At 64.4% G+C, this 56,601-nt stretch carries 52 protein-coding genes (2 of these 52 running past the window's edge); 17 read left to right on the top strand and 35 right to left on the bottom strand.

What is annotated here, in order from left to right:
• The 5 genes in view from BVH06_RS09100 to BVH06_RS09080 are tightly spaced (at most 13 nt apart) and all read right to left on the bottom strand, a layout consistent with a single transcriptional unit that may run on beyond the window.
• Positions 1–883 carry the 5' portion of an ABC transporter ATP-binding protein gene (locus BVH06_RS09100; RefSeq protein WP_075933841.1) on the bottom strand. The gene continues 149 nt to the left of window position 1, outside the view, so 883 of the gene's 1,032 nt are visible here — the first part of the coding sequence; its start codon is at positions 881–883; the stop codon falls past the left edge of the window.
• Complete coding sequence (locus BVH06_RS09095; protein WP_075933840.1) at positions 880–1,674, bottom strand: ABC transporter permease; 795 nt, start codon at positions 1,672–1,674, stop codon at positions 880–882. Before BVH06_RS09095 ends, BVH06_RS09100 begins: the two co-directional genes overlap by 4 nt.
• Positions 1,671–2,525 carry an iron ABC transporter permease gene (locus tag BVH06_RS09090; protein ID WP_256562829.1) on the bottom strand — a complete coding sequence of 285 codons (855 nt, stop codon included), beginning with the start codon at positions 2,523–2,525 and terminating at the stop codon, positions 1,671–1,673. The genes BVH06_RS09095 and BVH06_RS09090 overlap by 4 nt, the downstream gene beginning before the upstream one ends.
• Before the next feature lie 13 nt (positions 2,526–2,538).
• Positions 2,539–3,543 carry an ABC transporter substrate-binding protein gene (locus BVH06_RS09085; RefSeq protein WP_075932266.1) on the bottom strand — a complete coding sequence of 335 codons (1,005 nt, stop codon included), beginning with the start codon at positions 3,541–3,543 and terminating at the stop codon, positions 2,539–2,541.
• The gene (locus tag BVH06_RS09080) at positions 3,527–4,546 is read right to left on the bottom strand and encodes a substrate-binding domain-containing protein (protein WP_075933839.1); all 1,020 of its coding nucleotides are present in this window, start codon (positions 4,544–4,546) and stop codon (positions 3,527–3,529) included. Before BVH06_RS09080 ends, BVH06_RS09085 begins: the two co-directional genes overlap by 17 nt.
• A gap of 161 nt (positions 4,547–4,707) precedes the next feature.
• Here BVH06_RS09080 and BVH06_RS09075 point away from each other — a divergent pair, with 161 nt between their 5' ends.
• Together BVH06_RS09075 and BVH06_RS09070 are read left to right on the top strand one after the other, a co-directional pair.
• Positions 4,708–4,965, top strand: a complete 258-nt coding sequence (locus BVH06_RS09075; RefSeq protein WP_075932268.1) for a type II toxin-antitoxin system Phd/YefM family antitoxin — start codon at positions 4,708–4,710, stop codon at positions 4,963–4,965.
• On the top strand, positions 4,953–5,249 hold the full coding sequence (locus tag BVH06_RS09070; protein ID WP_075932269.1) for a type II toxin-antitoxin system RelE/ParE family toxin: 297 nt from the start codon (positions 4,953–4,955) through the stop codon (positions 5,247–5,249). The genes BVH06_RS09075 and BVH06_RS09070 overlap by 13 nt, the downstream gene beginning before the upstream one ends.
• Before the next feature lie 65 nt (positions 5,250–5,314).
• On the opposite strand, the gene BVH06_RS09065 is transcribed toward BVH06_RS09070, so the two are convergent.
• Positions 5,315–6,634 carry a TldD/PmbA family protein gene (locus tag BVH06_RS09065; RefSeq protein WP_075933838.1) on the bottom strand — a complete coding sequence of 440 codons (1,320 nt, stop codon included), beginning with the start codon at positions 6,632–6,634 and terminating at the stop codon, positions 5,315–5,317.
• Entirely contained in the window at positions 6,634–8,076 is a 1,443-nt protein-coding gene (locus BVH06_RS09060; RefSeq protein ID WP_075933837.1) for a TldD/PmbA family protein, read from the bottom strand. The genes BVH06_RS09065 and BVH06_RS09060 overlap by 1 nt, the downstream gene beginning before the upstream one ends.
• Before the next feature lie 321 nt (positions 8,077–8,397).
• Here BVH06_RS09060 and BVH06_RS09055 point away from each other — a divergent pair, with 321 nt between their 5' ends.
• The 3 genes from BVH06_RS09055 to BVH06_RS09050 all read left to right on the top strand — a co-directional run bounded on the left by BVH06_RS09055 (position 8,398) and on the right by BVH06_RS09050 (position 10,533).
• Entirely contained in the window at positions 8,398–8,706 is a 309-nt protein-coding gene (locus tag BVH06_RS09055) for a hypothetical protein (RefSeq protein WP_083651953.1), read from the top strand.
• Between the two features lie 137 nt (positions 8,707–8,843).
• Entirely contained in the window at positions 8,844–9,551 is a 708-nt protein-coding gene (locus BVH06_RS25350; RefSeq protein ID WP_139315601.1) for a hypothetical protein, read from the top strand.
• 193 nt (positions 9,552–9,744) lie between these two features.
• Positions 9,745–10,533 carry a transporter substrate-binding domain-containing protein gene (locus tag BVH06_RS09050; RefSeq protein ID WP_075933836.1) on the top strand — a complete coding sequence of 263 codons (789 nt, stop codon included), beginning with the start codon at positions 9,745–9,747 and terminating at the stop codon, positions 10,531–10,533.
• A gap of 44 nt (positions 10,534–10,577) precedes the next feature.
• Here BVH06_RS09050 and BVH06_RS09045 read toward each other — a convergent pair whose 3' ends face one another.
• The 10 genes from BVH06_RS09045 to BVH06_RS09000 all read right to left on the bottom strand — a co-directional run bounded on the left by BVH06_RS09045 (position 10,578) and on the right by BVH06_RS09000 (position 21,578).
• Entirely contained in the window at positions 10,578–12,692 is a 2,115-nt protein-coding gene (locus BVH06_RS09045; RefSeq protein WP_075933835.1) for a TonB-dependent copper receptor, read from the bottom strand.
• A 221-nt stretch (positions 12,693–12,913) separates the two neighbouring features.
• Positions 12,914–13,294 (bottom strand): DUF2946 family protein, encoded by a 381-nt coding sequence (locus BVH06_RS09040; RefSeq protein ID WP_075932275.1) that lies wholly within the window; start codon positions 13,292–13,294, stop codon positions 12,914–12,916.
• A 104-nt stretch (positions 13,295–13,398) separates the two neighbouring features.
• Positions 13,399–13,545: a DUF2474 domain-containing protein gene (locus BVH06_RS09035; protein WP_075932276.1), complete on the bottom strand. Its 147-nt coding sequence runs from the start codon at positions 13,543–13,545 to the stop codon at positions 13,399–13,401.
• Entirely contained in the window at positions 13,545–14,552 is a 1,008-nt protein-coding gene (gene cydB / locus BVH06_RS09030) for a cytochrome d ubiquinol oxidase subunit II (RefSeq protein ID WP_075933834.1), read from the bottom strand. The genes BVH06_RS09035 and cydB overlap by 1 nt, the downstream gene beginning before the upstream one ends.
• 2 nt (positions 14,553–14,554) lie before the next feature.
• Positions 14,555–16,000: a cytochrome ubiquinol oxidase subunit I gene (locus BVH06_RS09025; RefSeq protein ID WP_075932278.1), complete on the bottom strand. Its 1,446-nt coding sequence runs from the start codon at positions 15,998–16,000 to the stop codon at positions 14,555–14,557.
• Between the two features lie 469 nt (positions 16,001–16,469).
• A complete protein-coding gene (locus tag BVH06_RS09020) occupies positions 16,470–17,789 on the bottom strand; it encodes an LLM class flavin-dependent oxidoreductase (RefSeq protein WP_218189493.1) in 1,320 nt (439 codons plus the stop codon).
• Complete coding sequence (locus BVH06_RS09015; protein WP_075933833.1) at positions 17,786–18,706, bottom strand: aliphatic sulfonate ABC transporter substrate-binding protein; 921 nt, start codon at positions 18,704–18,706, stop codon at positions 17,786–17,788. The genes BVH06_RS09020 and BVH06_RS09015 overlap by 4 nt, the downstream gene beginning before the upstream one ends.
• A gap of 31 nt (positions 18,707–18,737) precedes the next feature.
• Positions 18,738–19,529 carry an ABC transporter ATP-binding protein gene (locus tag BVH06_RS09010; RefSeq protein WP_075932280.1) on the bottom strand — a complete coding sequence of 264 codons (792 nt, stop codon included), beginning with the start codon at positions 19,527–19,529 and terminating at the stop codon, positions 18,738–18,740.
• Positions 19,523–20,518 (bottom strand): ABC transporter permease, encoded by a 996-nt coding sequence (locus BVH06_RS09005; RefSeq protein ID WP_075933832.1) that lies wholly within the window; start codon positions 20,516–20,518, stop codon positions 19,523–19,525. Before BVH06_RS09005 ends, BVH06_RS09010 begins: the two co-directional genes overlap by 7 nt.
• A complete protein-coding gene (locus BVH06_RS09000; protein WP_075932282.1) occupies positions 20,499–21,578 on the bottom strand; it encodes an ABC transporter substrate-binding protein in 1,080 nt (359 codons plus the stop codon). Before BVH06_RS09000 ends, BVH06_RS09005 begins: the two co-directional genes overlap by 20 nt.
• Positions 21,579–21,879: 301 nt before the next feature.
• Here BVH06_RS09000 and BVH06_RS08995 point away from each other — a divergent pair, with 301 nt between their 5' ends.
• The 4 genes from BVH06_RS08995 (at position 21,880) to BVH06_RS08980 (ending at position 28,103) form a co-directional block, all read left to right on the top strand.
• Complete coding sequence (locus BVH06_RS08995) at positions 21,880–24,039, top strand: TonB-dependent receptor domain-containing protein (protein ID WP_075933831.1); 2,160 nt, start codon at positions 21,880–21,882, stop codon at positions 24,037–24,039.
• Between the two features lie 114 nt (positions 24,040–24,153).
• Positions 24,154–24,708, top strand: coding sequence for an RNA polymerase sigma factor (locus tag BVH06_RS08990; RefSeq protein ID WP_218189492.1), 555 nt, complete (start codon positions 24,154–24,156; stop codon positions 24,706–24,708).
• Positions 24,705–25,634: a FecR domain-containing protein gene (locus BVH06_RS08985; protein WP_075933830.1), complete on the top strand. Its 930-nt coding sequence runs from the start codon at positions 24,705–24,707 to the stop codon at positions 25,632–25,634. Before BVH06_RS08990 ends, BVH06_RS08985 begins: the two co-directional genes overlap by 4 nt.
• An 87-nt stretch (positions 25,635–25,721) precedes the next feature.
• Complete coding sequence (locus BVH06_RS08980) at positions 25,722–28,103, top strand: TonB-dependent siderophore receptor (protein WP_083651948.1); 2,382 nt, start codon at positions 25,722–25,724, stop codon at positions 28,101–28,103.
• A gap of 60 nt (positions 28,104–28,163) precedes the next feature.
• Here the strand turns inward: BVH06_RS08980 and BVH06_RS08975 are convergent, their stop codons facing one another.
• From BVH06_RS08975 to BVH06_RS08965, 3 genes are all read right to left on the bottom strand, one after another.
• Positions 28,164–30,566: a TonB-dependent receptor gene (locus BVH06_RS08975; protein WP_075933828.1), complete on the bottom strand. Its 2,403-nt coding sequence runs from the start codon at positions 30,564–30,566 to the stop codon at positions 28,164–28,166.
• A 141-nt stretch (positions 30,567–30,707) separates the two neighbouring features.
• Entirely contained in the window at positions 30,708–31,655 is a 948-nt protein-coding gene (locus BVH06_RS08970) for a FecR domain-containing protein (protein ID WP_083651945.1), read from the bottom strand.
• On the bottom strand, positions 31,652–32,155 hold the full coding sequence (locus BVH06_RS08965; protein ID WP_256562819.1) for an RNA polymerase sigma factor: 504 nt from the start codon (positions 32,153–32,155) through the stop codon (positions 31,652–31,654). Before BVH06_RS08965 ends, BVH06_RS08970 begins: the two co-directional genes overlap by 4 nt.
• A 146-nt stretch (positions 32,156–32,301) precedes the next feature.
• Between BVH06_RS08965 and BVH06_RS08960 the strand changes: the two genes are divergently transcribed.
• Positions 32,302–33,645: an MATE family efflux transporter gene (locus BVH06_RS08960; RefSeq protein WP_075933827.1), complete on the top strand. Its 1,344-nt coding sequence runs from the start codon at positions 32,302–32,304 to the stop codon at positions 33,643–33,645.
• A gap of 61 nt (positions 33,646–33,706) precedes the next feature.
• Here BVH06_RS08960 and BVH06_RS08955 read toward each other — a convergent pair whose 3' ends face one another.
• The 4 genes from BVH06_RS08955 to BVH06_RS08940 are packed head-to-tail and all read right to left on the bottom strand — an operon-like array spanning position 33,707 to position 38,637.
• Entirely contained in the window at positions 33,707–34,879 is a 1,173-nt protein-coding gene (locus BVH06_RS08955) for a M20 aminoacylase family protein (RefSeq protein WP_139315600.1), read from the bottom strand.
• 20 nt (positions 34,880–34,899) lie between these two features.
• Positions 34,900–36,405, bottom strand: coding sequence for an aldehyde dehydrogenase family protein (locus BVH06_RS08950; protein ID WP_075932288.1), 1,506 nt, complete (start codon positions 36,403–36,405; stop codon positions 34,900–34,902).
• Positions 36,402–37,292, bottom strand: a complete 891-nt coding sequence (locus tag BVH06_RS08945) for an NAD(P)-dependent oxidoreductase (protein WP_218189491.1) — start codon at positions 37,290–37,292, stop codon at positions 36,402–36,404. Before BVH06_RS08945 ends, BVH06_RS08950 begins: the two co-directional genes overlap by 4 nt.
• Positions 37,293–37,305: 13 nt before the next feature.
• Entirely contained in the window at positions 37,306–38,637 is a 1,332-nt protein-coding gene (locus BVH06_RS08940) for a DUF3100 domain-containing protein (protein WP_075933826.1), read from the bottom strand.
• Positions 38,638–38,936: 299 nt separating this feature from the next.
• Between BVH06_RS08940 and BVH06_RS08935 the strand changes: the two genes are divergently transcribed.
• Positions 38,937–39,866 (top strand): LysR family transcriptional regulator, encoded by a 930-nt coding sequence (locus BVH06_RS08935; protein ID WP_075932289.1) that lies wholly within the window; start codon positions 38,937–38,939, stop codon positions 39,864–39,866.
• Between the two features lie 21 nt (positions 39,867–39,887).
• Here BVH06_RS08935 and nadE read toward each other — a convergent pair whose 3' ends face one another.
• From nadE to BVH06_RS08920, 3 genes are read right to left on the bottom strand one after another with little or no spacing between them, the layout of a single operon-like run.
• A complete protein-coding gene (gene nadE / locus BVH06_RS08930; RefSeq protein WP_075933825.1) occupies positions 39,888–40,715 on the bottom strand; it encodes an ammonia-dependent NAD(+) synthetase in 828 nt (275 codons plus the stop codon).
• Positions 40,712–41,932, bottom strand: coding sequence for a nicotinate phosphoribosyltransferase (pncB, locus tag BVH06_RS08925; protein ID WP_075932291.1), 1,221 nt, complete (start codon positions 41,930–41,932; stop codon positions 40,712–40,714). Before pncB ends, nadE begins: the two co-directional genes overlap by 4 nt.
• Positions 41,925–42,578 carry an isochorismatase family protein gene (locus BVH06_RS08920; protein WP_075933824.1) on the bottom strand — a complete coding sequence of 218 codons (654 nt, stop codon included), beginning with the start codon at positions 42,576–42,578 and terminating at the stop codon, positions 41,925–41,927. The genes pncB and BVH06_RS08920 overlap by 8 nt, the downstream gene beginning before the upstream one ends.
• Before the next feature lie 99 nt (positions 42,579–42,677).
• On the opposite strand from BVH06_RS08920, the gene BVH06_RS08915 reads away from it, so the two are divergent.
• Complete coding sequence (locus BVH06_RS08915; RefSeq protein ID WP_075933823.1) at positions 42,678–43,259, top strand: adenylyltransferase/cytidyltransferase family protein; 582 nt, start codon at positions 42,678–42,680, stop codon at positions 43,257–43,259.
• Entirely contained in the window at positions 43,256–43,966 is a 711-nt protein-coding gene (locus tag BVH06_RS08910; protein WP_075933822.1) for an NUDIX domain-containing protein, read from the top strand. The genes BVH06_RS08915 and BVH06_RS08910 overlap by 4 nt, the downstream gene beginning before the upstream one ends.
• A gap of 90 nt (positions 43,967–44,056) precedes the next feature.
• On the opposite strand, the gene BVH06_RS08905 is transcribed toward BVH06_RS08910, so the two are convergent.
• From BVH06_RS08905 to BVH06_RS08870, 8 genes are all read right to left on the bottom strand, one after another.
• Complete coding sequence (locus BVH06_RS08905) at positions 44,057–44,488, bottom strand: carboxymuconolactone decarboxylase family protein (RefSeq protein WP_075933821.1); 432 nt, start codon at positions 44,486–44,488, stop codon at positions 44,057–44,059.
• Positions 44,485–45,108: an FMN-dependent NADH-azoreductase gene (locus BVH06_RS08900; RefSeq protein ID WP_075933820.1), complete on the bottom strand. Its 624-nt coding sequence runs from the start codon at positions 45,106–45,108 to the stop codon at positions 44,485–44,487. Before BVH06_RS08900 ends, BVH06_RS08905 begins: the two co-directional genes overlap by 4 nt.
• Positions 45,105–45,554, bottom strand: a complete 450-nt coding sequence (locus BVH06_RS08895) for a GNAT family N-acetyltransferase (RefSeq protein WP_075933819.1) — start codon at positions 45,552–45,554, stop codon at positions 45,105–45,107. Before BVH06_RS08895 ends, BVH06_RS08900 begins: the two co-directional genes overlap by 4 nt.
• 100 nt (positions 45,555–45,654) lie before the next feature.
• Entirely contained in the window at positions 45,655–46,074 is a 420-nt protein-coding gene (locus BVH06_RS08890) for a DUF4174 domain-containing protein (RefSeq protein ID WP_075933818.1), read from the bottom strand.
• 51 nt (positions 46,075–46,125) lie between these two features.
• Positions 46,126–48,039, bottom strand: a complete 1,914-nt coding sequence (speA, locus tag BVH06_RS08885; RefSeq protein WP_075933817.1) for an arginine decarboxylase — start codon at positions 48,037–48,039, stop codon at positions 46,126–46,128.
• A gap of 133 nt (positions 48,040–48,172) precedes the next feature.
• A complete protein-coding gene (locus BVH06_RS08880; RefSeq protein ID WP_075932300.1) occupies positions 48,173–48,544 on the bottom strand; it encodes a translation initiation factor Sui1 in 372 nt (123 codons plus the stop codon).
• A 109-nt stretch (positions 48,545–48,653) separates the two neighbouring features.
• On the bottom strand, positions 48,654–49,187 hold the full coding sequence (locus tag BVH06_RS08875; protein WP_075932301.1) for an NUDIX hydrolase: 534 nt from the start codon (positions 49,185–49,187) through the stop codon (positions 48,654–48,656).
• 3 nt (positions 49,188–49,190) lie between these two features.
• A complete protein-coding gene (locus BVH06_RS08870) occupies positions 49,191–50,258 on the bottom strand; it encodes a DUF2333 family protein (RefSeq protein ID WP_075932302.1) in 1,068 nt (355 codons plus the stop codon).
• Between the two features lie 322 nt (positions 50,259–50,580).
• On the opposite strand from BVH06_RS08870, the gene BVH06_RS08865 reads away from it, so the two are divergent.
• From BVH06_RS08865 to aroQ, 4 genes are all read left to right on the top strand, one after another.
• Entirely contained in the window at positions 50,581–52,194 is a 1,614-nt protein-coding gene (locus tag BVH06_RS08865) for a PleD family two-component system response regulator (RefSeq protein ID WP_075933815.1), read from the top strand.
• A gap of 157 nt (positions 52,195–52,351) precedes the next feature.
• A complete protein-coding gene (locus BVH06_RS08860) occupies positions 52,352–54,313 on the top strand; it encodes a methyl-accepting chemotaxis protein (protein WP_075933814.1) in 1,962 nt (653 codons plus the stop codon).
• Positions 54,314–54,582: 269 nt separating this feature from the next.
• On the top strand, positions 54,583–56,358 hold the full coding sequence (locus BVH06_RS08855) for a protein-disulfide reductase DsbD (RefSeq protein WP_083651943.1): 1,776 nt from the start codon (positions 54,583–54,585) through the stop codon (positions 56,356–56,358).
• A gap of 120 nt (positions 56,359–56,478) precedes the next feature.
• Positions 56,479–56,601, top strand: the 5' portion of a protein-coding gene (gene aroQ / locus BVH06_RS08850; RefSeq protein WP_027904932.1) for a type II 3-dehydroquinate dehydratase. 327 nt of this gene lie beyond the right edge of the window; the window shows 123 of its 450 coding nt (coding positions 1–123); the start codon lies at positions 56,479–56,481; its stop codon lies beyond the right edge, outside the window.

The raw sequence follows: 56,601 nt of genomic DNA, 5'->3' as shown, positions 1-56,601 counted from the left end.
ATTGCCCGAGCAGCCGCCCGCGCACGTGACCCGGAGCGCTGGTCACCCGCAGATGCTCGGGGCGGCAATACAAGGTGCCCGGCAATTCGCTGGCACTCCAGGGCAACTCGCCGCCGTTGACCTGCACGCCGTTGTCGGTACGGCCGAGCACCACGAAGGCATTCAGGGTGCCGATGAAATTCGCCACGAAGGCATTGGCGGGCTGCTGGTAAAGCGCTCGCGGCGTGGCGAGCTGGGCGATGCGGCCACGCTCCATGACCAGGATGCGATCGCCAAGGGCCATGGCCTCGCCCTGGTCGTGGGTGACGAACACCGCAGTGATGGCCAGCTCGCGTAGTAACTGGCCAAGTTCGCTGCGCAGGCGCTCGCGCAACTGGGCATCCAGGGCTGCCAGCGGTTCATCGAGCAGCAGCACCCGCGGGCGTGGCGCCACGGCGCGGGCCAGGGCGACGCGTTGGCGCTGGCCGCCGGAGAGTTCATGGATGGCGCGGTGGCCATAGCCTTGCAGGCCGACCAGCTCGAGCAACTCGGCGCAGCGCCGTTCGCGTTCGGCGCGGGGCATCTTGCGCACCTTCAGGCCATAACAGATGTTGTCGGCCACGCTGAGGTTGGGAAACAGCGCGTAGTTCTGGAACACCATGCCCACGTCGCGGCGCTCGATGGGCAACTGGGTGACATCCTGCCCGGCGAACGACACCTGCCCGGCATCCGGCCGCTCGAGCCCGGCGATCAGGCGCAATGTGGTGGTCTTGCCGCAGCCGGACGGGCCGAGGATGGCCAGGGTTTCGCCGGCCTGGATCTCCAGGCTGAGGTCGTCCACAGCGACGGTGCCATCGGCGAACGCCTTGCGGCAGTTGTGCAGGCGAATGGAGGTAGCGGTCATCGTTGGTCTCCACGGGACAGGCGGGCGCTGATGGCCTGCAGGGCGATCAGCAGCGGCACGATCATCAGCAGGAACAGCAGGGTGTAGGCGCTGGCGACTTCCAGCCGCGCCGAGGCGTAGCTGTCGGCCAGGCCCACTGGCAGGGTCTTGGTCATCGGCGTGTGGAGCATCCAGGTCAGGTTGAACTCGCCCAGCGACAGGGTGACGACCATCAGCACGCCGGCGAGGATGCCGGCCCTGCAGTTGGGCACCACCACGGTGAAGAAGCGGCGCAGCGGGCCGGCGCCGAGGCTGGCGGCGGCATCTTCCAGGGTCGGCAGGTTCTGGCGCTGCATCACCGCCATCACCGGGCGCACCAGAAACGGCAGGGTGAACAGCACATGTCCGACCAGAATGAACAGCCAACTGCCGCGAAAGCCGCCGAGATGACCGTAGGTGAGCAGCAGCGCCAGTGCACTGGCCAGGCCGGGTATCGCCACCGGCAGTACCATCAGTTCCTCGAAGGCGCGGCTGAAGCGGTTGTTCATGCGCACCAGGGCGTAGGCCGCCGGCACGCCGATCAGGCAGACGCACAGGGCACAGGCCACCGCCAGTTGCAGCGACAGCCACACCGTCGGCGAATAGGCCTGCCAGACCTGCACGAGCCAATCGAAGGTCAGGCCGCTGGAAAGGCCCTGGAAATAATTGCGGGTAAGCCCGGCGAGCAGCGACAGCAGCACCGGCACCAGCATGAAGGCGCAGACCAGGCAGGTGAAGATCAGCTGCGCGGCAAACAGCGTCGAGCGTTTCATAAAAGCCCTCCAGACTGGCGCACCCACTTCCTGACCACCAGCAGCACTGCCCAGGTCAGCGCGCCGAGGATCACCGACAGCGCCGCTGCCACACTGAAGTTGGCGTAGTTGGTGAATACGTTGTAGATCGCCACCGGTGTGACGTTGAGCTGGGTACCGAGAGTAAACGCGGTGCCGAACGCGCCCATCGAGGTGGCGAAGCAGATCGCCCCACAGGACACCAGCGCCGGCATCAGCCCCGGCACGATCACGTCCCACGTGACCCGCCAGTGGCTTGCGCCAAGCGAGCGAGCGGCCTCCTCCAGACTGGCATCGAGGCTTTCGCTGGCGGCCATCACGGTGAGGATCACCCGCGGGATGGAGAAATACAGGTAGCCGAGAAACAACCCGGCCAGCGAGTAGGCGAAGATCCAGCGCTCACCCACCAGGCCCATGCCCAGCGCGGCGAAAACGCCCTGGCGGCCAGCCAGCAGAATCACCAGAAAGCCCACCACCACACCGGGGAAGGCCAGGGGAAAGGTCAGCAGGGCGACCAGCGCCGAACGGCCGAAGAAACGCTGGCGGGCGAGAAACACCCCGCTGATGCTGCCCACCAGCAACGCCGCCAGGGTCACCGTGGCGGCCAGCACGCTGGTCTGCGCCAGGCTGCTCAGATATTGGCCGCTGCTCAGCACCTGCCAGTAGCCACTCGCCTCACCGCGACTTTCGCCGCCGAGCAGCACCAAGTGGGCCAGCGGCAACAACCAGAACGCCAGTAGCACCGCGGCTGCCGGCACCAGCGCCACGGCCGCGCCAGGTCGCCAGCGCCGCAGCGACCGGCTATCGGCCCTCACGGTAGCGTGGTTGCTCAGCGCGCCGCTCACTTCAGCGCACCTCTTTCAGGTAGCGCGCGGCGAAGGCTTCCTGCACCGCGGCCATCTTCTGGTAATCCACCACACCGGCCCGGGCATAGTCGCTTTCCGGCAGGAAGCGCGCCGCCACCTCGGCGGGCATCTGCACCGGGCGCACCGGCCGCAGGTAGGCATTGGCCCACAGCGCCTGGCCTTTGTCGGACAGCACGAAATCGAGCACCTTCTCGGCGTTGGCCCGGTGCGGAGCGTTTTCCACCACGCTCATCACGTAGGGCACGCTGATGCTGCCCTCACTCGGAATCACGAAGGCGACGTTGGCCTGGTCCTTGTAGCGCGCACGGTAGGCGTTGAAGTCGTAGTCGACGAGGATCGGCAGCTCGCCGGACAGCACCCGCGCATAGGCGGTCTGCTTGGGCACGATCGGCGAATTGCCGGCCAGTTTCTTGAAGTAGTCGATGGCCGGGGTGAAGTCGTCGAGGTCGCCGCCCATGGCGCGGTTGATCGCTACCGCCGACACGTAGCCGACGAAAGCGCTGGACGGGTCGAGATAACCGACCATGCCCTTGTACTCGGGCTTGAGCAGGTCGGCCCAGCTTCGCGGCACCGGCAGGCCGCCCAGTGCGTCGACGTTGACCATGATGCCCAGGGTGCCGGAATGGATGGCGAACCAGTGCCCTTCAGGGTCTTTCAACCCGGCGGGAATATCGTCCCAGCCCTTAGGCTTGTAGGTACCGACCACCCCGGCGCTCTGCGCCTGCAGGCCGAAGGTCACGCCGTAATACACCACGTCGGCCATCGGTGCGGCGCGCTCGGCCACCAGCTGCGCCAGGGCCTGGCCGGAATTCTTGTTGTCCAGCGGCACCTTCACACCGGTGTCTGCGGCAATGGCTTGAAGCTGGGCGCCCCAGTCCGCCCACTCCGGTGGGCAGTTGTAGCAGATCGCCGTTTCGGCGGCGTGGCTCAGGCTGGCGGTACCGCACAGCAACAGAGCCGCAAGGGTTTTACGCAAGCGGATCATCGGACGTCTCCTCGAGGGGGCGGATACTCTCGCCTGGCCGGATATGGCACGGCAGGCAGTGGGAAGCGGGGCTGGCACCGGCGATCTGCGCCAGCAGCTGGTCGATCACCCTGTGCGCCAGCTCGGTGATGGGCTGCACCACGCTGCACAGCGTTGGGTGCATCTGCATGCCCAGGGCGATGCCGTCGAAACCCATCACCGAGAGCTGACGGGGCACGCTCCAGCCATTTCGACGCAGCACGTTGATCAGGCTGATGGCCAGCAGATCGTTGGAACAGAGCAGCGCGCTGGGCGCCTGCGGGCCGTGCAGCCAGGGTTCGATGGCGGCGAAGTCGGCCTGGGTGTGGGCGGGCATCTCGATCAGCGGCAGCGCCGGTAGCCCGGCCGCGCGCATGGCGTCCTGATAGCCGGCGTAGCGCAGGCGCGCACGATCCGACTGCAGCGCCGAGCCGGCGACCATGCCGATGCGCCTGTGGCCGGCCTCCAGCAGATGCCGGGTGGCCAGGGCCATGCCGGCGCGGTTATCCACCGACACGGCGCTGTACTCGGCATCCTCGGGCTGGTGGTAGGCCAGCACGAAGGGTGTGTCCTCGTGAGTCAGGCTCTGCAGCACGTGGTTGCTGCGCGCATCGGTCACCGTCAGCACCAGGCCGTCGACGCGCTGGCGCAGCAGTTCCTCGACCACGTCGCTCTCGCGCTCGGCCTGGTAGTCGGTGGTAGCCAGCAGCAGGTTGTAGCCGCGCGCACGCGCCGCCTGCTCCATGGCCTGGAATTGCTCGGCGAACACCGGGTTGAGCAGGTTGGGCACCACCACGCCGATCAGTTGGGTGGTCTGCAAACGCAGCTGCCGGCCCAGGCGGTTGGGGCGAAAACCCAGCTGGCGCGCCGCGGCGAACACCTGCTCACGGGTATGCGGGCGCACCATATCCGGCGAGGCGAATGCCCGCGCGGCGGTGGCCCGCGAAACGCCTGCCCTGAGGGCAACCTCTTTCAGATCCGTCATGCTCGCTCGCTTTGAGATCGATCTCATTGGCGAGCAACTTAGCGAGCGCAGATGGCAGTCGCGCGACGAAGGGATGACAGTTCGGTTTCAGAGCGCTTTCCAATTGCCCAGCGAGAGAAGTGTCACTAAAGTGATACTTCATCCACGCACCGAGTCCTCTCATGAAAGTCGAGTTGGTCACCAACCTGAAGCGACAGGCCACCAAGATCCTTGCCGACCTTCACGAATCCAAGGAACCTGTTCTGATCACCGAGCACGGAATACCCTCGGCCTATCTGGTGGATGTCGATGACTACCAGTTCATGCAGAAGCGCCTCGCCCTTCTGGATGCCCTGGCCCGCGGCGAACGGGCCGTGATCGAGGGCGATACCGTCAGCCATGAACAGGCCAGGCAACGGCTGAGCAAATGGCTGAAATAGTCTGGACAAATCCCGCCCTCGAGCAACTCGACGATCTGGCGCAGTACATTGCCTTGGACAAACCCGATGCCGCTCGCGCGCTGGTCAGGAAGGTGGTTGAAGCGGTCGGACGTTTGGCGGAGTTCCCTCTGTCAGGCCGCACCCCTGACGAGCTGCCAAACTCGGTGTATCGCGAAATCGTCGTCCCGCCCTGCCGGGTTTTCTACCGCGTTTCGGATACGACGGTCTTCATCATTCACGTCATGCGAGAGGAACGGGCGCTACGCGCTCATATGCTCGAATGAGCGTCAGTGTGACGTCATGGATGAGTGTTGGTCCGCGCACGCAGCAATACCCAGGAATACCGTCCTTACAACGTCAGGGTAAACCGCGACAGCAGCGCGCCGGGCAGCGCCATCGAGCCGGTTTGTCGCGCGCCATAGGTGCCACTGGGCAGCAGCAGCTCCGGCTCACGGGTCAGGGCTTCCAGGTTCGCGCCGAGGAAGTCGAACAGCGAGTCGTCGAAGCGCATGGTGTCCACCGGCGCCCTGATGCGACCGTCCTCGACCCAGAAGGTGGCGAAGCGGGTCATGCCGGTCAGGCGCCCGGCCGGCAGGTCGGAGAAGTTGCTGTACCACAGGTTGCCGATATACAGCCCGGTGCCGAGGCACTGCAGGATCTCGGCCTCCTCCAGCTCGCCGCCGTGCAGGTGCAGGGAGAACGGGTACTCACCGCTGCCCGCGCCGTTGGCGATCAGTCCGTGTTCGGCGGCGCTACGCGAGCTGACCAGGCGCTCGCCCGCCTTGCCCTGGCTGACCAGACGCAGCGGCTGACGTGGCCCCTCGCGGGTAAAGGCCGGCGCCAGGCCCCCTTCGATGCGCTCGTCCAGCGTCACTTTGTCGCTCAAGCTGGCGCTGCCGGCGAACAGCCGCTGCAGCGGGCTGCCACCGGTGGCCAGTGCCTCGGCGGAAAAGCCCCAGGCGAACAGCCCGAACAATTCCTCCAGCGCCGCAGGCGTCAGGTAGGCGCGATAAGCCCCCGGCTTCAACTCATGGGCGGGTTTGCCCAGATGCTCCAGTTGCTCACGGGCGAACGCCAATTTGCGGGCGAAAGCCTGGGCGTCCCATTGCTCGCCGGCATAGCTGCTTTTCACCGCCTGGCCGTTTTCGTGGAACAGGCTGAACTCGAAGTTGAAGCTGCTCGCCGCGTGCCAACCGAAGGCGCCCCAGGAGCTGGCGAAGCCCTGATACTGCGGCCCGGCGGCGTAGAAACCGACCAGGTCCAGCCCGGCGGCTGCCTCACTGATCTGCGCGATGGCGATCTCGCTGTGCTGGGCCGCGTCCCCCGCCGCGGTCTCGCTGCGCCAGGCTTCGCGGTTCAGGCGCAGGTAGGGGTCATCGGCGAGCGTCGGCAATACCGCACGCAGGCGCTGCAGCGCCTGGTCGAGGCGCGGTAGGTCGTCATCGATCACCCCGCTCAAGGCCAGTTCGAAGTCGCCATGCCGCTCGCCCTGGTACAGCGCCAGGGTGGCGTACGCCTGCTGCACCTGGCCGGCCTGGCGCACGCGGGCGTGGTTGAAGCGGATGAAGTCCGAGGCCTCGGCCTGGTACTCCAGGGTAAAGCCCTCGCCGGCCTGCAGCCCGGCGTTCAGGTGCGCGAGCAACGCCTCGAAATGCTGACGTGCGTTCATCAGGCTGCCCCTCCAAATACGTCGACATCGGCGAACACGCACGCAGGCGTGGCGTGGCCGACGCGGATCACCTGGTTCGGCTCGCCCTTGCCGCAATACGGCGTGCCCAGCACCTCGAAGGTACTGGCGTCGCCGACCACCTTGAGGTTGCGCCAGAACTGCGCGGAGATGCCGCGGTAGTTGGGGTTCTTCACCACGCCCTTGAGCTCGCCGTTGTCGATCAGCCGGCCCCACTCGCAGCCGAACTGGAATTTGTTGCGCGCGTCATCGATCGACCAGGAGCGGTTGTTGCTCATCAGAATGCCGCGTTCGATGCCGCCGATCAGCTGCTCCAGGCGCTGGTTGCCGGGCTCGACATTGAGGTTTGCCATGCGATCCAGGGTCGGGCGGTTCCAACTGCAGGCGCGGCTGTTGGCGACGCCCTCCAGCCCGCTGCGCCACTGCGACAGCGCGCCACCGAGCGGCCGCTGGAGGATGCCCTCGCGGATCAGGTATTCGCGCTGCGCCGGGGTGCCGTCGTCGTCATGGCGATAGCTGGCCAGCTCGCCCGATACCGTTGGGTCGAAGGTCACGTTGAGCAGCGACGAGCCGTATTGGTAACTGCCGAAATCCTCCTGGCGGATAAAGCTGGTGCCGGCAAAATTGCGCTCGTCACCGAGGATGCGATCCAGCTCCAGCGGATGGCCGATGGACTCGTGGATCTGCAGGATCATCTGGTCCGGCATCAACAGCAGGTCGCGGTGACCGCTCGGCGTATTGGGCGCCAGCAGCAATTGCAGCGCCTCGTCGGCGATACGGCTGGCGGTGCCGACCACGCCCAGCTCGTCGATCACCTCGGCACCGCCCTGGCGCGCCAGGTGGGTGCCGCCAAAGCTGCGGCTCTGGCTGTCGGCGCCATCGCTGGCGGTAACGCCCAGCTGCGGGAACACGTAGTGCTGAGCGCGGCGCAAACGGGCACCGGCGCTGTTGAGGTAAATCTGCTCGGTGGCAGTAAAGGTCAGCCCGGCGTACCAGTCCACCAGACGCTCATCCCGCGGTACCCGCGCCGACTCGGCCGCCAGCAATTCGTACCAGTGCGCCGGGCTGGCCAGAGCGCGCTGATAGCCGGGCATCACGTCATCGGCCTGCTCATGGGGCACCGGCAGCTCATGCAGATCGAGCAGATTGCGCCCCACCAATTGCCGCGCCAGCCGCTCGGCCTTGTCGAGCGCCGCCTGCAACCCGGCCTGGCTGAGATCGCTGGTCGCCGCATAGGCCTCCACCCCGGCCACCCGCACACTGAGCATGGCCCCCGCATCGTCCGAAAACGACGGCGCCCGCGCCACATTGCGACGCACCCAATAGCGCTCGGTGGTCTCCCGCACATGGCGCAGCGACCAGAAATCGGCGGTGGAACGCAGGGCGGCGAAGCGGCGTTCTAGGGTTTCGCTGAAGGCGAACATGGGGGCTCCCTTGGTAGGCGGCATAGGGAGGCAGTATGGGAAGGATTGGCAGGGTGGGGCAACCAGGGAGGTGGCAAGCAGGCCGTAGACGGATGGCTATTTGATGGCGTAGTGTCTGAACCAGTTTTCTATTAGTGCGCGATTAACAGCAAGGCCGCCCTGATTAGCAAAGGTCTACACATTGGGACAGCCCGCCTCTTCAGTATCCGATGGTGAATAAAATAGTGTCGCGCATTCTACTCGCTGCCTAACCAGATGAGCGGAATACAAATAAATAAAAACCACTACACAAGAAACTAGCACTCACGCAAGGAGAACATCATGGCAATACCAAAACATGAGATCAAAGAAATGAATTTACTTTTAGACCGCGGAATGAATATCTCAAGCATATGGGAGAAATTCCCCCACTATGATTATTGGGAAATATATTGGAGTGTCAGTGACTTCAGTCTCCTAGGGAAAAAGAGAATCATCACCAATCGCATAAATTCAGTTCGTTGCGCAACCACAAAGGTCGAACGTGACAAACTGCTGAGTGAAATCAATTCTCTCGTCACTGAAATGTATAAACTAACAAAGAGGAATGGTAAAAAACTAGTAGAAATCGGAAAAATCATCAACCGTTAAATTTCGCCAGATCATCCTCCAACATTGAACTAGCGCTTTACAAACCAAGATACCCCAATGGATAACACCAAATAAACCTGGCCACACCAATCTTAATATAGCCAACTACAAAAACTTACACACACTCAGGAAGAGACATGTACTCACAAGCAACCCTAATTACTGCAATTATTTTCTCCGCACTTGCTTCTGCTGCTCTAATATCCTTCCTTTCCGCCCGAAACAGCAAAAAACTTTCGCTCAATATTCAGGAGCTAAACTCACTAACAAACAATCATCAAAAAACAATCCACCTTCTTGAAGCAGAATATATTAAATCAAAAAACACTCTCGAAGTTGAACACTATGAACTAATAAAAAGTACAAAAGAAAAATCCTATAACGAAGGTTATGATGTTGGCGTAGCTGCGAGTCAAAAAGACCAACTCGTTGAGCTTGCAAATATCAAATCAGCACATCGTGAAGAGCTCGCAAAGGCAGAGAACGAGGCTGAGAAGAAAGGACGAACGATTGCGAGAATGGAGCACGAAGCTCAGGTGAAGGCATTTGGCGTTGAAATCAGACCATATGTCAGAATTGAGAAAAAGACAGGCGTAATATGGGATGAAAACACGAGCCACATCGGGTACCAATACCAGCTTTTAGTTAATGGAATACCCGCATTCCAGCCACATGTCTTGATTGAAACGTCCGAAAATATAAAAACCGTGGATAAAGAGACTATTGCAAACCTTATAAAGCTAGCTCAAACATCTGCAGAAATCGCTGCAAAAGCTTACCTTAGCGGAACATCGTCAAATGCTCTAACTGTCGGACAAGAAATAGTAAAACAAGTTAGTGTATAGAAAAAGCTCACATTCAATACCAACAACTGCTTCAGACGTGAGGTGGACAACGCGAAGCTTGTCCACCGCATTCAAAGCACCTAACCAGAACTAAAACTAACATCATCTCCCCCAACCCAAGCCTTGCCCCACCAAGCCCTTCTCCTTACCTTGTCCCCTCGCCTTCCCGCCTTCAACCGCGAGTCTCCCCACCATGAAAAATCTAAAAATCAGCGCCGTCACCACCCTGCTTATCGGCCTGTCGGGTTTTGCCCAGGCTCAGGAAACGCCGTCGCACCTGGACAAGGTGCTGGAGAAGGGACAACTGGCGGTGTGCACCACCGGTGACTACAAGCCATACACCTTCCTGCGTCAGGACGGCGAGTACGAAGGCATCGATATCGAGATGGCCCAGTCGCTTGCGCAGAGCCTCGGTGTGAAGGTGCAGTGGGTGCCGACCACCTGGAAAACCCTGATGCCGGATATGGTGGCAGGCAAGTGCGATATCGGCATGGGCGGCATTTCGGTGACGCTTGAGCGCCAGAAGAAGGCGTTTTTCAGCAGCACCCTGGATGTGGACGGCAAGATTCCCCTGGTGCGCTGTGAAGACGTGTCGCGCTACCAGACCGTCGAGCAGATCAACAGGCCAGAGGTGCGCCTCATCGAGCCGGCCGGCGGTACCAATGAAGCTTTCGCGCGGGCCTATCTGCCCAAGGCGCAGCTGAACTTCCACGACAACAAGACCATCTTCCAGGAACTGCTGGACAAGCGCGCCGACGTGATGATCACCGACTCGTCCGAAGCCCTGTACCAACAGAAACGCATGCCCGGCCTGTGCGCAGTCAACCCGACCGCCTACATGCAATACGGTGAGAAGGCCTATCTGCTACCGCGCGACGACATGACTTGGAAGAGCTATGTGGATCAGTGGCTGCATTTGAGCAAGGCCACCGGCGCGTATCAGAAAACCCTCGGTCACTGGCTGGCCGTGCCGGGTCAGTGATTGGATCGCGCCTGCGCAGCGCGCAGGTGCGATCAGATGGCAGGTTAGAAGCTCAGGTCTACCTTGGCCCACAGCGTGCGCCCCGGTTCGTTGATCCGTTGCGGATCATCGGCCAGGAAACCGAAACCGGAGTTACCGGCCAGGTTAAGGTGCTCGCTGTAGGTCTTGTCGAACAGGTTATCGAGGCCGGTGCTGACCTTCAGCGTGTCGCTGAACCGGTAGGCCGCGTTGAGGGAAAATACCGCGAAGCCGCTGCTGTCGCCGAAGTCCTTGCCCACCACGTTGCCCTGCCCCTCGCTGACCCGATGCTGAGCGGCGACCACGCGCCACAGGGCGCCGGCGCTCCAGCGCGGCTGTTCGTAGGTCAGCCCCAGACGCGCCTCGAGCGGCGGCATCTGCGCCAACGCAGCACCGCTGCTGCTGTTCTTGCCCCAGGCATAGGCCAGGGTCGCGTCGCTCGTCCAGTGATCGGTCCACTGGTAGCGGGTTCCCAGCTCACCGCCCATGATCCGTGCATCGACGTTGTCGGCCCGCGAGGTGCTGCCCATCATCCCCGTGGTGTAGGTGTAGAGGATGTAGTCGCGAACCTGCCCGACGTAACCGGAAACCCAGGCGTCCAGACGCTCGCTCCGATACTGCAGGCCAACGTCCAGCTGGGTGGTTTTTTCCGGCTGGATACCCTCGAAGGCATTCGCCGCACCTTGGGGCCCCATGGTGGGCGAGAACAGCTCCCAGTAGTCGGGCATGCGCTGCACATGACCGAGCCCTGCGTACAGGGTGGCAGGCCAGCCGCTCAGGTCGTGCTCGTAGCGAGCGAAGCCGCTGGGCAGGGTTTCGGCACGGCTGACGCCAGCCGTTGGATTGGGCCGGCTGCCCATCATGCCGCGGATGCTTTGCCGGTAGTCCTTGGCCCAGGCGCGATCGAGGCGCCCGCCAGCAATCACGCGATCCCCCTCGGCCACGTGCCAGGTGGCTTCGGCGAAAGCCCCGTAGTTGTGGAAGCCGGCGTCCTTGTTCCAGGCGAAGGCACTGGCAGGCGTGAGGGTGGCGCTCATCATGTCGTAGCTGGAGCGTCTGGCACGGCGCTCGCTGCGCTGGGCATCGACGCCGGCGATCAACTCCACGTCCTGCCAGGTGAGCGTCGCAGCAAGGCGCCCGCCCAGGGTACGGCGGTCGACGTTCGACGCCATTGGCATGGGCATGCTGCCGGTGGCATCCGGCGTGCGCAGGCTGTAGTTGTCCATCACGTGGTCGGCATAGTTGTAGTAGAGGTTGCCTTCGACCTTGCTGAGCAGGCCACCCAGGTTTTCACGGTGAAAACGCAGGCCGAGGCTTTCGCGCGCCAGCTTGCTGGCATCCATGCCACGCCCGGCATAGCGCGACTCGCCGTCGCCACGGCCAGCACTGACTTCGATCAGGGTGTCGACATCCGGCGTCCAGCCGAGGGCGACGTCGCCACTCCACTTCTCCCAGCGTGACGGCAGGGTGTCGTCGTTGCCATCGCGGTAGTCGTCGGCGCGCGCCTGGCTGCCGATTACCCGCATATAGCCCTGCTCGCTGCCCACGGCGCCATCGACCAGCTTGTCGAGGCGCCCACGGGAGCCGACCAGCAGGCTGGCATCCAGGCGGCTGCCCGGTTCGGCGAAGCGCTCCGGCTCACGCTCGAAACGCACGGTGCCTGCCGAAGCGCCAGGTCCCCACAGCACGGTCTGCGGGCCTTTGATGACCGTCAGTTGGTCATAGGTGGCAGGCACGATGTACGAGCTCGGCGCGTCCATGCGCGAGGGGCAGGCACCGATCATCTGGCCACCGTTGGCAAGCATGTTCAGGCGCGAGCCGAACATGCCGCGCAGCACCGGATCGCCATTGCTGCCGCCGCTGCGAATGGCGGAGAAGCCGGGAATGGTCTTCAGGTAGTCGGTGGCATCGGTGGCGGGTACTGGCTGGCGCGGCGCCTTGGGATCGGTGACTACCTTTAGCGGTGAGTCCTGCTGCACGGCGGTAATGACGGTGGCTTGCAGCTCGTGATGCTGGTGCGGCTCGCCAGCCAGGGCGGTGCCAGCGAAACCGAGCAAGGTGCCAAGGCTCAGGGCCTGGCGCAAACGTAGGCTCATGGGGTGGAGCTGAAAAGCGTTGCAGCGATTGGAAACGGTGGTCATGTTCAGGCATTCCTGATGCAAACGGTACGAAACGCGGCGCCGGAAGGGCGTTGCGCTGGTATGGGATCAGGAGTTTGTTGACGGGCAGGCGGGCACGCGGCCCTTGTCGGGTGGATTGGAGCGCGTAGCTGACGCTCTTTCATCCACCCGCCAACGTTCAAATGGTGGACGGATAAGGCGTCGTCCACCCTAGGCAAAGCCACAGCCGTTTCGTCACAGACTCAGGCGATCAGGAAGACCGGAGAGGCGCGGGGATTGGCCGACGGCCATACGAAACGCGGCGGTGCCTTGCCCTGCGGCGCACGTGCGAGGCGCAACGCTCGCTTGGCACGCGGCAGCCAGGCCAGCGCGAACAGCAGGGCAAGGCCCATCACCGCTGCCGAGCACAACGGGCACTGGACGGTGCTCATCAGTGCGTCGGCCGGCACCACGGTGGAGGCATCGGTGGCATCGCCATGCAGGGAGCAGAACTCACCACCCAACCCGCTCAACTGCAGGCCGGCCCCCTGGCCATGGTGAATGGCACAGGCGAGCATCGCGAACAGGATGCTGGCGTACAGCACCCAGGCGATCAGCGAGCGATCCTGGCGGGCGATTTTCATGGCGGCGACTTTACGCTAACCCGCCCCCTCCGCGGCGCGATCAATTGCCGCACCGCCGCCTGCGGTCGTTGCACATGATGCGCGAGGCCGCCCCGACACGATCACTACGACGGCGTGCTCAAGCCTGCTGCGTTCATGAACAAACGCAGCAGATAGGACAGCAGCCCCAGGCTCAGCACGCTGACCGTCCAGATGCCGGCCAGCCAGGCGATGCGTTGCCAGAGGGGTTTCTTTTCGCTGGTGTTGTTCATCAGTGGTACCCCTGATCCGGCGTGACCTTACCGCGGAACACGTAGTAGCTCCAGGCGGTGTAGACGAGGATGATCGGGATGATCAGCAACGCGCCGACCAGCGCGAAGCCCTGACTTTGCGGCGGTGCGGCCGCCTGCCAGATGGTCAGCGAGCCGGGCACGATGTTCGGCCACAGGCTGATGCCCAGGCCGCTGTAGCCGAGGAAGATCAGCACCAGGGTCAGCACGAACGGCTTGCTGTTGTCGTGGTTGGCCACCGAGCGCAGCAGGTAGAAGAAGCTCGCCAGCACCAGCAGCGGCACCGGGGCGAACCACAGCAGGTTGGGGAAGGTGAACCAGCGCTCAGCGATACTCGCCTGGGACAGCGGCGTCCACAGGCTGACGATGCCAATCACCGCCAGCAGCGCGAGGGCCAGTGGCCGGGCCAGGTCGTGCATCTGCTTTTGCAGACGACCTTCGGTCTTCATGATCAGCCAGGTGCAACCGAGCAGCGCATACGCCGCGATCAGGCCCAGGCCGCTGAACAGCGGAAACGGCGCCAGCCAGTCCAGCGAGCCACCTGAGAATGCCCGGCCCTCGACCGGGATGCCTTCGATGAACGCGCCCAGCGCCACGCCCTGGAAGAAGGTCGCCGCCACCGAGCCGCCAATGAACGCCTTGTCCCAGATATGCCGCTTGTGGTCCTTGGCCTTGAAGCGAAACTCGAAGGCCACGCCACGAAACACCAGGCCCAGCAGCATGAACATCAGCGGTAGATACAGGGCGCTGAGCACCACCGAGTAGGCCAGCGGAAAGGCCGCGAACAGCCCGGCGCCGCCAAGCACCAGCCAGGTTTCGTTGCCGTCCCACACGGGGGCCACGGTGTTCATCATCACGTCGCGCTCGCCCTTGTCGGGCACGAACGGAAAGAGGATGCCGATGCCCAGATCGAAGCCGTCCATGATTACGTACATCATCACGCCAAACACGATGATCACCGCCCAGATGACCGACAGATCGATACCCATGCTCATGCCCTCCCGTTCGCAGCAGCGCCGCCATGATCACCGTCGTGCAGGCCCTCCTTGGGCGCCGACAGTGGCCGTGCCGGGGTGTGCCGGGTGCCCGGCCCGCCGTCGTCCTGATGATCGCCCTCGCCGGTGACCGGCCCTTTGCGCACCAGGCGCATCACGTAGCCGAAGCCGGCGCCGAACACCGCGAAGTACACCACCACGAATAGCACCAGGGTCACGCCCAGCTGCGCGGCGCTGTGGGCCGACACGCCATCGGCGGTGCGCATGATGCCGTAGACCACCCACGGCTGACGGCCGATCTCGGTGGTGAACCAGCCGGCGAGGATGGCGATCAGCCCGGACGGGCCCATCCACAGGCAGAAGTACAGGAACGGGCGCGACCGGTAGAGGCTGCCGCGCCAGCGCAGCCACAGGCTCCACACGCCGGCGAGGATCATCAGCAGGCCCATGGCGACCATCACCCGGAACGACCAGAACACGATGGTCGAGTTGGGCCGATCCTCCCTGGCGAACTCCTTGAGCGCTGGCACCTGTTTGTCCAGGCTGTGGGTGAGGATCAGGCTGCCCAGGTACGGCACCTCGATCTTGAAGCGAGTCTCCTCGCGCTCCATGTCCGGCCAGCCGAACAGGATCAGCGGCGTCGGCTCGCCGGAGCTGTTGTCCCAGTGGCCTTCGATGGCGGCGATCTTCGCTGGTTGATGCTCCAGGGTATTGAGGCCGTGGAAGTCGCCGATCACCGCCTGGATCGGCGCCACCAGCAGGGCCATCCACAGCGCCATGGAGAACATCTTGCGCATCGCCGGGGTGTCGCGCCCGCGCAGCAGGTGCCAGGCCGCCGAGGCGCCGACGAAGAACGCGGTGGCCAGGAATGCGGCAGTGGCCATATGGGCCAGGCGATACGGGAACGACGGGTTGAACACCACGGCGAACCAGTCCACCGGGATCACCCGACCGTCGACGATCTCGAAGCCCTGGGGCGTCTGCATCCAGCTGTTGGAGGCGAGAATCCAGAAAGTCGAGATCAGCGTGCCGACCGCCACCATCACCGTCGAGAAGAAGTGCAGGCCCGGGCCCACGCGGTTCCAGCCGAACAGCATGACGCCGAGAAAGCCCGCCTCGAGGAAGAACGCGGTGAGCACTTCGTAGGCGAGCAGCGGCCCGGTGACCGAGCCGGCGAAATCCGAGAAGGCGCTCCAGTTGGTGCCGAACTGGTAGGCCATCACCAGGCCGGAGACCACACCCATGCCGAAGTTGACCGCGAAGATCTTCACCCAGAAGTGGTAGAGGTCACGATAGACCGTCTGCCCGGTTTTCAGCCACAGGCCTTCGAGCACCGCCAGGTAACTGGCCAGGCCGATGGTGATGGCGGGAAAGATGATGTGAAAGGAAATGGTGAAGGCGAACTGGATGCGCGCAAGATCCAAAGCCTCTAGGCCGAACATGGACGTGCCCCTCGATCAGAGTTAGTTATCGACTTCTTCTACGCCACCTATAAAAACTACCTGCGTTGTCAGCACTGCGTTAAAAACAAGCTCAAAATGCTCATTTACAACTCGTAAACTCCGCTTTCTCGCTTGTTTTTGCCTTGCGCTGACTACCTCGCCTACGTTTTTAGAGGCGCCTTGTTATGCGTGTACCGAAGACAGCCAAGGCGAAAGGCGCCTTGATCTGGATCAATGGATCGCTTTCAGATTACGCCTCGCCACGCCACTTACCAGCGTGGCTGGATGCCGCGCGACAGGCTGTCGCTGCGGCGTTCTGACTTAGTTCCGCGCGCTCGGCACAACGTGCGCGTCATCGGATGAAGGGCTAGCAGGCACTTGCTGCATCAGGGAGCAACGGCACTGCAAAAGAAGGCGAGCGCGGCGGCGAATCGCCACCGCCGGGAGATGGCCGAGGTTGTTGGCCCGCTCAGGCGAACCGACTCGCCGGCCGGGCCAGGCCGAGGGTGTCGCGCAGAGTCTGACCAGGATATTCGGTACGGAATAACCCCGAGGCCTGCAAAGCCGGCACCACGCCTTCGAGGAACAGATCGCCCTGCGCTTCCAGATACGGCGGCAGGATCACGAAGCCGTCGCAGGCACCCGCGCGGTACCACTCGGCGAGCTGTTCGGCGACGCCATCGGGCGAGCCGACCGGTGAGAAGAAGCTGAGGCTCTCGGCGTAGCGCTTGCCCGTTTGCCCGACCGTCAGGCCCAGCTCGATAGCCTGTTCGATCACGTACTGAAAACGCCCCTTGCTGCCGGTGATGGCCTCGCGGATATCCGGAAAGGGCCCCTCCTGCGGGTACTGCGCCAGGTCGTGGTTCATGCTGGCGGACATGAAGCTCAACCCCGCCTCGGGGCGAATCAGCTCCTTGAGCAGACGATCCTTGGCCAGCGCCGCTGCATGGGTTTCGCCCACCACCGGCACGATGCCGGGCAGGATCTTCAGCGTGTCCGGGTCGCGGCCATGGCTGCGTGCCTTGTCCTTGAGCAGACGGTAGAACGCCTTGGCGCGCTCCAGTTGCGGATGCACCACGAACACCACTTCGGCGTTCTTCGCCGCCAGATCGAGAAACGCCTCGGACACCCCGGCCTGGATCAGCACCGGCTGGCCCTGGGGCGGACGCGGAATATTGATCGGCCCCTTGATATCGAAGAACTCGCCGCGGTGGTGCAGGTAATGGAAGGCATCCGGGTCGGCGAACACACCCCGCTGTGCGTCGAGCAGCAGCGCCTCGTCGCCCCAGCTGTCCCAGAGTTTCTGCACCACATCGATGAACTCCCCGGCACGGGCATACCGCTCGGCATGGCCGTAGTGCTGCTGACGGCCGAAGTTGCGTGCCTCGCCATCGCTGACCGAGGTCACCAGATTCCAGGCCGCACGACCGCCGCTGATGTGGTCGATATTGGCCAGCATGCGCGCCGCGCTGTAAGGCAGCGCATAGGACGACGACACCGTACCGCCCACGCCGATGCGATCGGTCACCGCTGCCAGAGCGGACAGCAGGGTCAGCGGCTCGGGCCGCACCACCGGGCGGTAGCGCACCGTTTCGGCGAAGTGACCGCCATAGTTGTCGTCGATCGACAGTTTGTCGGCCACGAACAGCATGTCCAGGCAGGCCGCCTCGGCGCGTCGGGCGATGGTCTTGTACAACGGCCAGTCGACCGAGCCGGTGGAGGCCGAATGCGGGTGCCTCCAGCCACCTTGGTGGGTACCGGCCTCCAGGTACAGCGCCAGGTGCATCATGGCGCTCGCTCCGCGAAGAAGCTCGCCTCGATCACGCTGTCCGCCGGGAAGCTCCGCGGGATCAAGCCTTCACGCTGATACAGGTCGATGGTCGCCTGCTGTAGCGCGCGCACGGCGGCGAGGTCGGTCTGCGGCGTGTTGACCTCACGCTGCACCTTGCCCAGCACCACCGCCTGAGGCAGCTTGAGCAGGCTGGCAATGGCCTTGGCGTAGGGCTCGGGATGTGCCGCACCCCAGACCCGCGCCTGGGCCAGCCGTGCGGAGAAATCCTCGAGTTCGGCGCTTTTGCTTTGCAACGCCGTATTGGCGGCCACCAGGTAATTCAGGCTCGGGTAGTCCTTGCCGTCGGCGAGAATCTTTGCGCCGCTCTGCTGTACGGCGAAGGAAACGTAGGGCTCCCAGGTGGCGACGGCATCGACGCTGCCGTTGCTCAAGGCCAGGGTCGCCTCCGAGGGCGTGGTGTTGACGAAGGTCACGTCGCCTGGTTTCAGCCCGACACGCGCCAGGGCATTGAGCGCCAGCGCCTGGCCCGATGAACCTTTGACCGCGGCGATCTTCTTGCCCTTGAGGTCGGCGACCGAGACGATACCGGCATTACCGCCGATGATCAGCGCGTTGCCCAGGTAGCTCGCCGCCTGAATCGCCTTGGCCTCCAGCCCGGCCGCTGCGGCGAAGGTCAGCGGCGCTTCGCCGACCAGGCCTCCATCGAGGTGGCCGGCGCGCAAGGCTTCGAGCAGCGGGGCGGCGTTGGGAAACTCGCGCCACTGGATCTGATAATCCAGACCATCGAGTACGCCGGCCGCCTCCATGACGGCGCGCGCATTGCCTCGCTGGTCGCCGATGGTCAGCTCAGCGGCGGAGACTGCCAGCGACAGGGTGGACAGCAACAGGGCCGACAGGCCGGTGCGGATCTTCATTGAACGGCTCCAACAGGAAATAAGTGGATGCTCACCAATCGCTGCCCTGCCCCAGCAATTGCAAGGCGTGATGACGCAACTCGAGCAGACGCGGATCGTCGCGGCGACGCGGATAGGGGCGCTCGACCTCGAGCTCGGCCAGCACCCGCGCCGGGCGCGCCGAGAACACCAGCACGCGGTCGCAGAGCAGCAGCGCCTCCTCGACGTCGTGGGTTACCAGCAGCGAGCTGTAGGCCTGCTGCTGCCAGAGGCGAATCAGCTCGCTCTGCATGGCGATGCGGGTCAGCGAGTCGAGCTTGCCCAGTGGCTCGTCGAGCAACAGCAGGCGCGGCTCGTTGATCAGTGCGCGGGCCAGCGCCACACGCTGCGCCATGCCGCCGGAGAGTTGGCGCGGGTATGCCTCGCGAAATTCCAGCAAGCCAACCTTGCGCAGCGTTTCGTCGACCCGATGCTGCTGCTCCCGGAGCTGGCCGCGCGCCTGCAAGCCAAGGGCGACGTTGTTCCACACACTGCGCCAGGGGTAGAGCGTCGGGTCCTGAAACACCAGCACCCGCGAGTGATGCGGCCCGGCAAGCGCGGCGCCGTCGGCCAGCAGGCTGCCGCTCTGCAAGCTCTCCAGGCCGGCGACCAGACGCAGCAGGGTCGACTTGCCACAGCCGGACGGCCCGAGCAGGCCGACGCTTTCGCCGGGTGCCAGACGCAGGTCGACCTTGTCGAGCACCGGCAGGCGGCTGTCGCCCAGATCGAAGGCATGGCTGAGGCCGCGGACATCCAGGCTCATGCCAGCAGCCTGAGGCGTGTGAGCGGTTGCGACGTTCACCATTTCACCGCCCCCTTCTGCCAGGACAACACCCGGTCACGAACGATGAACAACGGGGTGATCAGCCCTGAGCAAAGCAGCGCCATCACCAGCAGCGCCGCATACATGTTGGCGTAGGCGGCCCAGCCCTGGGCCCACTGCAGGTACCAGCCGAGGCCTGCCTTGACGCCCATCATCTCGGCCACCACCAGCACCGAGAACGAAGCGCCGAGGCCCATGAACAGGCCGACGAACACGTGGGGCAATGCAGCCGGAATCGCCACCCGCCAGACCAGAAAGCGCGAATTGGCACCCAGGGTTCGGGCCACCTCGTAGTACGCCTTGTCGACGCTGGCCACGCCGGACCAGGTCAATACCGTGACCGGGAACCAGGTCGCCACGGCGATCAGGAACACGCTGGCACTCCAGCTGGTAGGGAAAAAGAAGAAGCAGATCGGCAGCAGTGCGGTGGAGGGAATCGGCCCGAGGATGCGCAGCACAGGATGAACCCAATAGCCGATGCGATGCGACCAGCCAATCGCCACACCCGCGATGAAACCGGCGATGCCGCCCACCACCACGCCGTTGACCAGCAGCCACAACGAATGCAGCAGGCTTTCGCCAAGGCGAAACCAGTCATCGACGAACACTTCGATCAGCGCCTGGGGCGGCGCGAAGAACGGCACCGGCAGCAGCACCACCTTGGCGGTGACCAGCAACCACACGCCAAGCAGCACGGGTAGCGCCGCCAACCAGGCGCCTGCCGGGCGCAGGCGCTCCACCAGCCGACCGAACGGCCCCGGCAGAATACCGAGCAGCGCCAGCAGCCCGCCCACGCCAGCGCCGACATAAGCCAGCTCCCGGGTGAAGGGCCAGGGTTTGCCACCATCGGGGTAGAACGCGGTGAACAGGGCGAAGGCTATCCAGGCCAGCGCTGCCAGCAGGCCGCCGCGCCAGAGTGGCGTGGCAACGCGCGGCTGCGCCTGGCGTTGCTCAAGCGAATACGTCGGCATGGATACTCTCCGCGAATTCCAGGGGATCGGTACGCGGACGCAGCACCTCGACGTTCTTCAGGTCGCGGGCGTACACCGCAATCTCCTTCACGAAGGTATTTCCCACCGAGTAGTAGCCGTGGGTGTGCTCCGTGAGGATGGCGTGCACCTCTTCCTTGGAGGTGTTGATGGCGAACTTGAGAAACTCCTCGGCCACCGCATCGGGGTTGCGCGACGCCCAGGCATGGGCCTGCAGGATCGAATGGGTGATGGCCGCCGCCACCGGCGTGTCGTTGCGCGCCAGCTCACCGCTGACCCCGACCACGCAGCAGCTCATGTTGGCGTACTCCTCGATCATGTTGGTCGCCAGCTCGGCGAAGCCTGGTTGCTGCTTGACCCGGTACATCAGCGGGTCGGAGCCGCTAGCGGCCTGGATCTCGCCCTTCTCCAGGGCGACGCTGAGCAGGTCGATGGGGTACACCCGCCAGGTCACGTCGCGCACCGGGTCGACACCATGGCGTTTGAGCATCAGCGAGAAGAAGTTCTTGTCCGCCGCGGCCATGTCGGTGACGCCGATGGTGGTGCCCTTCAGCGCCTCGAAACTTTTCGGGCCGTCGTCCAGGGTCAGCAAGCGCAGGCAACCGCCGTGGGTGCCGGCGGTCAGCTTGACGTCGAAGCCCTGCTCCAGCGCCTTGAGCCAGCGCAGCGCCATGCCTGTGGCGGCATCGGCTTTGCCGGTGGCCATGGATTCGAGCAGCACCTCGGTGGAGTTGCCGAAGTTGACGAACTCGACCTCCAGATTATGGCGCTTGAAGATGCCCTGGCTGTCGGCGACCGCCACGGGCGCCAGGCACACGGCATTGAGGTTGGTGGCCAGCTTGATCTTGCGCGGCTCGGGCAAGACCCAGCGATCGCTCTCAAGATCCAGACCGCTGCCAACCGGTTGCGTGCCGTGGCCGGCATGGGCACCGTGGCCAGCATGACCGGCATCGGCCCAGGCGAAGCGGCTGGCGAACGCCGCCGCGGTGGCGGTACCCGCCAGGGCAAGCAACTGACGACGGTTGAGCACAGAGATGGGCATGGCGCCTCCATAAGAGAGTCGTGCATGCGCCGCGTGGTCGGGTAGCGTGCGGATAAGGTGCTTCGGCAGGCTTTTGCAGCCAGCGTCACAGGGAAGGCCTTAGACGGTATCGGCTTGACGATCCACAGGGAAATTCAATTTAGGCATAACCTAATATGCCAAACGAGAAAGTTAACCCATCCGCTATCCCGAGAACCCCGGCACCATTAGCGAATTGCCAACTGCCAGACGTGGCTTATCGCAACGAGCCACCGTCCTACCCCGCGCTATTCCAAATGCCGCTCCACGGAGAACCTGCCGAATGCCTTGCCTGCCCCCGTACGCCCTGCGCCCACGTCACCTGCTGGCTGCCAGCCTGCTAGGTTGGGCGGCGCTGCCTGCCGCCCATGCCGAAACCGCGAAGGGCAGCCTGCAGCTCGAAGGCGTACAAATCACCGAGCAGGCGCTGACCGAGCAGCAGGCGGCGGAGGAGCAACTCGAGCGAGTACCCGGCGGCACCAATCTGGTTGATATGGCTCGCGTCGAAAGAGGCCGCGTGGCCGGCAATGCCGATGTGCTGGCCTACCAGCCGGGCGTGTATGCGCAGTCGCCGGGTAACGAGGGCATCAAGATCGCCATCCGTGGCTCGGGCATCAACCGTGGCCCCGGCTCCCATGCCTCCGGCAACCACATCATGCTCGACGGCCTACCGCTGACCGGTTCCGGCGGCACGCCCTACGAGCTGCTCGAACCCCTGTGGCTAAGCCGCGCCGAAGTGCTGCGCGGTGCCAATGGTTTCGACAAGGGCTCCCTGGCCCTGGGTGGCGCCATCGACTACATCACGCGCACAGGCCGTGATGCCGACAAGTTGCAACTGCGCTATGAAGCCGGCAGCCACGGTTACCAGAAGCGCAGCGTCAGCTCCGGCCAGGTGCTGGGCGATTTCGATTACTACGTCAACGTCACCGACAGCCGTTACGACGGTTATCAGGATCACGCATCAGGCAAGGGCCAGGGCGTGGCCGCCAACATCGGCTATCGCCTCAACGAAAATCTGGAAACGCGCTTCTACCTGCGTTATCGCGAGACCGAGCACCAGGTGCCGGGGCGCCTGAGCAAAGCGCAGATCGAGCACGACCCACGGGCGGCGGCTACCAATAACCTGCGCATCGATGCGCACCGCGATCAACCCGGCAGCACCTGGCTGGCCAACAAGACCACCTGGCAGATCGATGACGATTCCACCCTGGTGGCTGGCCTGGCCTATCACCATTACCCGATGGATATCATCGAGAACAGCTCGCCCAACGGCAACACCTATCGGGTGCGCGTGGACTACAGCGACGTGAGCGGCACCCTGAACTACACCCGTCGCCACAGCCTGTTCGGGCTCGACAGCAGCACCACCGTCGGTTTTCGTAGCACCACCAACTTGCCGAGCAGCAAGTCCAGGGAGAATGCCGCGCTGCCGATCAACGTAGGCGGCACCGCCTACCCGGCCGGCACCCTGATGCGCGCCTACGAGCACCTGGGTTCGGACAACGTGCTGCATATCGGCAACGAAACCGAGCTGGCCCCCGACCTGTGGCTGACCAGCGGTCTGGCGCTGATCTATACCCGCCGTGAAGTAGAAGTGACCTGGCCAGCCACCGATGACAAGCTCAGCGAGCACACTTGGGATTACGCGCCGCGTATCGGCCTGCGCTACCAGCTCAACCCGGACGTGCAGCTCTACGGCAATGTCAGCCGCTCGGTCGAACCGCCCCACGCCTGGTCGATGCTCTGGAGTTCGCCGCTGCGTTTCCCCAACAGCAACCAGCCGTACAGTGCCCGCCAGCGCGCGCCGATCTCGCTGGATAACCAGACCGCCACCAGCGTCGAAATCGGCGGCCGTGGCGACTCGGCCCTGGGCCAGTGGGATGCGGCCTATTACTACTCCCTAGTGCGCCACGAACTGCTGACCGTACCAGTGGAGAGCAACGTGTTCTCCGAGGCAAACGCCAGCCCCACCGTCCACCAGGGCATCGAGCTGGGCCTCGATAGCCCGCTGTGGAATGGTGGCGCAACTGGCGCCCTGGCCTTGCGCCAGGCCTACACCTTCAGCGACTTCCACTACCGCGACGACGGCGCCTTTGGCGACAATCGCCTGCCCGGCCTGCCCCGCCACTACTACCAGGCCGAGCTGCGCTACGACCACCCGAGCGGCTTCTACGCCGGGCTCAACACCCAGTACGCCTCCAAGGTGGCAGTGGATTACGCCAATTCCTATTACGCCGATGCCTACGCGATCTTTGGCGCGACCCTGGGCTACGCCTCGCCGAAAGACGACTGGCAAACCTGGCTGGACCTGCGCAACCTGACCGACAAGCGCTACGCCGCCACCGTCACACCGGGCTACGACGACAACGGCGCCGACGCCGCCCGCTCGACTCCGGGCGAAGGCTTCGGGGCGTTCGTCGGGGTTTCCTACAGCTTCAACTGACCGATTGCTCGACGGCACGCCGAACGGCTCGCGCTCAAATAGCAATAATTGTTATTTACGAATCATTGACAAATGCCTATCCTCTGGCCGCTTCCGCCAGCCAGAGGATTCACCGTGTCGACTGCCGCGCTCCAGGCCAACATTGCCGCTGTTCGCGAGCCTGCCCAGGTCAACTGGCAAGGCATCGACCTGGGCTGGGCCTATAGCGACCTGCTGATCAGCCTTAGTCGACGTACCCGCTGCGTGCAGCGCGCCTACGATGTGCTGCACGACGCCCTGCTGCGCTTCGCCCTGGCCCAGCACCGCCGGCCCGTCGAGCAGCCCAACGCCTACCTGCGCCGAGTTGCGCATTCGGTGCTGATCGATTGCTACCGCAGCGAATCGCGCCTGGAATCGCTCGAAGATCAGAACCCCGAAGACGTGGCACCAGGCCAGGTGGCGCCCTCGTGCGAGCACCTGCTCGATATCCAGCAACGCCTGCAGGCCCTGCAGCGCATCCTCGACTGCCTGCCGGAGCGCTGCGCCCAGGTATTCTGGATGGCGCGCATCGAAGGCTACACGCAGCCCGACATCGCCACGCGCCTGGGCATCAGCCTGAACATGGTCGAGCGCCACATGATGCGCGCGCTGATCGATCTGCGTCGCGCCCGCGACCTGCTGCAGCCATGAGTGACGCCACCACCCAGGCGGCCGCCTGGTTCCTGCGCATCCGCGGTGACGCCAGCCTGGCGCAGCAACCGGCCTTTCGCAGCTGGCTGGCGGCGAACCCCGAACATGCCGAGGAGTACAGCGCCTTCGAAGCGCTGTGGAATGACTTCGGCAGCACCAGCCGAACCGAAGCCCTCGCCCAGGCCATGGAGCACCAGCAACGCGAACGGCCAGGCTACCTGCGCCGCGGCGCCTGTGCGCTGCTGCTGATGCTGGCCGCCGCTGCCGGCTGGCTCGGTTACCGGCTGAGCCCCCAGGAAATGGCACTGCGGACACCGATCGGCGAGCGCCAGCAGATCACCCTGCGTGATGGCAGCGAGCTGCAGCTCAATGCCGCCACCGAAATCGACGTGCGCTACAGCTGGCGCCAGCGCCAGGTCGATCTGCGCCAGGGTGAGGCACTGTTCGACGTAACGCGCAACCCGTACCGGCCGTTCGTGATCGACAGCGGCCTGGCGCAGATCACCGTGCGCGGCACCCGCTTCGTGGTCAACCGCCTGCCGGACCGCCTGCGGGTCAGCGTCGACCACGGCCTGGTCGAAGTGGCCAGCAGCCGCCAGCCCGATGAAGTCTGGCAGGTCGGCGCCGGCCAGGTGATCGAGGTCGATGGCGCAGGCCATCTGCATAGGGTCGACCTGGCCGCCAGCAATGCCTTGGCCTTCACCCGCGGCAACCTGGTGTTCGAGAACGCCGACCTCGGTGAAATCGCCGCCAGCCTGTCGCGCTACCGCGAACGCCCGGTAGCGACCCAGGCGACTTATCCACAGCCGCGCATCAGCGCCGTGCTGCAACTGAGCGATGTCGAGGACTTCATCCGCGCCCTGCCGAACATTGCCCCGGTGCGGGTCAGCGAGGGCGCGCAGCACACCGAACTGCGCCCGCGCTGACGACCGTTCGTCGGCCACGCATCAGGGGAAATCCACCGAGCGCCGTCAGTCAGGCATCCCACTCCCGACTCTGAAAAGGATGTCCTGATGCCCCACTCTTCCCTGCGCAACCTGCTGGCCGTCGTCAGCGTCGCGCTGGTGGCGCCTGCATTGGCCGCGCCGGTCGAGCTCAACCTGCCGGCCCAGCCATTGAGCGTGTCCCTGCGCCAACTGGGCGAAGCCGCCGGCCTGAGCATCGCGGCAGACAGCAGCCTGACCGGCCACCTGCAGGCGCCCGCCGTGAATGGCACGCTGGAGCCAACGGTGGCGCTGCAACGGCTGCTGGCCGGCAGCGGCCTGAGTTACCAGCACGCTGGCAACACCCTGATCATCACCCGTGACGACCTCGGCAGCTCGCTGCAACTGGACGCCACCAGCATCACCGGCACGGGCCTGGGCGACACCACCGACGGCACCGGTTCCTACACCACCGGCTCGACCAGCACGGCGACCAAGCTGCCGCTGACACTGCGCGAAACGCCACAGTCGGTAAGTGTGATCAGTCGCCAGCGCCTCGATGACCAGAACCTCACGCAGCTCACCGACGCGGTGCGCCAGGCGCCGGGGCTGAGCCTGCATCAGGGCGGCAACAGCGGCTCGGACAGCAGCCCGATCTACTCCCGCGGCTTCGAGGTGGAGAACTACCAGATCGATGGCGTGCAACTGCTCAACAGCAGCTATGCCTCGATCTTCCAGAGCAGTGACCTGGCGATCTACGACCGTATCGAAGTGATCCGCGGTGCCACCGGCTTGACCAATGGCGTCGGCACGCCCGGCGCGACCATCAACTTGGTGCGCAAACGCCCCACCAGCGAATGGAAAAGCAGCATCGGCCTGAAGGCCGGCTCCTGGGACAACAATTCGATCGAACTGGACAGCGGCGGCCCGCTCAACGAAAGCGGTACCGTACGAGCGCGTATGGTCGCCGCCTACCGCGACGCCGGCTCGCATATCGACCGCCTCAACGAGCGCCACAAGGTGCTCTACGGCATCGTCGAGGCCGATCTGACGCCTGATACGCTGCTCACCGTAGGGGCTGACGTGCAGCACCACGACGCCAACAATCACGCGCGCCTCGGCCTGCCGCTCTTTTACAGCGATGGCTCGCGTACCGACTGGTCTCGATCGGATTCGGCCGCCACCGCCTGGGGCTACTCCGAGCGGCACTACACCAACGGTTTCGCCTCCCTGGAACACCAGTTGAACGAGAACTGGAAAGCCATGGCCACCTTCAACCGCGGGCGTTACGACTACGACGAGGTGATCGGCCATGCCTCGGCCTGGGCCTTCCCCGACCGCCAGACGGGAACGGGCGGTCAGACCTACGGCGGACGCTGGGCGGCCAAACCGGTACAGGACAGCCTCGACCTCAATCTGAGCGGCGCCTTCGAGGCCTTCGGCCAGCGCCATGACCTGATCATCGGCCACGCACGTCAGCAAACCCACTACAAGGCGGATAACTACCGGCTCTGGTACATGGGCTCGATCCCCAGCTATTACGGGTGGGACGGCAAGACACCAGCCAAGCCGGACTTCGAAGTGACCGGGCGCACCGATTACAACGAGCGCCAGGAATCCACCTACGGCAGCGTTCGCCTGCGTGCTACCGACAAGCTCTCGCTGATTCTCGGTGGCCGGGTCACCGACTGGCAGAGCGTGCAGAAGACCGATAACTATGGCTCGGACGATGAGGTGTCGCGCCGCCAGGAGACCGGCGTGTTCACGCCTTTCGCCGGCCTGGTCTACGACCTCGACGACACCTGGTCGGTCTACACCAGCTACACCAGCATCTTCAAACCGCAGAATCGGCGTACGGCGAGCGGGGCGTTCATCGACCCACTGGAAGGCAAAGGCTACGAGGCCGGCATCAAGGCCGGGTTCTTCGAAGACCGCCTGAATTTCTCCACGGCGATCTACCAGATCGAGCAGGACAATCTTGCCGTCGCCATAGACGGGCAGACGGCCCCCAATGGTGACCAGGCCTACCGCGCCGAATCCGGCACCAAGACCCGCGGTTTCGAGGTGGAGTTGACCGGCGAGCTGCTACCGAACTGGCAACTGAGCACCAGCTTCTCTCGCAATATCGTGCAGGACTCCGACGGCCGCGCGCTCAACACCAACATCCCGCAGAACACCGCCAAGCTGTTTACCAGCTACCTGCTGGAAAACATCGGCAACGGCCTGACCCTGGGCGGCGGAGTGAACTGGCAGAACGCGGCCTATACGGACGGCTCCGGCCCGAACGGCGTGCGCTTCACTCAGGACAGCTATGCCGTCGTGGACCTGATGGCCCGTTACCCCATCACCGAACAGCTCAGCGCGACGTTCAACGTCAACAACCTGCTCGACAAGGAGTACTACACCGGCACGTCCACGGCCTACTACGGCACACCGCGCAACGCGACGCTGGGGCTGCGGTTGACGTTCTAGTTGGCACGAGCCCGAGGACAGCAGTCCTCGGGCGTCACGATTCGTCGCGATGAGCAGGAGTTAGAAATCCAGAGTGGCCGATACCTTGAGCGTACGTGGCTCGCCCTGGGTCAGGTAGCCGCCGTTGGTGGAGGCCCAGTAATCCTTGCCTGCCACGTTTTCCACGCCAGCACGCAGCGTCACGCCACGCTGCTCGACCTTGAAGGCGTAGCGGGCGCCAAGATCGACACGCGTCCAGGCCGGGATGCTGTAGTTATTGGCAGAATCGTAGAACTGCCCGCCGGTGCGCAGCAGCAAGCCGTTGAGCGCGAGACCGGGAACTCCCGGAACGTCCCAATCCGCGCTCAGGTTGAACTGAAACTCGGGCACGCCGACAGCGCGGTTACCCTCTGTGCCACTGACGCCACCGCTCAACTCAGAATCGATCCAGGTACCTCCGGCCAGTAAACGCAGGCCTGGCATCGGCTCACCAAACACGCTCAATTCAACGCCCTGGTTACGCTGTTGTGCGTCCACCCGGTAGTTGCCATCGCCACCCAATACGCCCTGCGGCAACTCGATGCGATAGACACCGAGGCTTCCACCGTAGAGGCTCCAGTCCAACTTAATGCCAGCCTCGGTCTGCTTGGCTCGATAGGGTGCGAACACCTCATTGCGATTATTGGCAGTAGACGGAGCCGTCTGTCCCTGCTGCAGCGACTCGATCCGGTTGGCGTAGAACGACAGGTACTCGGTGGGTTTGACCACCAGCCCATAGGCCGGCGTGGTGATGCTCTCCTGATAGTTCGCGGTACGGGAGCGGTTTGCGGCACTCCAGGCATCCGAGCCAATGGACTGTCGGCGAGCGCCCAGCGTCAACAACACACGGTCATCGAGAAACCCCAACGTATCGGACACAGCCAGGCTACGGTTCTGCACCTTGGCCGTAGTATCCGGATCATGGATATCGCCCGCCCGGGTAGTGGCCACCGGCTCGGCAACGACTACCGGATCATAGAGATTGCCGAATCGGCGGCTTCCTGCTGCCGTGGACTCGAAAGCGTTTTTCTTTTCCGTCCACAGGCCGTTAACCGCCAGGTTGAGCTGATGGCTCACCGGGCCGGTGCTCAAACTGCCCCGCACGCCAGCCAGCGCACTGCGAGTCTCCTGGTCGAGCGGCGAATACAGTCGCCCTACGCGGGCGGCACCGTCCATGGCGTAAACATAGGTAGAACCATAAATGCCGTTCTCGCGGGTGTACTTGCCGCCCGCAGCCAGGTAGGCGGTCCAGTTCTCGCTCAGGTCATACTCGGCACTGGCCATCGCATAGGTGTCTTCCAACTGCGACCAGCTCCAGGGTTGTGCATAGTTACCCTTCGAGTCCGGCGCTTTCGGTACTTTGCCGTTCAGTAAGGTCGTACCAGAGAGATCCAGGTACACCGGAGAACGCCCTTCGTTGACCCGCTGCTTCTGGTAGCCGAAATCGGTCGAAACCCGCAACCTGTCACCCCGATAGTCGAGACCGACTGCCGCCAGGGTGAAGTGCTTGCTTTCGTCGTCGATGGCACTCTCGCCTTCACGCTTGGCCAAGTTGACGCGCACACCGAAACGATTGTCCTCGCCGAAACGCTGGCCAAGGTCGATGTGCGTACCGACCCGGCTGTCGCTACCGTAGTCCACGGTCATACTTCGGGTCGGTGTGTCCTCAGCATGTTTGGACACGACATTGATCGCCCCACCGATGCCGCTCCCTCCGGGCGCAAAGCCATTGAGAAAGGCATTGGCGCCCTTGAACACTTCGACCCGCTCGACGGACTCGGCCGAAATGATCTGCCGCGGCAGGATGCCGTACAGGCCGTTGAAGGCGATATCGTCGCTATACAGCTGGAAACCGCGAATCACGAACACTTGCGAAAAGTTGCCGAAGCCGTAGGACTGTCGCACAGCCGAATCGCTGTTGAGGACGTCACCCAGGCTCTGCGCCTGGCGATTCTTGATCAAGTCGGAGGTATAGCTACTGAAGCTGAACGGCACATCCTGCATATCCTGATTGCCCAGCATGCCAATCCGCGCGCCGCGGGCGACCTGGCCACCGGCGTACTCGACCGGCAGATCCAGGCGCCCATCGGCCTGGCCGCTGACGGTGGTGGCGTCGAGCTGCAGCGAGCCGGCGTCACTGCTCAGCGGCACCAGGCTGACCGTGCCGTCGGCGCCGATCAGATAGCTCAGGCCGCTGCCCTGCAACAGCCGCTGCAGGCCCTCGTCCACCGAGTAGTCGCCCTTGAGGGCCGGCGCCTGACGCTCGCCGGGGGTCAGACTGGCATCGTAGAGCAAGCGCACGTTGGCCTGCTCGGCGAAGTCGGTCAGCGCTGCGTCGAGCGGCTGGGCCGGAAGGTCGAACTCCAGGGCCGAGGCACCGGTGGCGGCGAGCAGCAGGTGGGCGGTGGCGATGGCTTGCCAGAGAGGAGTACGCGTCAGGCGCATGCTGAATTTCCTGTGTTCTGCATAAGGTCATGCGAAGAAGTCGCATTTGCAGAGAGGAAGACGAAACACCCGCACGTTTCTGAACCGCACCCACGATTATTTTCCTGCGCCCGCCAATGCTGCGAATCGTGCGGCGGCGGATCAGGCCCGGCTGACCAGCAATAAACCGGGCAGGCGCATTAGGCGTACCGGCAGGGCACTTTCGATGGCGCGCAGCACGGCCTGGGGGTCGTCATGGGCGAACACGCCGGTAACCTTGAACTCGCGCACGCTGTCATCGAGAAAGATCACCCGCTGGCGCTGGCTGCGCTCCAGCGCGGCGAACACCTCGCTCAGCGGCTGGGCGCGAAACACCAGCTTGCCCCGCTGCCAGGCCAACTGCTGACGGGCATCCAGTGGCTGCACCGCCTGCAGGTGATCACCGCTCCAGCGCACCTGCTGGTTGGCGCCCACTGGCAGCGGCTGGTCCGTTGAATCGCTGGCCTGTACCTGCCCCTCGGTCACGGCCAACACCACGTCGCGGCCATCGTAGTCGACATCGAAACGCGTGCCGGTGACCCGAATGCGCGCCGGCCCCGCCTCGACGATGAACGGCCGGCTGGCGTCCTTGGCGACCTGCAAATCCACCTCGCCGCGGTACAGGCGTACTTCCCGTCGTCCTTTGCCGAGCGTCCAGTCCAGCGCCGTGGCGCCATTGAGGGTGAGGATCGAACCATCGTCCAGTTCCAGGGTGCGTACTTCGCCGGGCGCCGTCGCCACGTCGGCGTACCAGCCGAGCCAGGCGCCCTGGGGTAGCCACAGGGCCAGCAGCAACAGCGCGGCACTGGCCATCGGTACGCTCCAGCGCAGCGCGCGGCGTCGGCGCGCCGGCCGCCGGGCTGGCGCGGCAACGGGCTGCACGGTCGCAGGCTGCTGCACCTGGCCCAGCAATGCCCAAAGCCGATCCACGTCGCGGGCAGCCTGCTCGTGAGCCGGCGAGCGTTCGCGCCAGGCTTTGGCAGCCAGGTGATCGGCCACCGTGGCGCGCCCGGAATGCAGCAGTACCTGCCATTCCCTGGCCTGGGCGAGAAGCGAAGCGTCGGCGGTCACGGCATCCAATCCATTTTCTGCTGGCAGTGTTCGAGGGCCTTGAGGATATAGCGCCCGGCCATGCTTTCGGAAACTCCGAGGCGCTGGCCGATCTCCTTTTGCGTCAGGCCGTCGAGGCGATTCCACAGCAGCGCCTGGCGCAGGTGGGGTGGCAAGTCCTCAAGGATACCCTGCAGCCGGCCGAGCTGCTGCCCGTCACCCACGATCTGTTCGGGGCCGGGCTGCTCGCAAGCGAGCTCCACCGGGACGTCTTCCTGCACGGGCCGCGCCTGCTGCTGACGTAGGTGATCGATGATCAGGTTGCGGGCGATGCGATACAGAAAGGCCCGCAGGTTGCCCACTTCGTCACTGCCACGGCGCTGGAAGCGCAGCCAGGTTTCCTGGCGCAGGTCGGCCGCCAACTCGCTGCACTTGACCTGCCGCGTGAAGAAACGCAGCAGCTCGCCGGCATGGCGCTGGAACTGGCCGTCTTGGGCATCGCTGTCGCGGGGCGGGCGCACTCGGGGGATCTCGTGCCGGGAAAGGGTTGCGAACATATATCCGCTGCGAACAATTTTCAATGCGATGCGACGGGCAGCCTTCTACCGCAGTCACGCGCCTGGAATCGGTAACGCCCTTATACTGCGCAGCCTGCAGGGAGTGACCCATGTTCCGTGATGCCTGGCGCCATGCGCCAACCCACCGCAAGGTCTGGGCGCTGGCGGCGCCGATGATCCTTTCCAACCTGTCCGTACCCCTGGTGGCGCTGGTCGATACCGCGGTGGTCGGCCACCTGCCCCATGCGCATCAATTGGGCGCCGTGGCGGTGGGCAGCAGCCTGTACATCCTGATCGTCGGGGTGCTGGGTTTTCTGCGCATGGGCACCACCGGCTTCGCCGCCCAGGCCTGCGGGCGCGGCGATGGTGGTGCGCTGCGCCAGGTGCTGGTGCAGGGCCTGCTGCTCGCCGCCCTGCTGGCACTCTTGCTCGGCGCGCTGGCGGTTCCCTTGAGCGGCCTGGCCTTGGGCCTGATGAACCCGTCGGCCGAACTTGATGGCCTGACCCGGGATTTCCTGCACACGCGGCTGCTCGGCTTGCCCGCAGCGCTGGCCAACTACGCGCTGATCGGCTGGCTGCTCGGCGCCCAGAACGCCCGCGCACCACTGGTGATGCTGCTGGTCACCAACCTGCTGAACATCGTGCTGTCGCTGTGGTTCGTGCTCGGGCTGCACTGGGAAGTAGTCGGCGCCGCCCGCGCTGCGGTGCTGGCCGAATGGGGCGGTTTGCTGGTCGGCCTGACGCTGGCGCGGCGCGCCCTGCGTCGCCACCCGGGCAACACCCGTTGGGCGGCGATGGCCCAGTGGCAGAGCTGGCGCGCGCTGCTGGCGGTGAACCGCGATATCTTCCTGCGCTCGCTGGCGCTGCAGGCGGTGTTCCTGCTAATCACCATCCAGGGCGCGCGGCTGGGCGACGCCACGGTGGCGGCCAACGCCCTGCTGCTCAACGGCCTGTTGATCACCGCCTATGCACTGGATGGCCTGGCCCATGCGGTCGAGGCGCTATGCGGCCATGCCATCGGCGCACGGGATCGCCTGGCCCTCAAGCGCAGCCTCATCGTCGCCGGTATCTGGTCGCTGCTGGCCAGCCTGGTGTTCGCCGTGGCATTCGCCGTCGGCGGCCACCTGTTCGTCAACCTGCAAACGGATATCGCCGCGGTGCGCGAGACCGCCGGCCACTATCTGCCCTATCTCGCCCTATTGCCACTGTTCGCGGTGTGGAGCTACCTGCTCGACGGCCTGTTCATCGGCGCTACCCGCGCCCGCGAAATGCGCAACGCCATGCTCGTGGCCCTGGCCATCGGCCTGCCGATCGCCCTGGCGCTGCAGGGGTTCGGCAACCATGGTTTGTGGATCGCCTTTCTGGCCTTCATGGCCTTGCGCGGCCTGGCCCTTGGCGTGCTGGCTTGGCGGTTGGCGCAGCGTGATCAGTGGCTGGCGGCGCCGGGCAGTTAACAGGAGATTGACCTGCACTGGGGTGCTTAGCACCTGAGCGATAAGATGACCGGTTCAGCCGTCAGCCCGGCACGCCATCGGCGCCCAAGAGCGAGCGCACCAGCGCCGTCCAGTACTGCACGCCCAGTGGCAGCAAGGCGTCGTTGAAGTCGTAGCGCGGGTTATGCAGCGACGCGCTGTCCTGCCCGTTACCCAGCCAGATGTAGGCACCGGCGCACGCCTGGGACATGAACGAAAAGTCCTCCGAAGCCATGCTCGGCGGCAGGTCGCGGTGCACCCGACCGCTGCCCAGTACCTCTTCGAGCACGGCCGCGCACCGCGCCGCATGGGCCGGGTGATTGACGGTCGCCGGGTAACTGACACGGTAGTCCAGCTCGGCGCTCAGGCCGTGCAAGGTGGCCACCGAGGCGATCACGTCGCGCAGCCGTTGCTCGATCGTGGCACGCTGGCCCATGTCGAAACAGCGCAGGGTACCGCGCAGTTGCACCTGCTCGGGCATCACGTTGTAGGTGTCGCCGGCATGGAAGCTGGTGACGCTGAGCACCGCGGGCTGGTGCGCCTGGTTCTCCCGTGCGATCAGCGCCGGCAGCTGGGTCACCAGTTGGCAGCCGGCCAGCAGCGTGTCCTTGCCCAGATGGGGCATGGCGGCATGGCAACCCTGGCCACGCAGGGTCAGGGTGAAGATGTCGAACGCCGCCATCACTGGCCCCGCATGCACGGCTGCCTCGCCGACCGGCAAGCCCGGCCAGTTGTGCAAGGCGTACACCGCCTGTACCGGATAGCGCTGGAACAGGCCGGCCTCGATCATCGCCCGCGCGCCGCCCTCGTTTTCCTCGGCCGGCTGGAAGATGAAATGAACGCGCCCGGCGAAATCCGCCTGCGCGGCCAATGCCTGGGCCGCCCCCAGCAGCATGGTGGTGTGCCCGTCGTGGCCACAGGCGTGCATGCGGCCGGGGTGGCTGGAAGCATGGGCGAAAGCGTTGAGCTCCTCCACGTGGAGGGCATCCATGTCGGCGCGCAGGCCGATGGCCGGGCCATCGCCACGCGTGCCCTGCAGCGTGGCCACCACGCCGGTACCGGCAATGCCGGTCTCTACGCTCAGGCCCCACTGGCGCAGCAGTTCGGCGACCCGGGAACTGGTGCGATGTTCTTCGAAGGCGGTTTCCGGATGGCGGTGAAAGTCGTGCCGCCAGCTTTGCAGTTGCCCGGTATCCAGCGTATCGATAGTGCTCATGATCGTCCTCTCTCCTGGCATCACAGGTAACCGAAGGCCGTCGCCGGCTCCTTGTCGGTTTCCACCCACACGCTCTTGATCTGGGTGTATTCGCGCAGCGCATCGACGCCACTGGAGCGACCGTAGCCGCTGTGCTTATAACCACCGAACGGCGACGCCACGTTGATCGTCTTGTAGCCGTTGATCCAAAAAGTCCCGGCGCGCACGGCATTGGCCAAGCGGTGGGCGCGGCCAACGTCGCGCGTCCACACGGCACCCGCCAGGCCGAACGGAGTGTCGTTGGCGATGGCGATGGCTTGCTCCTCGTCGTCGAAGGGAATCACCGCGACCACCGGCCCGAACACTTCAGTGCGTGCGATGCTCATGTCGTTGCGCACATCAGCCAGCACGGTGGGATGCACGAAGTAGCCCTGTCCGGCCTGGGGTGGCGTGCCCACCAGCCGCGCGCCCTCGCGTTGCGCCTGCTCGATCAGCTCGCGCACCTGTTGATACTGGGCCTGGTTGCAGATAGGGCCGATCTCGGTGCCGTCGCTCTCGGGATCACCGACGCGGATGCGCGCGGCGCCAGCGGCGAAGCGCTCGACGAAGGCGTCATGGATGCTGCGCTCCACCAGCAGGCGCGAGCCAGCCACGCAACTCTGCCCGGCCCCGGCGAAGATCGCCGCCTGAGCACCGAGCACGGCACGGTCGAGATCGGCATCTGCGAAGACGATATTGGCCGACTTGCCGCCCAGCTCCAGTACGCACGGCACCAGATGACGTGCCGCCGCCTCGGCGACCTTGGCGCCGGTCGGCACCGAGCCGACGAAGACCAGCTTGTCGATCTGCCCGGTAGCCAGGGCAGCCGGCACCATACTGTGACCGTAACCGGCCAGCACGTTGATGACGCCCGTCGGGATGCCGGCCTCTTCGGCGAGTCGCGCCAGTGCTAGCGAGGTGAACGGCGTCAGCTCGGAGGGTTTGAGCACCACCGCGTTACCCATGGCGATGGCCGGAGCAATCTGCCAGCCGGCGGTAAACAAAGGCGCATTCCAGGGAGTGACCTGCAGCACCACGCCTATGGGCTCACGCCGCGTGTAATTGAGGTGCGAGGTCGGTACCGGGATGACCTCGCCATGCAGCTTGTCGGTCCAGCCGGCGTAATACTCGAACATTTCCGCCACTTTCATGGCCTCGCCGCGGCAGTCACGGATCGGTTTGCCAGAGCTGACCGACTCCAGGCGCGCCAGCTGTTCGGCGCTGGCGCGAACACGCTGGCCGACCGCGAACATCAGGCGCCCGCGCTGGGCGTGAGTCATCGCCCACCAGCGTGCCTGCCCGTCACGGGCAGCGGTCACGGCGGCTTCGGCAGCCTCGGCACCACCGTCGGCATAGGTCAGGCTGTCCTGACCGCTAGCGGCTTGCTTGAGAGCGATGGGCTGCGCACTACCAGCGTGCAGGTGCCCGGCGATGTAGGATCCCACCGACTGCCCTTCGGTGAAGAACACCCCAAAAGCCTCGGTGATTTTCTGCTCGGCGCTGTTCATCGCTGTTCCTCGTAGTTGACGATGCAATTGAAGTCGTCGGCATCGGCGATCGCCGGCGACGATGTTTGCCAGAGGCGCAACGCTTCCTCGGCCAGCGGCACGCCGGCGCCGGATCGGGCGATCAGGTCGGCCGCCAGGCGCAGGTCCTTACGCATCAGCTTCATGGTGAACCCCGAATCAAAGGCGTCGTTGAGTATCCAGGTGGGGTAGTTCACTTCTGTCACGCCGCTGCGGCCCGAACCGGCGTTGATGCCCTTGAGGATTTCCTCGGGCTCCAGACCGGCTCCACGGGCGATGCGCATGGCCTCACCAGCGGCAAGCAGGTGCATGCCGCACAGCAGGTTATTGAGCAGTTTGGCCGAATGCCCGGCGCCCACCTCACCGACCCGCACGCGTTTGCCGGTCAGCGCATCGAGCACCGGTGAGAGCTGTGCCAGCACCGCTTCATCGCCGCCCAACAGCATGGTCATGGTGCCGCCATGGGCCGCCTTAGGCCCACCACTGACGGGGCCGTCGACCAGCGTCAGCACGCTGTTCACCAGCGCCTCGGCAATGCGCCGCGTGCTGGTCGGATCGGCGGTGGAGGTGTCGAGCAGGATGGTCGGCTGGCGAACGTGGGCGACGATTCCCTCCTCGCCCAGCACCACACGTTCGATGATGTCGGACGTCGGCAGCGACAGCACGATCACCTGCGCCTGCGCCACCAACTCGGCTAGCGAATCGAACAGCGTGACGCCCTTGCCGGCCAGCCTCTCGCGGGCGGCCTGTGACGGGTCGAAGCCGCTGACGGAGAAACCGGCGCGCTGCAGGCTCAGCGCCATGCCGGCGCCCATGTTGCCCAGGCCGATGACGGCAACGCGCTGAATGTCTGGAAATGCTTGGTTCATGATCTCTCCTGGTTTAAAGCGTATGCACGAAGAACTGCGCGATGAACGCGGCGCCGAGGAACACGCCGGCATTGGCGAGCAGCGACACGACCACGATGCGCCAGCCCAGACGGCGGAATGCAGGTAGGTCCTTGGCCAGCGACAAGCCGGCGAAGGTCAGCATCGGTGTAATCAATGCCAGGAAGCTCACCTTGCCGGTCAGTTCGCTGACCACGCCGGCCAACGGGAAACCAGGAAAGGTCATGCCCATGGCCACCAGCGATACCCAGCACACGGCTGGAATCTTGCGGCCCAGACCGCGGTAGACGAGATCACCGATGATCACTGCGCCGATCATCAGCGCCACACCCGGAAGGGCCTCCAGAATCGGTACACCGAAACCGACCCAATTGCCCAACAGCACCATGGCCCCGACTACGGCCCAGGCGAGCAGACGCTCCAGCCACTTGAGATCGGGCACACTCATGCCGGCGGCGGCACGCTCCATCTCGCTCGGGGCCGTGGCGACTTCACCGCTATGCCGGCGCCCCAGCACTGGTTCCAGCACGCGGTAGGCCCAGACAGCGAACGGCAGGGAGACGAACAACGTCAGATAGGTGCCCAGCGTCGTGGCAATCAGATTGCTGGCAGCGGCGAAAGCCGCCACGTCCTTGGCCATCTCGGGCGTCTGTTGCGCGGCGATGGCGCCCACTGCGGCGGCCGTCATGCTGCCCGACCCAACCCCGGCGCCCATGGCCAGGGCCAGGGGATGGAACACATTGAGGCTGGTGACGAAGCCGGCGAAGATCGAGATGAAGATGGCGCCGATCAGCGTGCCGGTCACGTACTCGGCGAGTACGCCACGGCCCTCGGCCGAATCCATGCCGAACTTCTCGCCAATAATCGCCAGGCCCGGTTCACGGCCGATGGAAAAAGTCGCACCGACGGCTTCGCGCTTGATGCCCAGCAGCAATGCCACCGGCATGCCCAGCAGCACGCAACCGAACAGATTGCCGAACTCCTGGAGCAGCAGGCCCCAGCCCGCTTCGGCCAACTTCGGTAAGGCCCCGCCGACCAGCAGCCCCAGTTTAGCGATGAAGATCAGCAGCGCCGGCTGCAAAATGGCGGACGCCTGGAACTGCATGGGCAGATCGACACGGGCGACGCCAGGCAAGCGGCTATGCCAGATCCCCAATGCCAAGCCCATGAGCAACGCCCATATCATCGGCAAAAGAACCACCTTGCCAATACCGAGTGGGATAGACAGTGGCCCGAGCGCTTCCGCGATCAGAACAATGACGATAGCCAGCACATACAGCCGCAACTGACTGACGTTTTGCTGCGAACAAGCAGAAATAGGAGGCATAGGCGTTCCCCTTGACGCGCCAGCGCATGGGCACTGGCCAAGTGATCGAAATGGCAGGAATTGAATTGTTCAATCGCATTTATTGTTGTCATGCAGAGCGAACCTTTCGGCCAGGCCTGCATGCGGCGTCGCGGTATCCCGGCAACGCTTGAGCGGAATTTAGCAACGATGAAATATCGCATTTGATGTATTTTGTTCTGTTTTTTAGAACACAGAGCGAAGGCTGTCCCTCGCTGTCTGCGGCTTGACCAGAGTTCTTCAGCGGCCGCTCGCCCGGTAACCAGGTGGAGGAATAATCCATGCAGTCCTTTCACGAACAGCGGCTGATCTACCTCTACGAGGCGGTGAAATGCGGCACCATTCGCGCCGCAGCCGAGAAGATGGCCATTGCGCCTTCGGCAGTCAGCCGGCAGATTGCGTTACTTGAGGAGGAATTGAGCGTTGCTCTGCTCGAGCGAAATCGAAGGGGAATCGTGCCCACGCCTGCGGGGCTTCTGCTGATCGACTACGCACGGCAACAACAGGCCCACCGCTCCGATATGCTGTCGAAGATCGACCTCATGCGCGGCCTGCGTAGTGGGTCGGTTTCGGTGGTTACCGGAGAAGGTTTCGTACAGGACCTGGTGCGCGGGCCACTGAGGCGATTTCGTCAGCAGTATCCGGAAATCACGGTGTCGGTGGATATTACCGGCACCACCGAAATCCTGCGGCGCATCAGCGAAGACGATGCCGAATTGGGGCTCGTCTACAACGCCCCTGCGGACTCACGCATTGTCACGCGCGGCGCTTGCGTACAGCCGATGTGCGCCGTCGTCGGCAACAGCCACGCGCTACGCAACGCTCCCCATTTGCAATTCGAGGAGCTGACTCGCTGGCCAGTTGCACTGATGAATGGAAGCTACGGGATTCGTCAGCTACTGGGCCATGTGGAATATTCACGGAAAGTTCGCCTCGATGCAGTCCTGACCACCAATCAGATTTCCGTGCTCAAGGCCTTCGTCGCCACAGGCCAAGGCATCACGCTACTTCCCCCCTTCTCGATATCCCACGAGCTTTCACTGGGGGAGCTGCATGCCATACCCATTCTCGACGACACCCTGAAAAGTGCCGAAGCTCACCTGATCACCCGCGCGGGCCGTCATCTGTCTCCGGCTGCAAATCAATTCGTTGCGTTCTGCTTGCGCGATATGACGGCGTTTCGCCCACCCGCAGCAGACGCGCCCCAGTGAAAGAGGCGCATTGGTATGCACTTAGGGCACCAAGGGTAGCTCGCGCTTGTGCTGGGTCTTGTCGTAGGTCTGCACGATCGCCTGGTAGGCGGTGTCGCTGACCGGCTTGCCCTGCAGGAAGGCGTCGATGTCTTCGTAGCTGACGCCGTGCACCTGCTCGTCCGGGATGCCGGGGCGTTCGTCTTCCAGGTCGGCGGTCGGCACTTTCGAGAACACCGACGCAGGCGCGCCCAGGCGTTCGGCGATGCGCCGTACCTGGCCCTTGACCAGGCCGCTGAGCGGCGCGAGGTCGCAGGCGCCGTCGCCGAACTTGGTGAAGAAGCCCATCACCGCTTCGGCGGCGTGGTCGGTGCCGATCACCAGGCCGTTGCGGGCGTTGGCTACGGTGTATTGGGCCAGCATGCGCATGCGCGCCTTGGTGTTGCCTAGCACGAAGTCGCGGCGCGCCGAGGTCAGCTCACCCAGCTCGCCGATCTGCTTGGCCAGGCCGGAGACCGCCGGGGCGATGTCGATGGTCTGCACTTCGTCGGCGGCGATGAAGGCCAACGCGGCCTGGGCGTCGGACTCGTCGTGCTGCACGTTGTGCGGCAGGCGGATGGCGACGAAGCGGTAGGCCTGATCGCCCGTCTCGCTGCGCAGTTGCTCGACGCTCAGCTGCGCCAGGCGGCCAGCCGCCGAGGAGTCCACGCCACCGCTGATGCCGAGCACCAGCACCTTGGTGCGCGAGGCGGTCAGGGTGTTCTTGATGAAGGCGATGCGCTTGGCGATCTCGGCGTCAACGTCGGCGTCCGAGGTGAAGGGCGCGATCACGCCCAGTGCGTTGGCGATTTCAGCTTGGCGATTGCTCATGAGGAAGCTCCCTGATTCGCGTCGATACGAAAAACGTGTTTGAGGTAGGTGACGAAGTTCGGGTCGCGACACTGGGTCTTGCCCGGCGTGTCGGAGATCTTCGCCACCGGCTGGCCGTTGCAGTCGATCATCTTGATGACGATATTCATCGGCTCGACACCGGGGATGTCGCAGGTCAGGTTGGTGCCGATGCCGAAGCTCACATGAATGCGATCATGCAGCGCGCGGTACAGTTCAAGCGCCTTGGGCAGGGTCAGGCCGTCGGAGAAGATCAGCGTCTTGCTCATCGGGTCGATGCCCAGCTTCTCGTAGTGGGCGATGGCTTTTTCGGCCCACAGCAGCGGGTCGCCGGAGTCGTGGCGCAGGCCGTCGAACAGCTTGGCGAAGTACAGATCGAAGTCGCCGAGGAAGCTGTCCATGCCGATGGTGTCGGTCAGGGCAACCCCGAGCAGGCCGCGGTATTCCTTGACCCAGCACTCCAGCGCCACCTTCTGGCTGTCGATCAGCCGCGGGCCGAGCTGCTGGTGAGCCATGAACCACTCGTGGGCCATGGTGCCCAGAGGCCGCAGCTCCAGCTCGCGGGCCAGGTGCACGTTGCTGGTGCCGACGAAACGGCCCGGAAAATCATGCTTGAGGATGTTCACCACTTCCTCCTGCACACGGTAGGAGAAGCGCCGGCGGGTACCGAAATCGGCCACCTGGAAGCCCGCCAGTTCATCGGCAGTGGCTTCGCCCTTGAGCCAGTCGAGCTTGCGATACAGCTGCTCGCGCACCTGCTCGATCACCACTTCGCGGTAGCGATAGCGGTTGCGTACCTCGGAGATGATCGCCAGCAGCGGGATCTCGTAGAGGATCACGTGCAGCCATGGGCCGCGCACGCGGATCGCCAGTTGGCCGGCGTCGTCGGTGCCGACATGCACGTAGCGCATGTTGAAGCGGAACAGGCTGAGGAAGCGGATGAAGTCGGCCTTGATGAACGGGATCTTCTCCAGGTAGGCCAATTGATCCGGGGTGATCGAGGTGTTGACCAACTGTTCGATCTGGTAGCGGATCTCGGCCAGGTAGGGCGTCAGATCCTCGTTGCTGCGGCAGCGAAACTCCCACTCCACTTCGGCGTTGGGGTAGTTGTGCAGCACCGCCTGCATCATGGTCAGCTTGTAGAAATCGGTGTCCAGCAGGTTCTGGATGATGCTGGGGGCGAATACGCTCTCACTCATGGTCACTCTCCTCGAGGCGGGCCAGCTCGTTGTCGAGCGCTCCGCCATCGGCGCAGATGATGATGCCCTGCGCGCGCATCTGATCGATGGCTTGCGTCGCGCCGGCTTCGGAAATGGCCCGGCACGCCGGAAGATACAGCAACACCTCGAGGCCGGCGCTACGCAGTTGCAGCGCGGTGTTCTTCACGCAGAAGTCCAGGGCCAGCCCGCCGACCACCACGGCCTCGACACCGGCCACCTTCAGGTACTCGATGGCGCCCGTGCTGCGCTTGCCGGCCAGATCGTGGAAGCAGGCGCCGTAAGGGTGCAGATCAGGTTCGACACCCTTCCACACGAAGAAGTCATAGTCGATTGGCGCCGGCAGCTCATCGAGCAGCTCGAAGCCAGGCGTACCCGGCACGCAGTGGCTGACCCAGGTCAGATCGGCGTTGGCGTGGCTCAGGGGCTGCAGCATCTGGTCGTGGCTGTCGACCACCCACAGGGCGTTGGGGGCATGGGCGTCCTTGCTGCCCAGGCGCAGGGTGCCACGACGCGCCATGTCGTTGAGCGGCGCGGCGATCTCATGGCCGCCGGCCACCGGCAACTCATCGGGGCACAGGCTGGTGAAGCCCTTTTGCGCATCGACATCGAACGTGGCGATCTTCATCTGGCACCTCCTCTACATGGAGCCGCATCGCTGCGGGGTGGACACATATTCCACCAGGTGTATTATGTATGTCAACACCCACCTGCAAGGAGAATCACCATGCAGCCCTCGCCTCTGCAGTGCTTCGCGGCAGGCCACGATGAACCAGCGCCGCAACGCTTCGCGTTGGCCGTCTACGGCGGCGCCTTCGACCCGCCCCACGCGGGCCATGCCAGCGTGATCCGCCGGGTATTGGAAACCAGCGAGCAGGTACTGGTGGTGCCCAGCTATCGCCATGCCGACGCCAAGCGCATGGCAGACTTCGACCTGCGCTGCGCCTGGGTCGAGCGCCTGGCCGCGCGTTTCGGTGATCGGGTACGCTGCTGCAGCCTGGAACGCGAGCTGGGCGCCGATGGCCGGGTGATCTACAGCTATGACCTGCTCAGTTGCCTGGCCGAACGCCATGGGCTACCCACCGAGCGCCTGGCGCTGGTGATTGGCGAAGACAACTGCACGCGGCTAACGACCTTTTACCGCGCCGCCGAGCTGCGCCAGCGCTTCGGCCTGTTGGTCGCCGGTGAGGAGATGACCGTGCACAGCAGCGCGATTCGGGCGATGATCGCCGCCGGGCAAGCGATCCCCGAGGCCTGGCAGTTGCCGGAGATCCACAGCGAGATGACGATTTACAGGAGGTCCGTTTGAGTTCTGTTGAGGTATTGGCAAGCGTGGATCTGGTCGCTCTGCGCCTGGATGCCGAGAGCCGCGGGCTGCATGTGCTGCTGCACCGCCGCGAGCGCGAACCGTTTCTGGGCCAATGGGCGCTGCCGGGGGTGATCGTCAATGGCAGCACCCGCGACGCCAACCTCGAAGCCGCCGCCCACCGCGTGCTGCGCGACAAGGCCCAGGTGTTGCCGCGCCACCTCGAACAGGTCGGCACCGAGGGCAGTGCCGAGCGTGATCCCCGTGGCTGGTCGATGAGCACCTATTACCTGGCCCTGCTGGCACCGGATACCGAGACCGCTGACGACGGCCTGCGCTTCGTGCCACTCGACGAGGTGCTGGACGGGCGCCTCGCCCTGCCCTTCGATCACCGCCAACTGGTGCGCCTGAGCGTCGAGCGCCTGGCCGGTAAATCCGTCTACACCAGCCTGCCGCTGTACCTGGCGCCGCTACGCTTCACCGTGCTCGATGCCCTGAACGCCGCCCAGGCCTGCCTGGGCACGACGATCAATAACACCTCGCTGCGCAAGCGCCTGGAAAAGATGAAGGACGCCGGCTGGATCCGCGACACCGGCGAGAAGAACTTTCCGAAAATGGGCCGCCCCCAGCAATTGTGGGAGCTGACCGATCAGGCCGAGGGCGTGTTCGTATTCGACCGCAGCCTGTTGGCGGATCGAGCAAGCAGCTGACCAGCACTCTCGTAGCCTGGGTCGAGCGCAGCGATACCCAGGTTGGCTTTCCCGGGTGTCGCGTCGCCCGACCCGGGCTGCCTATCTTCTTTACTGCCGCATGCTGATGGCCAAGCGATTGAAGGCATTCATCAGCGAAATGGCATAGGTCAGGTCACTGATCTGCACGTCATCGAAATGCGCCTTGAGCGGCTCGAAGACTTCATCCGGCGCATGGGTGCGGGCGATGTCGGTGAGCGATTCGGCCCAGGCCAGGGCAGCCCGCTCGGCCTCACTGAAGTGCCCACTGATATGCCAGCCCGCCAGGCTGTCGAGCTTGGCCTGGGGCGTGCCGCCGTCGCGCAGCGCCCTGGCGTGCATCTCCAGGCAGAAGGCGCAGCCGTTGATCTGCGAAATGCGCAGGTACACCAACTCGATCAGCGGCAGGCCCAGGCTGCTGCCGGCCAGAGCTTTCTTGGCGGCCAACAGGCCCTTGTAAATGTCTGGCGAGAGTTGGCTGTAGGGCAGGCGTAAGGTACTCATGGGGCAATCTCCGTAGCAGAGTCGAAATAGAAACGGGTGGTGCGTTGCAGTTGCGGTATCGCGTCGTCGAGGGCCGCCTGTATCGCGTCGCGGCCATGGGCCAGGCCTTGCAGGTGAACGAAAGCCACCTCGGTAATGCCCAGGGTGCTCAGTACGTGGCGCAGGTAGGCCGTGAGAAAATCCGGCTGCCGGGCCCGCGGCCCTTGATAGAAGCCGCCGGCACTGACCAGCACCAGGGTCGGCCGGTCCTGCAGCAGGCCGACCTTGCCCTGGGGCGTGGCAGCGAAGCTGCGGTGAATGCGCAGCACGTAATCGATCCACAGCTTGAGCGCGGCCGGCACCGTGAAGTTGTGCATCGGCGTGACGATGATCAGGCAGTCGCTGGCCTCCAGTTCGGCGATCAGCGTTTCCGAGCAGGCGAAGCCCGGCGCATCGAAGGCCGCGTTGCCGGTCAATGCGGTCGCATAGTCGGCGCCGAGCGGTGGCAGCGGTTCGCCAACCAGATTGCGTTCAACTAACTCGGCATCAGGCCAGCGCGTGGCGATCAGCCGGCGTGCAAGTTGGCTGCCATGGGCGTGCTGCTGATGGGGGCTGCATTCGAGCAGCAGGATGCGCTTCATGCCGTCACCTGCGGCAGCACTTCGACGAAGTGCAGGCCCCGCGCCAGCAAGCCCTGGCGATAGTAGAAGCGCTGGCCGAACGCGTTGCCCAGAGCGGTGTCGAGCACCAGATGAGCGTGGCGGCTGTCGATCGCTTCGCGGCGCACCGCCTCGATCAACAGGCCACCGACGCCGCTGCGCTGCTCGGTGGGCAGCACGATCAGGTCATCGACATAGACGAAGCGTCCGTACAGGGTATTTTCCTGCAGCCGGTAGCCGGCCAGGCCGACCACCTGATCGCCTTGGCAGGCGGCCAGCAGCCGATAGCCCTGACTGGCCTGGCGCTGTACCTGGGCGACGAAGGCCTGAGCATCGATGAGATGGGGGCGTAGCTCACGCATCAGCGCAAAGCAGGCCAGACACTGGACGGAATCCTGCACGGCGCGCAGGGTAATGGGATGAGACATGGTGGCGTCCTCGATATCGGATGGACGCCAGATTACTCAGCACATAGCCCACTCAATAGAACCAAGATGACTTAAAGTCATTGGTCCATCTTTCAGCGAGTCATTCGCCTTGCCGCATGGGCATGCGATCGATGGTGCGGAAGATCGCCTGCAGATCGGCATCGGCGCCCTGCTGAATCTTCTTGCCACCATCCTTGCCGACCAGAATCACCTGGGGCCGGGCATTGCCGGCGTCCAGCGCCAGCAGCAGGCGCTTGGTGGCGATGGCATCCAGCGGCTGCTCGTTACGCTGCCCCTGCTTGCCGATCACGGTATAGAGCACCATGTCGCGCTCGACGAACGCCTCGCGGTTGGCCGGCTCACGCAACGCGGCCTGCACCCGCATCAGCAGGGGATCATCGGCGCTGGCGGCCAGTACGATCAGCGGCCGGGTCTTCCAGCGCTCAGCCTCAAGCGGATCCTCGCTGGCATGGGCCAGCAGCGGCAGCGCCGAGAGCAGCAGGGTCGCGAAACGCTTCATGGCCGTTCTCCCCGGCGGGATCGCTCCCGCCGTTCAGCGATGCGGATGCCTTCAGTACGACAGGTACGAAGAGCGCGTCAGCCCCAGGCGCAGGGCATCCAGGAACTGGGTACGCTCACGGGCGCTGATGCGCGCGCTGGCGACCTTGTCACGGTAATGGGTCATCAGTTCCTCGGGCGACAGGTGCACGTAACGCAGCATGTCCTCGATGGTGTCGTGGGTCTCGATACCGGCGTGGTAGATGCTGCCGTCGGCGTTCTGGTAGATGTTCACCGAGTCGGTGTCACCGAACAGGTTGTGCATGTCGCCGAGAATTTCCTGATAGGCGCCGACCAGGAAGATGCCCAGCACGTAATCCTCGCCATCACGCAGCTCGTGCACCGGCAGGCTGGTTTCGATGGACTGCTCGTCGACGTACTGGTTGATCTTGCCGTCCGAGTCGCAGGTCAGGTCCTGCAGCACCGCGCGGCGCAGCGGCTCCTCGTCCAGGCGGTTGAGCGGCAGGATCGGCAGGATCTGACCAATGGCCCAGGTGTCCGGCAGGCTCTGGAACACCGAGAAGTTGCAGATGTACTTGTCGGCCAGCTTGTCGTTGAGCTCGTCGAGCACCTGACGATGGGAACGCTGGCGTGCCTTGAGCTGGTTGTACAGGCGGCGGCAGATCGAGAAATAGCACTGCTCGGCCAGGGCCTTCTGCGGCAGGTCGAGCTTGCCGGCGGAGTATTGCCCGGCCGCCTCGCTGACGTAGTGGGTGGCGCGCCAGTAGGTTTCGGCGACCATTTCCGGGTCGCTGTCGTCGAGCAGGTCGATCAGCACCTGCAGCACTTCGGGCTGTTCGATGCTGCGGTCGATTTCCGGCACGTCGTCGTTGTGGCGCTCGACGTCAGTCACCTGCACCAGCAGCACGGCATGGTGCGCGGTCATCGCCCGGCCGCTCTCGGAGAAGATGTGCGGGTGGGGGATTTCCTGGCGGTCGCAGAATTCCTTGAGCATGTCGACCACCGCGTCGGCGTAGTCTTCCATGTCGTAGTTGATCGAGCTGGCGTTGCGCGAGTGGGTGCCGTCGTAGTCCACGCCCAGGCCGCCGCCCACATCGATATGGTCGACCGGCAGGCCCAGCGCGCGCAGTTCGCCGTAATAGCGGATGGCTTCGCGAAAGCCCTTGCGGTAGTCGGCGATGTTGGCGATCTGCGAGCCCATATGGAAGTGCAGCAGGCGGATGCCCTGATCCAGGCCGGCCTTGCGGAAACGCTCGACCACCGACAGCAACTGCGCGGCGGACAGGCCGAACTTGGACTTCTCGCCTCCGGTATCCGCCCACTTGCTCGATGCCAGGGACGACAGGCGCACGCGCAGACCGATCTGCGGGGCTACCTTGAGCTCGGCGGCCTCGTCGATCACCAGGGCGACTTCCGACTCCTTCTCGATGACGATGAACACGTTGTGGCCAAGCTTCTGGCCCATCAGCGCCAGGCGGATGAACTCGCGATCCTTGTAGCCGTTGCAGACGATGGTGCCGCCCTTCGGCGCCAGCGCCAGGACGGCCAGCAGCTCAGGCTTGGAGCCGGCTTCCAGGCCGATTGAAACGTTCTCGGTGGCGATGATGTTCTCCACCACCGCTTCCTGCTGGTTGACCTTGATCGGGTACAGCGCGGTGTAGCGATTGCCGTACTCCAGGCGCGCGATGCTGGCGTCGAAAGCGCCAGTGAGCTTGCGTACGCGGTCCTGCAGGATGTCGGGGAAACGCACCAGCAACGGCAGCGACAGGCCGCTCTGGCGCAGCTCCTCGACCTGCTCATGGAGATCGATGGGCGTGCTGCCCGGGCCGTTGGGGCGCACTTCGACGCGGCCGGCGTCGTTGATCGAGAAGTAACCCGCGCCCCAATGGCGGATGCCATAGACACTGCGGCTGTCGGCCACCGTCCATTGGCTTCCATCGTCCTTGCGTGTGCGTCGTGCGGCCATCGAGGGTTCCCCTGTAGCAGATAGGCTGATGCTGTCGATACGGTCGGGCGAGCATAGAGCCTGGAAATGACGATTGCTCGGCAGTGGACTGGCCGAGCAGTGAGTAAGTTTAGATAGTCACGGGTAGCGGCGTTCAGCCGCCGGATTTCTTGGCTTTGAAACCGCGCTTGATCAGCTCGGCGAGCAGTAGTTCGACATGGTCGCCCTGGATTTCGATAACGCCATCTTTCAGCGCACCACCGCAACCACAGCGTTTCTTCAGCGCAGAGGCCAGCTCCTTGAGCGGCTCTTCTGCCAGGGGCACGCCCGTGACGGTAGTCACCGTTTTGCCGCCGCGGCCTTTGGTCTCGCGGCGCACCCGGGCAATGCCGTCGCCCTCGGGAATCGCCGTACGCGAACAGGTACAGGCGTCCACCGGCTGCGAGCAATCCGGGCAATGCCGGCCTGCGTCCGTGGAAAACACCAGGCCACCGAGGCCGGCGAATGAAGAGGCTTTCTTGGCCACCGCGTTTTTTCCTCAGTGGATGGGAGCGGCGCAGTGTAACGACAAAGGCCGGCAATGCTAAGAAGCGAAATGCGCCAACCCCTGATGGATTGGCGACTCCACGGGGTGATCAGCGATTGGCGAGATAGTGCTGCAGCGCCTGCAGCGAGTCGGGGCAATAGGGCTTGAGCTCGGTATCGCGCTGCGCCGCTTCGAGGGTCATGAAGCGCGCCTCCAGAACCTCTTCGGGCTGCAGCACCAGCGGCGCGTCGGAGACGGCCGAGAACACCGCGCACCAGATACGGTTCTCCGGCTGATCGAAGAAGAAGCGGCCATGGTCGCGCAGCACCGCATCGCGGATGCCCAACTCTTCGGCCAGCTCGCGCTCGGCCGACTGCGCGTAGCCTTCGCCCGCCGCCACCATACCGCCGGCGGCAATATCCCAGAACCCGGGATAGACCGCCTTGCTCAGGGTGCGCCGGTGCACGCACAGCTCACCGGCAGCATTGAAGAGCAGGATGAAGGTGCCGCGGCCGATCAGGCCGCGCTGACGCAGTTCCGCCCGGGGCAGCGCGCCGAGCACGTCGTCATGTTCGTCGACCCAGGCGATCAGCTCGGCATCCGAGGCAGCGCGGTGCGCCACCTCGGCGTTGGCAGCAGCCATCGATCAGCCCTGGGACAGCAGCTGACGCAGGTCGATCACCGCAGCGTTGGCCCGCGAGATGTAGTTCGCCATGACCAGCGAGTGGTTGGCGAGGATGCCGTAGCCGCTGCCATTGAGCACCATAGGACTCCACAGCGTGGCCTGGGCGGCCTCCAGCTCACGAATGATCTGCCGTACGCTGACGGTGGCATTCTTCTTGGCCAGCACGTCGGCGAAATCGACTTCGATGGCGCGCAGCAGGTGCGACAGCGCCCAGGCCTGACCGCGTGCTTCGTAGAACACGTTGTCGATCTGCAGCCATGGGGTTTCGTAGGTGCGCTCGGTCACCTCTGGCACCTGGCCTTCGGCCAGTTCGGTGGTCTCGGTCACCTCGGTGTTCAGGCGCACCTGGCCGACGCTGGCCGACAGGCGCTGGGACAGCGAGCCCAGGCGGGTAGCGACGTCGCCGAACCAGTTGTTGAGGTTGTCGGCACGGGTGTAGAAGCGCGCACCGCCCTGGCCCGGCTCGGACAGGCGAGCGAGGTAGCGGTCCAGAGAGTTGATGCCTTCGCGGTACTCGGACTCGGCAGCCGGCAGAGCCCAACTGCGATGGTCGAAGTTGAAGCGTGGCTCGGCACGGGCCAGGTCGCCGTCCTCGGTGGATTGCGATTGCGAACGGGCGAAGTCCTTGCGCAGCGCGCGGGAGAAATCGCGCACCTGCACCAACACGCCGTATTCCCAGCTCGGCATGTTATCGAGCCACAGGCCCGGCGGCGCCAAGTCGTTGGACAGGTAGCCGCCCGGCTTGTCGAGCAGGGTCTGGGCGACCTGTTTGAGGGTTTCCACCGTGGTGTAGCCGTTGACCACCTGGCGCTGGCTGCTTTCAGCCGCGGCCTGCACGCGCTGTTGCACCGGGAACAGGTCCGGCTCCTGGCTCCAGTACCAGCCGACGACCAGCGCCACCAGCAGATAGATACCCAGCAAACCGATGACGACACGGCCGAACCCGCCGCCCAGGCGACGGCGAGATCCAGAGCTGGCACCGTCATCGGCATGGGCGGTGCCGGTGGTGCGGTTCTTCCAATCGAGCATGGCGATTATCCTTTGATCAACGACGTACAGGGCTTCGACCACAGGCCCATGGGAGGGTTGCGCTAATACTTGAGCGCCCCATGGCCTGCATCGAGGCTACGCTGCCACTATAAGGGAAGGCTGCCCTGCTGCGCAGCGCAGTAAGCTGTTCACGACGTAACGGTACGGAACCAGCCGCTTTGACGAGAGTCTGCAAATGCCATGGCCAAGGCTGCGGGACGATTCACAACAATGGCGTCAAGAGAATGGCAAAATAACCGGCCAGTGATAGCATGAGGCCATCACCGCTAGGCCCACGCCACCACATGCAGATTGACAGGCCATGACCGAGCAAGAAGATCCCAGCCGCGACCGACTCAAACAGCACTTCGCCCAGCGGGTGATCCACCAGGCCCGTCAGGTTCTGGAAGTCTGGCAGCGCCTGCAGCGTGGCGAATGGAACGACGCCGGCATGCAGGAACTGCAGGAAGCGGCGCAACTGCTGCAGCGCTATGCCGAGCGTTTCGACCAGGTCGAGCACCGCGAACTGGGCAAGCGCATCGTCGCCTGCCTGGGCGTGGTGGACGCCAACCGGGGCCGCCTCAACAGCGAGGTGATCAGCGAGCTCAACCAACTGATGCAGCGCCTGTCGCGCACCGGCCTGCGTCACGGCGACCGTTTCGAGCACACCACGCTGCCGCCCCTGCGCAAACCCGTTTATCTGGCCCTGCAGCATCTGGAGCGCGCCGAGCGCCTGGCGCAGCAACTGGAATTCTTCGGCATGAACGCCAAGCCGCTGGACACCGCCAACGCCTTTCGCGCAGCGATGCTCGAGCGCCACCCGGCGGCCATCGTCATGGAAATCGACTTCGCCGGCGCCGGTAATGGCCTGCAACTGGCCCAGGCCGTTCAGGAAGGCCTGCAGGAAAAGATTCCGGTGCTGTTCTACAGCCACGAAGACACCGACACGCCGACACGCCTGGCCGCGGTTCGCGCTGGCGGGCGCGAATTCTTCACCGGCTCGATGGATGCCTCGAGCCTGCTGGAGCGGATCGAGGTGTTGACCCACGTCGCACAGTACGAGCCCTACCGCGTGCTGATCGTCGACGACTCCCGCGCCCAGGCCACCCATACCGAGCGGGTGCTCAACAGCGCCGGCATCGTCACGCGCACGCTCACCGAGCCGATCCAGGCGATGGACGAGCTGGCCGAGTTCCAGCCGGACCTGATCATCCTCGACATGTACATGCCGGCCTGCAACGGCACCGAACTGGCCCAGGTGATCCGCCACAACGATCGCTACGTCAGCGTGCCGATCATCTACCTGTCCGCCGAAGACGACCTCGACAAGCAGCTCGACGCGATGAGCGAGGGTGGTGACGACTTCCTCACCAAGCCGATCAAGCCGCGCCACCTGATCGCCACGGTGCGCAACCGCGCCGACCGGGCCCGCAGCCTCAAGGCGCGAATGGTACGCGACAGCCTCACTGGGCTGTTCAACCATACTCACACCCTGCAACTGCTCGAAGACGCTCGCTTTCGCGCCCAGCGCGATGAGCAACCGCTGAGCTTCGCGATGATCGATATCGATTACTTCAAGAAGGTCAACGACAACTACGGCCACCCCATGGGCGACCGGGTGATCAAGAGCCTGGCGCTGTTTCTCAAACAGCGTTTGCGCAAGAGCGACTGCATCGGCCGCTACGGCGGCGAGGAGTTCGCGGTGGTGATGCCCAACACCGATGCAAGGACTGCCGCCAAGGTGCTGGACGAAGTGCGCGCACGTTTTGCCGAGATCCACTACCCGGCCCACCCCCATGACCTGAGCTGCACCTTCAGCTGCGGTATCGCCGAACTGGGCGATGACCTGGACAGCAAGCACCTGTCGCAACGCGCCGACGAGGCGCTGTACCGCGCTAAGAACGGCGGTCGCAACCGCATCGAAACCTATGGCTGAGCTACTCTTGACGCGCAACCGCATGTCGGTTGCATGGCGTCATTAACACGACGCACCTTGAAGCGTAACCACGCTGTCATAAAGGCGCCATAACGTACCGAGCATCGCCGCACTGCATAGCGCAGTGCCAGCATCGATCGGACGTCAAATCAGCCCCATGCGCCTCAAATCCCTCACCAACCTCAACACCCTCTTGCTGGTCGGCATCGGCATTGCCCTGGCCTGCACATTGTGGTGGTCGCAGCGGGCATTGGAGCGCCCTTACGTGCTGATGGAGCAGTACCTGGAACTCTCGCAACAATTCCAGCGCGAGGCCGCCGGCAACATTCTCGGCTATCTGGACAGCGGCGACGCCCTGCGTCACAGCGCCGCCCTGCAGAACCTCGACGCGCTACAGGCCAATGTCGATGAACTGCCGACCAGCCTTGCCGGTGACCTGGGCAGCAGCCTGGGCGAGCTGAAGGCGTTCGCTGCCGAGCAACTGCTCGCCGCCGGAAAGCTGTCCGGCGACCCACAGGGGCTGCTGATCCAGGCCGAACGGGAAATGGCCGATACCTTGGCAGGGCTCGCGCGCTACGCCGACGAGGGCCAGGGCGAAACCGCCAACGCCTATCGCGCGCCGCTGTTCGAGGCCTCACAGCACCTGAGCCGCCTGGCCCTGGCGCGTACCAAGCTGGTCAGCAGTGGGCGCGCCGAACTGGCCGCCGACGTGGAACGCGAAGTGCAGGCGCTGCTGGCCCAGGCCGGCAGGATCAACGGGCTGTCGCTGCTCGGCGTGACGGAGCAAGCGGCCTCCAGCGATGCCTTCGCCTCGTTGATGGGGCTGGCGAGCGACAGCCAGGAGAACCAAGCGCAAGATCGCGGTATCGCCCTCAAACGTGAGCTCGACAGCCTGCTGGCACGCTACCCGGGTGAACTGGCGCGCACCCAGGCACTGATCGAACAGCGCGCGCAATTGTCAGCCACCACCCGCGCCCGGCTGGATGCGGTGCAGCAATCATTCACCGCCCTGGAGCCTCAGGTGCGCGCCGAGCATGCTCGCATCCAGGGCGAAGTGCGGCTGATGCTCGGCATCATGGTGGCGATGATCCTGCTCATCGCGCTGATCATCGATACCCTGCAGCGCCGCCTCAGCCGCCTGCTCGAACGCCTGGTGCCGGCGCTCTCGGCCTGGGCGGAGGGGGATTTCGCCAGCGAGGTCCACCTGGCCACCAACACCCGAGAACTGCGTGATATCGAAGAGTCGCTCAATCGCCTGCGCCGTTATCTGGTCGAACTGGTCGGCACCATTCACCAGCACGCGGCCAACGTGTCGGCCTCCAGCCGAACCCTGGCCGACCTGAGCAGCGGCCTGCACGAGGGCGCCGAGCGCCAGGCCAGCGATACCGCGCAGATTCGCGACGCATTGGGCGAGCTGGAGGCAACCATCCTGCAAGTGGCCGACGACGCCAGCCAGACAGCCACCGCCGGCCGCGATGCCGACCGCGCCCTCGCCCAGGGCCAGAAGGTAATCGGCAATAGCCTCTTCGGCCTGCATGCGCTGGTCGAGGAGGTGCAGGGCAATGCCCAGGCCATCGAGCACCTGGCCACGGAAACCGCCACCATCGGCAGCGTGCTGACGGTGATCCGCAGCATCGCCGAACAGACCAACCTGTTGGCCCTCAACGCAGCCATCGAGGCGGCGCGCGCCGGTGAAGCCGGGCGCGGTTTCGCCGTGGTCGCCGACGAGGTGCGCTCGCTGTCGCTGCGCACCAGCTCGGCCACCGCGCAGATTCAGGAGGTGATCGGTCGCCTGCAGCAAGCCGCCAATGACTCGGTGCAGGCCATGAGAAGCCAGGTCGAACATGCCGAGGCGACCGCCGAACAGGCCCGCACCGCCGATGGCGCGCTGGACGAGATCGTCGGCGCCATCGGCACCATCGCCAGCAAGGCTGCGCGCATCGCCGAGGCAACGGCCTACCAGGGCAGCGCCGTCAGCGAGATTCGTGACCACAGCGAGCGCATTCACCAGCTGGGTGGCGACAACCTGCAACGCATCGGCCAGGGCCGCGCGCAGAGCGTAGAGTTGCAGACGCTGAGCGGTCAGCTGGATCAGGCGGTGCAGGCGTTTCGCGTGTAAGCGAAGAAAAAGGCAGAAGCAGCCGTTCTGCCGATCCACTGTGGGAGCGCGCCATGCGCGCGAAAAATCACGGGCATGGCCCGTTCCCACGAGTGTCGGTCGGCCGTCCGTTCCCGCCACGAACCCGCCACCTGCGCGGCCTTATGCCGCACAATTCCTCCCAAGGGCAGGCGTCCTCAAGCCAGGCGCAACCGTCAGTTGCAGCACGCCCCATGGCAGGGATCGCTGGCTCCGCTATCATGGCGCGATCAATGCCCCACGAGATGCCCATGCCACGTCTTATCTGCCTGCTGCTGTTGTTCGTCGTCCTGCCTGCCGGCGCTGGGGTGTTCGACAGCCGCCCGAATGCCGCGCCGCTGGGCCAGGCACTGAACAACAGCGACGACTTCCTGCCGGTACGCGAGGCCTTCAAACTCAGCCTGGTCAGCAGCTCGCCGACGTCTGCGAAAGTGCGTTTCGTTGCGGCCGAGGGCTATTACCTGTATCGCCACCAGTTCAAATTCAAGATCGAACCGGCAGCGCTGGCCGGTGCGCCCGTCGAGGTGCCGGAAGGTCTGCACAAGAACGATCAGTACTTCGGCGATGTGCAGGTGTTCTATGAAGTGCTGGATGTCGACATCCCACTGAACAACCCGGACGACAAGCCGCTCAACCTCGCCGTCACCTATCAGGGCTGTGCGGACAAGGGCCTGTGCTATCCACCGGAAACCGAGACGCTGGCCATCAATGGCGGCGCTGCTGCCGCCCAGGTCGATGGCGCAGGTACGCCCGCAACCGGCAAAACCACCTGGAGCTGGACCGACCTGGCGCTGATGTTCGCTGCCGGCCTGACGCTGACCTTCACGCCTTGCGTGCTGCCCATGCTGCCGATTCTCTCCGGCGTGGTGCTACGCGGCCGGCCGAGCAAGAGCCGCGGCCTGGTGTTATCGCTGGCCTACGTGCTGCCAATGGCCGCCTGCTACGCCGCGCTCGGCGCGCTGATGGGGTTGTTCGGCGCCAAGCTCAACCTGCAGGCCATGCTGCAGTCGCCGTGGATTCTGGTGCCCTTCGCACTGTTCTTCGCGCTGTTCGCGGTGGCCATGTTCGGCGTCTTCGAACTGCGCCTGCCGGCGTTCGTTCGTGAACGCCTGGACCGCAAGGCCGCGCAGACCCAAGGCGGCACCATCGCCGGCGCGGCGACGCTGGGCGTGCTGTCCAGCCTGATCGTTTCACCGTGCATCACCGCGCCGTTCACTGCGCTGCTCCTCTATATCAGCAGCACCGGCGATGCCGCAGGCGGCGCCCTGCAATTGTTCGCTCTGGGCCTGGGCATGGGCACGCCGCTGGTGATCTTCGCCGCAGGTGGAGGCGCCCTGCTGCCCAAATCCGGCACCTGGATGGTCGCCGTGCGCAACGCCTTTGGCGTGATGCTGCTGGGCGTCTCGGTATGGCTACTCGAACGGGTGCTGCCGGGGCAGATTTCCCTGGCGCTGTGGGGGCTGCTGGCCGCCGGCGTCGCGCTGTTCCTCGGCGCCCTGGAATTCACCGCCAAAGATGAACGCGGCAAGCTCGCCCAACTGCTCGGGCTGGCACTGCTGGTCTACGCACTGGCGGCCTGGACGGGCGCTCTGAAGGGCAACGACGATCCGTTGCAGCCCCTCGCGGGCGATATCGCCAGCACTCAATCGAAAACCGCCGGTAGCTGGCAGACGGTCAGCACGCCTGCCGAGCTGGACGCCGCGTTAACCGAGGCCAAGAGCAGCGGCCAGCCGCTATTGCTCGACTGGTACGCCGACTGGTGCATCAGTTGCAAGAAGATCGAGCGCGAAGTGTTCCATTCTGCGCAGATTGGCCCGCAATTGACCGACTATCGCCTGCTGCGTTTCGACATGACCGACAGCACCGCCGCCCAGCGCGCGTTGCTGGATCGCTATGGCCTGTTCGGGCCACCGGCGATCCAGTTGTTCGCCGCCAACGGGCAGGAAATGCAGGAATTGCGGGTAGTCGGGGAAATCGATGCGCAGGGCTTTTCCGAGCGTCTGCAAAGCGCGCGAGAACGATTCTAGGCAATTCGGTCACATATTCGGCCAACCCTGCACGGATCGTGCTGACTACTCCCAAAAACTGGACAGCCCTACGGCACTTCTGGCAGAGTCCGCGCAGCTAAAAAGAAGGAAGCCCGGATCATGTCGACCCTGCTGGTTTTGCACGGCCCCAATTTGAACCTGCTCGGCACCCGAGAGCCAGGCACCTATGGCGCCACCACGCTGGAACAGATCAACCTCGACCTGGAACAACGCGCCCGTGAA

The sequence above is a fragment of the Pseudomonas sp. PA27(2017) genome (assembly GCF_001945445.1).
Lineage (GTDB): Bacteria > Pseudomonadota > Gammaproteobacteria > Pseudomonadales > Pseudomonadaceae > Aquipseudomonas.
Note: the sequence above shows the minus strand (reverse complement) of the source record. Positions and strands in the feature narration are given on the sequence as shown.

Bases quoted from the DNA above. Each gene is read 5' to 3' on its own strand.
- BVH06_RS09095 (WP_075933840.1), bottom strand. From the start codon at position 1,674: ATGAAACGCTCGACGCTGTTTGCCGCGCAGCTGATCTTCACCTGCCTG.
- BVH06_RS09085 (WP_075932266.1), bottom strand. From the start codon at position 3,543: ATGATCCGCTTGCGTAAAACCCTTGCGGCTCTGTTGCTGTGCGGTACC.
- BVH06_RS09080 (WP_075933839.1), bottom strand. From the start codon at position 4,546: ATGACGGATCTGAAAGAGGTTGCCCTCAGGGCAGGCGTTTCGCGGGCC.
- BVH06_RS09075 (WP_075932268.1), top strand. From the start codon at position 4,708: ATGAAAGTCGAGTTGGTCACCAACCTGAAGCGACAGGCCACCAAGATC.
- BVH06_RS09070 (WP_075932269.1), top strand. From the start codon at position 4,953: ATGGCTGAAATAGTCTGGACAAATCCCGCCCTCGAGCAACTCGACGAT.
- BVH06_RS09065 (WP_075933838.1), bottom strand. From the start codon at position 6,634: ATGAACGCACGTCAGCATTTCGAGGCGTTGCTCGCGCACCTGAACGCC.
- BVH06_RS09060 (WP_075933837.1), bottom strand. From the start codon at position 8,076: ATGTTCGCCTTCAGCGAAACCCTAGAACGCCGCTTCGCCGCCCTGCGT.
- BVH06_RS09055 (WP_083651953.1), top strand. From the start codon at position 8,398: ATGGCAATACCAAAACATGAGATCAAAGAAATGAATTTACTTTTAGAC.
- BVH06_RS25350 (WP_139315601.1), top strand. From the start codon at position 8,844: ATGTACTCACAAGCAACCCTAATTACTGCAATTATTTTCTCCGCACTT.
- BVH06_RS09050 (WP_075933836.1), top strand. From the start codon at position 9,745: ATGAAAAATCTAAAAATCAGCGCCGTCACCACCCTGCTTATCGGCCTG.
- BVH06_RS09045 (WP_075933835.1), bottom strand. From the start codon at position 12,692: ATGACCACCGTTTCCAATCGCTGCAACGCTTTTCAGCTCCACCCCATG.
- BVH06_RS09040 (WP_075932275.1), bottom strand. From the start codon at position 13,294: ATGAAAATCGCCCGCCAGGATCGCTCGCTGATCGCCTGGGTGCTGTAC.
- BVH06_RS09035 (WP_075932276.1), bottom strand. From the start codon at position 13,545: ATGAACAACACCAGCGAAAAGAAACCCCTCTGGCAACGCATCGCCTGG.
- cydB (WP_075933834.1), bottom strand. From the start codon at position 14,552: ATGGGTATCGATCTGTCGGTCATCTGGGCGGTGATCATCGTGTTTGGC.
- BVH06_RS09025 (WP_075932278.1), bottom strand. From the start codon at position 16,000: ATGTTCGGCCTAGAGGCTTTGGATCTTGCGCGCATCCAGTTCGCCTTC.
- BVH06_RS09020 (WP_218189493.1), bottom strand. From the start codon at position 17,789: ATGATGCACCTGGCGCTGTACCTGGAGGCCGGTACCCACCAAGGTGGC.
- BVH06_RS09015 (WP_075933833.1), bottom strand. From the start codon at position 18,706: ATGAAGATCCGCACCGGCCTGTCGGCCCTGTTGCTGTCCACCCTGTCG.
- BVH06_RS09010 (WP_075932280.1), bottom strand. From the start codon at position 19,529: ATGGTGAACGTCGCAACCGCTCACACGCCTCAGGCTGCTGGCATGAGC.
- BVH06_RS09005 (WP_075933832.1), bottom strand. From the start codon at position 20,518: ATGCCGACGTATTCGCTTGAGCAACGCCAGGCGCAGCCGCGCGTTGCC.
- BVH06_RS09000 (WP_075932282.1), bottom strand. From the start codon at position 21,578: ATGCCCATCTCTGTGCTCAACCGTCGTCAGTTGCTTGCCCTGGCGGGT.
- BVH06_RS08995 (WP_075933831.1), top strand. From the start codon at position 21,880: ATGCCTTGCCTGCCCCCGTACGCCCTGCGCCCACGTCACCTGCTGGCT.
- BVH06_RS08985 (WP_075933830.1), top strand. From the start codon at position 24,705: ATGAGTGACGCCACCACCCAGGCGGCCGCCTGGTTCCTGCGCATCCGC.
- BVH06_RS08980 (WP_083651948.1), top strand. From the start codon at position 25,722: ATGCCCCACTCTTCCCTGCGCAACCTGCTGGCCGTCGTCAGCGTCGCG.
- BVH06_RS08975 (WP_075933828.1), bottom strand. From the start codon at position 30,566: ATGCGCCTGACGCGTACTCCTCTCTGGCAAGCCATCGCCACCGCCCAC.
- BVH06_RS08960 (WP_075933827.1), top strand. From the start codon at position 32,302: ATGTTCCGTGATGCCTGGCGCCATGCGCCAACCCACCGCAAGGTCTGG.
- BVH06_RS08955 (WP_139315600.1), bottom strand. From the start codon at position 34,879: ATGAGCACTATCGATACGCTGGATACCGGGCAACTGCAAAGCTGGCGG.
- BVH06_RS08950 (WP_075932288.1), bottom strand. From the start codon at position 36,405: ATGAACAGCGCCGAGCAGAAAATCACCGAGGCTTTTGGGGTGTTCTTC.
- BVH06_RS08945 (WP_218189491.1), bottom strand. From the start codon at position 37,292: ATGAACCAAGCATTTCCAGACATTCAGCGCGTTGCCGTCATCGGCCTG.
- BVH06_RS08940 (WP_075933826.1), bottom strand. From the start codon at position 38,637: ATGCCTCCTATTTCTGCTTGTTCGCAGCAAAACGTCAGTCAGTTGCGG.
- BVH06_RS08935 (WP_075932289.1), top strand. From the start codon at position 38,937: ATGCAGTCCTTTCACGAACAGCGGCTGATCTACCTCTACGAGGCGGTG.
- nadE (WP_075933825.1), bottom strand. From the start codon at position 40,715: ATGAGCAATCGCCAAGCTGAAATCGCCAACGCACTGGGCGTGATCGCG.
- pncB (WP_075932291.1), bottom strand. From the start codon at position 41,932: ATGAGTGAGAGCGTATTCGCCCCCAGCATCATCCAGAACCTGCTGGAC.
- BVH06_RS08920 (WP_075933824.1), bottom strand. From the start codon at position 42,578: ATGAAGATCGCCACGTTCGATGTCGATGCGCAAAAGGGCTTCACCAGC.
- BVH06_RS08915 (WP_075933823.1), top strand. From the start codon at position 42,678: ATGCAGCCCTCGCCTCTGCAGTGCTTCGCGGCAGGCCACGATGAACCA.
- BVH06_RS08905 (WP_075933821.1), bottom strand. From the start codon at position 44,488: ATGAGTACCTTACGCCTGCCCTACAGCCAACTCTCGCCAGACATTTAC.
- BVH06_RS08900 (WP_075933820.1), bottom strand. From the start codon at position 45,108: ATGAAGCGCATCCTGCTGCTCGAATGCAGCCCCCATCAGCAGCACGCC.
- BVH06_RS08895 (WP_075933819.1), bottom strand. From the start codon at position 45,554: ATGTCTCATCCCATTACCCTGCGCGCCGTGCAGGATTCCGTCCAGTGT.
- BVH06_RS08890 (WP_075933818.1), bottom strand. From the start codon at position 46,074: ATGAAGCGTTTCGCGACCCTGCTGCTCTCGGCGCTGCCGCTGCTGGCC.
- speA (WP_075933817.1), bottom strand. From the start codon at position 48,039: ATGGCCGCACGACGCACACGCAAGGACGATGGAAGCCAATGGACGGTG.
- BVH06_RS08875 (WP_075932301.1), bottom strand. From the start codon at position 49,187: ATGGCTGCTGCCAACGCCGAGGTGGCGCACCGCGCTGCCTCGGATGCC.
- BVH06_RS08870 (WP_075932302.1), bottom strand. From the start codon at position 50,258: ATGCTCGATTGGAAGAACCGCACCACCGGCACCGCCCATGCCGATGAC.
- BVH06_RS08865 (WP_075933815.1), top strand. From the start codon at position 50,581: ATGACCGAGCAAGAAGATCCCAGCCGCGACCGACTCAAACAGCACTTC.
- BVH06_RS08860 (WP_075933814.1), top strand. From the start codon at position 52,352: ATGCGCCTCAAATCCCTCACCAACCTCAACACCCTCTTGCTGGTCGGC.
- BVH06_RS08855 (WP_083651943.1), top strand. From the start codon at position 54,583: ATGCCACGTCTTATCTGCCTGCTGCTGTTGTTCGTCGTCCTGCCTGCC.